Genomic DNA, 56173 nt, shown 5'->3' on the forward strand with positions numbered 1-56173 from the left:
GCCTCGCTTCCTGGGGTTGGTTCCGCTCATTGCGCACGAGCAGTTTCTGCCGTCCACAGACGGTCGTCATACGGGATCGGGGAAAAGGCGTGCCAGTTTGCCAGTTTCTCGATATAACGCCGGCGGTAGTCGGCGCTGTCCTCGAACTCGATGTTTTCGTTCATGATCTCCACCCCGACTTCGTAGTAGATGTCGAGGTTTTTCAGATCAGGCATGGGTGTTTCGCCACGCTCGCACTCGCCCTGCACTTGCCAATACAATTGCTCGAGGCGCTGAACGAGAGCGGGAATGTCGCGAAGAACGCTGGCGTCGCGGTGGCTCTCCAAGGACTGCCTTACTGCGGCGAGGGCCTCACGGTCCTGCGCAAGTCTGACGGCTTTGCCAACGTAGTCGTCAGGCCCGTCGCATATCAGTTCCGGCACGCCGGTCGCAGCGACGATGCTGGCACAGAAGCGCGATGCGAAGCCATTGCCGGGGAAAGTCAGGACAGGCAATCCCATGGTAACGGCGTCGCCTGCCGTGGAATGCGCTCCGTAAGGAAAGGTATCCAGGAAGAGATCGGCCACACCAATCCGGGCAAGATGCTTCGGATTGGGAGCCTTGGGGGCGAAAATCAACCGTTCCGGCGCCACCCCATGTCGCTCGGCGGCTTGCCTGAGACGCTGATCGACATCCTCGCCTCCGCTGAGCAACCAGAGAACACTACCCGGTGTTGCCGAAAGAATAGCCATCCAACGGTCAAAGCAAGCAGCGGTGATCTTCTGCATGCCGTTGAAGCAGGCAAATATAAACGCATCCTCGGGCAGCCCTGCCTCCGCCCGGTCCGGTCGAGGCGCGATCTGCCTCTTGCGATCGACCGGCTGGTTGCAAGGTATCCGCAGTACTTTTTCCGAATAATAGATCTCGTTGCCCGGCGGGATGATGTGCTCGTCGGCGATGATGTATTGGTGGAATGGGCTGCCCATGGTGCCGGGATAGCCGCAGAAAGCGACGATCACCGGCGCCGGCCGATAAGCAAAGATCTTGGTGCGCGCGTGCTTCGTGTAGCCGTTCACATCGACGAGAATGTCGATCTCGTCTGCAATGATCTGCCTTGCGGCATCGCTGTCGCTGATCATCGAAATATCGCGCCAGCAGTCGATGGCATTCATTATGCGCGATTGTGTTGCATCAGCCGTACGCGCTTCACCACAATAATAGGCGTAGATCTCGACGGTGCTCTTGTCGTGCGTCTCGAAGACCTCGCTGAGCGCAAAGCCGACGGCGTGGTCGCGCAGATCAGACGACACATAGCCGATGCGCAACCGTTGCGCAGTGTTGGATTTTTGACGAGGGGCGATGCGCGCAAACCCGGTCAAGTCGGGTCGACCGACAAGCGACTTGCAGTAGCGATAGGCTTTGGCAAGCTGGAAGATAGGATCGTCGGCATAGCAGGCGAGGGTCAGCGGCGACAATGAATCCAGGAGTTGTCGCTCGGAGACGTGTTCCGAAGGGACCAACGTCGGCCACTTGCACTGGCGTTGCCGCAGAGAGGTCCAATGCTGAGCTGATTCGATTTTGTCGGGCCGCAACTCAATCGCCTGCCAAAGGGTCTTTTCCGCCTCTTCCATAAGTCCTGCGTTCTCAAGCACTCGGCCGATATGCTGTAGAATCATCAGGCGATGCGTAACGCGTTCGGGTGTGATCTCGGCCGTCATCTCCGCAAAGGCCTGCCATTGCTGGATCGCCAGTCCGGTCAGGCCGGCATCCTCCAGAGCGCGGCCAAGATTGATGTGGCCCTGACCGAAACGCGGCTCAATCTTCAGGCCGGCGCGCAGTGCATTAATCGAGCCGGCCAGATCGCCCAGCTGCCGTAGCGTGACGGAATAATTGAAGTAGACGAGATGAAGCAGGGAATTGGAATCGTTATATGCAATCCACGACCGGTAAAGTTCGCCAGCTTGCTCTCTCAGTCCGGCGGAATTCAAACTCTCGGCACACTGAAACAATTCCGTCAGCGAAAGTCGCTGTTGTCGTGCGCGTTCAAGTAGACCGGGAAGTGGCGAAAGAGGCTCTGAGGCAAGATTGGTGTTGATGTCCATAGAAATTCCGATGACAGGCGGCCGACACTGAGAACATGTTTTGAAGGGTCATAGTCGCGTTAGCTTGCTTTGGGCTTGTGCTTTCATTGTTCGCGCAGTTTTGCCTCTTCTATTCCGTCCGCAACCCACATCATTCGAATCGCCGACCTCCCGAAAGCATAGGAAGTCCCCATGTCGAAAAACTCAGATCCTACCGAAATGTTTTATCTGGCTTATTGGCTCTCGAAGAGCCGCGACTACGTGGATCTCAGGTCATATTGAAGACTTTCGACGCCCGCGTCTCGCCGATATGTTGCCAAATCGGTCGGCCGCCTAGTTTGTGTCCGAGGTAAGCCTGTGCTTAAACCTTCTCGATCCAGTAAAGTTTGCCCTGTCCAAGTCCGAGACAAATTTGTCCTTGGATTCGGCCCGTTAACTCAAAATTTAAGCTTGGCCGCTACCTGTTGTCTCAGAAGTCCACAGTTCGCAACTGGGTAAGACTTCGGCAAAATGAATGGACCGACCCTTTCCTGAGGAGGCTTCATTCATGGGCGTAGGAAGCAGGATGCTTTGTGTCCTGTCTGCATGAGGCCTTCCTGCGCTAGGGCTCCCGCGAGCCATGTCCTCAATCCGACATTTCCGTTCGTTGAGACGCTTCGACCCAAGTTTTCGCGTCGAGATGAACGGGCGCCGCATATGGCACGCGCATTACGAAGCTGAGCCTCGGATAAGGGGTTCGCCGCGTTTGTCTCGTGGTCGGCAGCATCGGTGATGTTCACAAACGATTAACCTCGAAGGCTCGCGTCCATGACTTCCATCATCAGCTCCCTTAGCGCCAATCAGATCAAGTCCCTTTCGACCGTCACAATCGCCTCGCTGACCACCAGCGACATTGCGGTAATGACGACCACTCAGGTCAAGGCTCTCTCCTCGGCCCAAATCGCGGCGCTCAGCACCGACGATATCGCGGCTTTCTCCACCGGGCAGATGAGCGCGATTGCGGCCACATCGGTCGCTGGCTTGACTCTGAGCCAGCTTGCCGCTCTCGACACCTCGAAGATCGAAAGCCTGGCGTCGTCTCAGGTTGCGGCACTGAATTCAACGCAAGTTGCTGCTTTGACGTCATCCCAGGTCGAAGCGCTGACCTCTTCGCAGGTTGGTGCCATGACTTCGGCGCAGGTCTCGGCCCTGTCCACCGATGATATTGCGACCTTCTCGACCGCCGATGTCGCAGCGATCTCCGCGACTGCCTTGGCGGGCCTTTCCACCGATAATCTCGCTGCCCTGTCGACCGATCAGGCCGCGGCGCTGAAGACCACCCAGATTGCAGCGCTGAAGACTGCCCAGATCGCGGCGCTCACCACCGCCCAGATCGGTGCCTTGAGCTCGTCGCAGATCAATGCTCTGTCCGGCACCCAGGTGGCGGCGCTAAGCACGGCCGATATTGGCGTCCTGTCCACCGATCAGGTCGCCGCTCTGAGCTCGAAAGCCATCGGTTCGCTGACGACCGCCCAGATCGGTGCCCTGAGCACGGCCCAGGCCGAGGCGCTGACCTCTGCTCTTGTCGGCGCTCTGAGCTCGACGCAGGTCGCGGCCCTTTCTTCCGCAGACATTGCGACCTTCTCGACGGCCGATATCGCGGCAATCTCGGCAGCTGCGCTGGCAGGCCTTTCCACCGACAATCTTGCAGCCCTGTCGACCGATCAGGCCGCGGCCCTGAAGACTACACAGATTGCGGCGCTGAAGACGGCTCAGGTTGCAGCACTGACGACCGCCCAGGTCGGTGTTCTGAGCTCGTCGCAGGTAAATGCTCTGTCCGGCGCCCAGATGGCGGCACTAAGCACCGATGATTTTGCCGTCCTGTCCACCGATCAGGTCGCTGCGCTGAACACCAAGGCTATCGGGTCGCTGACGACTGCCCAGATCGGTGCTCTGAGCACGGCCCAGGCCGAGGCCTTGTCGACCGGTCAGGTGGCTGCCCTTGGCTCGGCGCAGATAGCTGCCCTTTCTTCCGCAGATATTGCCACCTTCTCGACCGCCGATATCGCGGCAATCACCGCCACTGCGCTGGCAGGCCTTTCCACCGGTAATCTCGCGGCCCTGTCGACCGATCAGGCCGCGGCTCTGAAGACTACACAGATTGCGGCGCTGAAGACGGCTCAGGTTGCAGCGCTGACGACCGCCCAGGTCGGTGTTCTGAGCTCGTCGCAGGTCAATGCTCTGTCCGGCACCCAGGTAGCGGCGCTGAGCACGGACGATCTTGCAGCCCTCTCCACCGATCAGGTTGCAGCGCTGAACACCAAGTCCGTCGGCTCGCTGACGACTGCCCAGATCGGTGCCCTGAGCACGGCCCAGGCTGAAGCCCTGACCACCGGCCAGGTGGCTGCCCTCGGATCGGCGCAGATCGCAGCCCTTTCTTCCGCAGATATTGCCACCTTCTCGACCGCCGATGTTGCGGCAATCTCGGTGGCTGCGCTGGCAGGCCTTTCCACCGACAATCTCGCAGCCCTGTCGACCGATCAGGCTGCGGCACTGAAGACTACACAGATTGCGGCACTGAAGACGTCCCAGGTTGCGGCTCTGACGACCGCCCAAGTCGGCGTCCTGAGCTCGTCGCAGGTCAATGCTCTGTCCGGCACCCAGGTGGCGGCGCTGAGCACGGACGATCTTGCGGCGCTCTCCACCGATCAGGTTGCAGCGCTGAACACCAAGTCCGTCGGCTCGCTGACGACTGCCCAGATCGGTGCCCTGAGCACGGCCCAGGCTGAAGCCCTGACCACCGGCCAGGTGGCTGCCCTCGGATCGGCGCAGATCGGGGCCCTTTCTTCCGCAGATATTGCGACCTTCTCGACCGCCGATGTTGCGGCAATCACCGCCACCGCCCTGGCGGGTCTGACGACCGGCAATCTTGCAGCCCTGTCGACCGATCAGGCCGCGGCGCTGAAGACCACTCAGGTTGCCGCACTGAAGACCGCCCAGATCGCGGCACTCACGACCGCCCAGATCGGTGCCTTGACGTCGTCGCAGATCAATGCCCTGTCCGGCACCCAGCTGGCGGCGCTAAGCACGGCCGATATTGGCGTCCTGTCGACCGATCAGGTTGCAGCGCTGAACACCAAGTCCATCGGCTCACTGACGACCACTCAGATCGGTGCCCTGAGCACGGCCCAGGCCGAGGCGCTGACCTCTGCTCTTGTCGGCGCTCTGAGCTCGACGCAGGTCGCGGCCCTTTCTTCCGCAGACATTGCGACCTTCTCGACGGCCGATATCGCGGCAATCTCCGCGACTGCGCTGGCAGGCCTTTCCACCGACAATCTTGCAGCCCTGTCGACCGATCAGGCCGCGGCACTGAAGACTACACAGATTGCGGCGCTGAAGACTGCCCAGATCGCGGCGCTCACCACCGCCCAGGTCGGCGTCTTGAGTTCATCGCAGGTCAATGCTCTGTCCGGCACCCAGCTGGCGGCGCTGAGCACGGACGATCTTGCCGCACTCTCCACCGATCAGGTCACCGCTTTGAACACCAGATCCCTGGCGTCGCTGACGACCGCTCAGATCGGTGCTCTGAGCACGGCCCAGGCCGAGGCGCTGACCTCGACGCAGGTCGCCGCCTTGACCCAGGCGCAGGTGGGCGCGCTGTCTTCCGCAGACATTGCCACCTTCTCGACGGCCGATATCGCGGCAATCTCGGTGGCTGCGCTGCCGGGGCTCTCGACTGACAATCTCGCAGCCCTGTCGACCGATCAGGCCGCGGCCCTGAAGACTACACAGATTGCGGCGCTGAAGACGGCTCAGGTTGCAGCGCTGACGACCGCCCAGGTCGGTGTTCTGAGCTCGTCGCAGGTCAATGCTCTGTCCGGCACCCAGGTAGCGGCGCTGAGCACGGACGATCTTGCAGCCCTCTCCACCGATCAGGTTGCAGCGCTGAACACCAAGTCCGTCGGCTCGCTGACGACTGCCCAGATCGGTGCCCTGAGCACGGCCCAGGCTGAAGCCCTGACCACCGGCCAGGTGGCTGCCCTCGGATCGGCGCAGATCGCAGCCCTTTCTTCCGCAGATATTGCCACTTTCTCGACCGCCGATGTTGCGGCAATCTCGGTGGCTGCGCTGGCAGGCCTTTCCACCGACAATCTCGCAGCCCTGTCGACCGATCAGGCTGCGGCACTGAAGACTACACAGATTGCGGCACTGAAGACGTCCCAGGTTGCGGCTCTGACGACCGCCCAAGTCGGCGTCCTGAGCTCGTCGCAGGTCAATGCTCTGTCCGGCACCCAGGTGGCGGCGCTGAGCACGGACGATCTTGCGGCGCTCTCCACCGATCAGGTTGCAGCGCTGAACACCAAGTCCGTCGGCTCGCTGACGACTGCCCAGATCGGTGCCCTGAGCACGGCCCAGGCTGAAGCCCTGACCACCGGCCAGGTGGCTGCCCTCGGATCGGCGCAGATCGGGGCCCTTTCTTCCGCAGACATTGCGACCTTCTCGACCGCCGATGTTGCGGCAATCACCGCCACCGCCCTGGCGGGTCTGACGACCGACAATCTTGCAGCCCTGTCGACCGATCAGGCCGCGGCGCTGAAGACCACTCAGGTTGCCGCACTGAAGACCACCCAGATCGCGGCACTCACCACCGCCCAGATCGGTGCCTTGACGTCGTCGCAGGTCAATGCTCTGTCCGGCACCCAGGTGGCGGCGCTGAGCACGGACGATCTTGCAGCCCTGTCGACCGATCAGGTTGCAGCGCTGAACACCAAGTCCATCGGCTCGCTGACGACCACTCAGATCGGTGCTCTGAGCACGGCCCAGGCCGAGGCTCTGACCACCGGTCAGGTGGCTGCCCTCGGCTCGGCACAGATCGCAGCCTTGTCTACCGATGATATTGCGACCTTCTCGACCGCCGATATCGCGGCGATCAAGTCGACCGCAATGCCAGGTCTTTCCACAGACGACATCTCGCACCTGTCCAGCGACCAATTGCTGGCCGTCACCACGGCGCAGGTCGCAGCACTCAACACGTCTCAGGTGGAAGCGATTATCGCGGCATACCACGCGATCTAAGGTGTGGCCGAGCAGCGGGGCGATCGTCGTCATGATCGCCCCGTATGCACGATGATCTCTGTTTCTACGGCATGCTAAACCACGCCGAGCATTTCCCTGTGAATTCCTCTCGGTGGACTAGGGCGGTTGGTTCGCCGTGGTATTCAGTGTCAGCTTATAGTTAATCGAGACCGTTTTCATCTTGCGAGGGCGCTGATATTTACCCTTGGCAATGGCGCGGCACCCGAACATCAGCTGATTGAAGCAATTTGACAAACAACGCAACTAAACGCGGTGTCGTTGCTGCCCCCCGTAGCTTCTTTGGCCTACAGCAGAAGCTTGCCACCTTTCTCGAGCCAAGTGCTGTCATGTGACACCCCGAGAGCAGCAACCAGTCCCTTTGACGGCCACCGCGCCGGCTATACAGGTTAGGTATGGATGGTGTAGCAATTCCCTTAGAGGTTTAGCGAGGGGGTGCGTCTTGGTCAGGAAGATAATTTCCCTCGTTTTGGGAACGGTTCTCGTCATCTCAGGAGTCTATGGCCTCCTGTACCTGCTGTACTTTACCGTCAATCCCGTCAGAATCCTGTATTTCCTGGTTCCCGGTGGATTGTTCGCCATTGGGATAGCGATCCTGTGGGAAGACCTGACGGAATTCCTTCGACGCCGTTAAAGTCAGAAGATGGTGGTGGCCGATCAGCGGTCATGGCCAAAAAATGACTTGTCGCCCGCGATCGTCGAGTGTAACTGGCGATTATCGCGCAAAGCGGCCGCTTCCCTTGATCCGTCAACGGCGGAGTAAACAGGTGGACGAATAGTCGTCCAGGTGGCCGAGTACACGCCAGCCATGCGCTTTGAGGCATGGTTCGGCCAGCGTTTTCCAACAAGCAATGCTTGACATCGCGTCAGGCCCAACCACCGCAAGCCTCAGGCGGGCGACGCTGCATGCTTGCGTCGATCGGAACACGCCCATGAACAGACCACTCATAGTCATCTTTGCCTCCATTGTCCTCGATGCCGTCGGCATCGGCCTCATCTTTCCGATTCTGCCTTCGTTGCTGCAGGAGGTCACCCATTCCAATGACGTGGCGCCCTACATAGGCACCATGACCGCTCTCTACGCGGTCATGCAGTTCATTTTTGCGCCGGTGCTTGGCGCTCTCAGCGATAGGCTCGGCCGTCGACCGGTGCTGCTGATTTCCCTCGCAGGCGCAGCCATCAACTACTCGTTCCTGGCGGTTGCATCCAATCTCGGGATGCTGCTGCTCGGCCGCGCGATCGCGGGCCTGACAAGCGCCAACATATCCGTGGCTACCGCCTACATCACCGACATTTCTCCTGAGCACATGCGCGCACGTCGCTTCGGCTTGTTCAACGCCATGTTCGGAATCGGCTTCATCATTGGTCCTGTCCTCGGCGGCGCCCTTGGCGACCATTGGCTGCGGCTGCCGTTCATCGCGGCGGCGGTGCTGAACGCCTGCAATCTCCTGTTGGCGTTCTTGGTGCTGCCGGAGTCACGCACGCCGACCCGCGAGAAGATCGACTTGAGCGCACTCAATCCCCTTCGACCGCTGCGCTTTGTGTTTTCGGTGAAGAGTGTGCTGCCCATCATCTTCATCTTTTTCGTCTTCAGCGCCACCGGGGAGGCCTACGGCACATGCTGGGCCCTCTGGAGCAGCGACGCATTCCAGTGGAACGGGCTTTGGATTGGCCTTTCACTCGGCACCTTCGGCGTCTGCCAGACGCTCGCCCAGGCGTTCCTCCCGGGGCCAACCGTGAAACTGCTCGGCGAGCGCAGCGCCGTTCTGACGGGCGTTGCCGGCGTCTGCATTGCACTGACCGTCATGGCTTTCGCGACCCAGAGCTGGATGATCTTCGCGATCATGCCGGTCTTTGCCCTCGGCGGCATTGGCGTGCCGGCTTTGCAATCCCTGGCGACCCGGCAGGTCGACGAGAGCCAGCAAGGCCAGTTCCAGGGCGTGCTGGCATCGGCGGTGAGTCTGGCGTCGATCGTGGGGCCGCTGGCTTTCTCGAGCCTCTACTTCGTCGTCAAAGAGCAATGGCCCGGTGCCATCTGGCTATCGGTCATCGTCGTTTACGCGATCAGTGTGCCGATGGTTCTCGGCTTGCGCCTCAAGACACCGGCGGCAGCCTCGGCAATCGAGAGCGTCGGCTTCTGAAGATGGTGCAGCGAGGCGGCGCGTCGATAAGATTTACCGGCCGCGGAAGTCTCACAGACCGCCGAAGCCGACACCACGACTGGTGGGGGAGGCGTCAGTCTGTGCGGTTTGCACGATCCGCCGCGTCGAGTGCTTTCACGCTGACGGCGGCGACGAGGCCAGTCAGGACGATGCCGGAAAAGCCGATCACCAACGCCAGTATCCGCGCCAAGGTATGCTTCGGTGCAAGATCGCCGTAGCCGATCGTCAGTCCCGTGACGAAAGTGAAATACACCGTTTCACCGAACCGCCAGTCTTCGATCTGGCCGATGACCACGCCGAAGCCAACCATGATGACAAGAATCCCGGAGATGACTGGCCATAATATGCGAACCTGCTGGAACAGCGCGGCAAAGAACAGTCGTCTCATTCGCTTCGATTGAACCCTGGAGCTTTCCGCCATGCCTTCTCCCTCTCAGTTCGTATGGTGCGTCGCCATGCCTCCCTTGCAGTGCTGTCGAACCGCATGCCCGAGGTCCGAGGCGCGGATGACCACGCACCTGGCGTCTTATGCCAGTTGCTCACTGCGCATATATCAAGACGGATTTGCAGGAGGCAAGACAAACAACGTGAATGCAAAAATGGCATAGAGCGCAAGGGCCATGACCCCGGCATACCATGCTCCACGCCCGCCATTGGACAAGAGGGTTGCTGCTATCGTGGCAACGATCATCATCGTGACCGCGCCCCGCCAAAACTGAAGGGTCATCGGTTCTGGGCCGACGAAATAGCTGACGAGCACCAGGACCGGCGCGACAAAGAGGGCAATCTGGGCTGCACTGCCCAGTGCGATCCCGACGCTGAGATCGAGGCGATTTGCACGGGCGGCCGAAAAGGCGGTGGTCATCTCCGCGGCTGCGCCCACCAAGGCTACGACGATGAAACCGACGAAGGCGGGTGTCATTCCAAGGTGCTCTGCCGCGACTTGTACCGAACTGACGAAGATCTCGCTCACCATCGCGACCAATAGCGTAACGACGATCAACAGGATGACGCTGAGCCCGAGCGGCCAAGGTTTTTCGTCTTCATCCGCGTGGCCGACGCTGGCGAAAAGCTCCCGGTGTGTCCTCAATGAAAACAGCATACCGAGCGCATAGACCACGATGAGAAGAACCGCCAAGCCCAGGCTGAGGTCTTGAGAGACATGCAGGGCAGGAGGCTGGTCCACTTCACTAATCAACGATGGAACCAGAATGGCGATTGTTGCAAGGAATAGAAGACAGGCCTGAAAGCGTGCGTTGATGCGATTGAATTCCTGGACGTGATGCTTGAGACCTCCAAGGAAAAATGCACCTCCGAGCATGAATAGGGTATTGGTCACGATCGCGCCTGCCAGGGACGCCTTGACCAATAGGTATTGCCCGGCCTGAAGAGCCGCAAGCGAGATCACAAGTTCGGTCAGATTCCCAAGGGTGGCGTTTAGCAGGCCGCCGACAGCGTCTCCGGTCCTGGCGGCAACGGCTTCGGTTGCGCGGCTGAGGAGCGCGGCCAAAGGCACAATCGCCACCACTGAAACGAGGAACAGCAGCGTATGCGCATCGGGCATGATCCGTTCCAGGAGAATAACAATGGGCACGAAAACAATAAGCGCGAGAGCAGGAGATCGACTGACTTCGTCCGCAATGACCCTTCCCACGCCGCGCGATGACGCGGACGAAGGCCTTTCCTCAGAATTACCCATGCCCTTTTCTCCGGGGATCGGAGCGACCCGTGGAGAAGCGTACCACCATTTAGGATTGATGTCGCGGCACTCTTCGCGTCTCGCCGAGACGAGTTGCGGAAGCAAAATTGAAAGCACAATCCATCGTCATTGCCCGACTCATCGTCGACTTTGGGGCCTGGCGGCCATCATTCGATGATTGGCCTTCTTCGAAAGGCCATGTAAACGGTCCAGTGTTGTCCTTAGGAGCTCCAATGTCCGACACCCCCGTCATTTGCGAGGTTCGCTATTACATCGACTCGGATGCGATTAGTGAGTTCAAAAGCTACGCGCAGACTTGGATGAGGCTGATTGAACGTTACGGCGGGACGCACGACGGATATTTCATTTCGCGTCAGGGCCCGGCTGGGGCCATCTTGACCTTCCCAGGAGCAGGGAAGGATGAAGTTCGTGCGCTTGCTGTTGCGCGATTCACTTTCCCGGATGACGCCGCCTATTTTCGGTATCGCGACGAGGTTGCCAGAGACGCTGAAGCGATCGAGGCGAATTCAAGATATGGAAAAACCCCGCCATTCGAGAGCTATGAACGCGTGTTTCTGGAACGCCTTGTATGAACGGTGCAGAGAAGTCTGTTTTGGGGCCATGGGTGGTCACTTTCTCGCTCAAACGGCGGATCGATAAAATTGTAGCAGAGCGCGAAATCGGCCTCTAACCACACCATCAAACTTACCCGGGCTGAAACCCTGGAAGCCGGATTCGATAGGAGATTCTGTAAGGAAAAGCCGCGTCAGATGCACCCCGCGTAAATGAGGCGGAGATGCAGGACATGGCAATTTTGGTCACGGGCGGGGCGGGCTATATCGGCAGCCACATGGTCTGGACATTGCTGGATGCGGGGGAGGGCGTCGTTGTCCTCGACAATCTATCGACTGGCTTTCGCTGGGCGGTCGCTCCGCGTGCGCGTTTCTATCTCGGCGATGTCGCCGATGGCCAGGTTCTCAAGACGATCTTCGTCGAGAACGACATCGAAGCGATCATCCACTTTGCCGGCTCGGCGATCGTGCCCGCATCCGTTGCAGATCCGCTTGCCTATTACGACAACAATTCCGGCAAGACGCGGGCGCTGTTGAGCGCTGCGATCAATGCCAGTATTCGCCATTTCGTCTTTTCCTCCACGGCCGCCGTCTACGGGCCACAGAACACGCCCGAGCCGGTCAAGGAGACGGCGCCGCTCAATCCCGAGAACCCTTACGGCCAGTCGAAGCTAATGACGGAATTCATGCTGCGGGACGCTGCGGCGGCCTACGACTTCGACTATGTGGCGCTGCGCTACTTCAACGTCGCCGGCGCCGATCCGCTCGGACGCAGCGGTCAATCGACTTCAGGCGCGACGCACCTGATCAAGGTCGCCTGCGAGGCAGCGCTTGGTAAACGCAGCGGCGTTCATGTTTACGGCATCGATTACCCGACTCATGACGGTACCGGCGTGCGCGACTACATCCATGTGAGCGATCTCACCGTGGCTCATCTGAAGGCGCTTCAGCATTTACGCCGTAGAAGCGGCTCGCTGGTCGCCAATTGCGGCTACGGCACCGGCTATTCCGTCCTCGACGTGCTTAACATGGTCACCCGTCTGCACGGTCACTCCTTCAAGGTTCACATGGCGCCAAGGCGTCCGGGCGATGCCGCAAGCGTTGTCGCGGACTCACGGCTTGCCCAACGCGTTCTGGATTGGAAGCCGACGCACGATTCATTGGAGACGATCGTTCAAAGCGCGCTCGACTGGGAAGAGTTTCTGCTCAATCGCAACGCCGACGATCTACAGAGCCTCCACCGGGCGCTCGCCGCCGCGTCGTTCTGAGACCCAATGCAATCCTCGACCTCCGCCGGCGGCCATCGACTATGCCGCCGAGTGCGGTAAGGTGACGTCATGCGGCAGTGCCGGTTCACTCCAAGCGAGGTTCCCGAATTGCGGCGAAGGGTGTCATGGAAGCGAGGAGGTCAGCATGCGGGATGAGGTTCAGCAGAGTGAGGTGATTGTCGAACGGCGCGCCTCGGCCGGTATCGTCCGCCTCAATCGACCGCGTGCGCTGAACAGCCTGACACTCGACATGGTCCGCGCCTTTGCCGCAGCAATGGACGACTTCGCAGCGGACGCCACTATCGCCACTGTGATCGTATCCGGGGAAGGGGAGCGCGGCTTCTGCGCCGGCGGCGACATTCGCGCACTGCACGAAAGCGGCCGCGCCGGCACCGATCTGGCCATGACTTTCTGGCGCGAAGAGTTTCGCCTGAATCACCGTATCGCGACCTATCCCAAGCCCTATGTCGCTCTGATGGACGGCATCACCATGGGTGGTGGCGTCGGTCTCTCATCGCACGGGCGCCACCGTGTCGTGACCGAACGAACCAAGCTTGCTATGCCGGAAACCGGGATCGGCTATTTCCCGGATGTCGGGGCGACGTGGCTGTTGCCGCGTGCGCCAGGCGAGGCCGGTACCTGGATGGGATTGACGGGACTGACGGTCGACGCAGCAGATATCATCTATGCTGGATTGGCCGATCACCACATCGCTTCCTTCCGGCTGCCTGACATCGTCGACACGCTGGCGGAATTGCCGCGAAACGCAGCGCAGCGTGACGTCGAGGCGGTGCTGAAGAACCTATCCAGCAATCCGGGGACGAGCGCGATCAGAAGCAACCGCGACCTGATCGAACGTTGCTTTCATTTCGGCACCGTCGAGGAAATCATCCATGCGCTGCAAAGGGAGCCCGGCGATTTTGCCGCTGAAACGCTGCGGATCATCGAGACGCGCTCCCCGACCAGTCTTAAGCTTGCTCTTCGTCTGCTGCGCCAGGGCCGGCAAAGCAGAAACCTTGCCGGATGCCTGAACCGCGAACTCGGCGCCTGCCAGCAGATATTGAAAAGCCCGGATTTCTACGAGGGCATCCGCGCCGCCATTATCGACAAGGATCGCAATCCACACTGGATGCCGGCTGCACCGGAAGCGGTCGACCAGGCGGCCATCGATGCTTTCTTCCGGCCGGCGGAGCCACCGCTCGCGCTCTAATCTTCAGCGCCACATCCCGCGCATTCGCGCTCCGACATCGACGCGCACCTGCCGCGCCTGATGTGACGCACCGCCGTCGGCCCTCGCCTGCGGCCAGCCGACCACCTCGAAGAACTGCAGCAGCGTTGCCGGGATGAAGCGCGTGCGCGAGGCGTAGACATGCCGGTCGCCCTGCGCGTTTTGACCATGCGTGAAGAAGCGCTGCGGCACGACGAGGTCGAGATTGTCCTTCGCGCGGGTCATCGCGACGTAGAGAAGTCTCCGTTCTTCCTCGATCTCGGCGCTGGTGCCGACCGCAAGGTCGGACGGGATGCAGCCGTCAACGACATTAAGCATGAACACTCTCGTCCATTCCTGTCCCTTGGCGGAATGTATTGTCGACAGGATCAGATAGTCCTCGTCGAGCAGAGGCACGCCGGCCTGGTCACTGGTCGCATCCGGCGGGTCGAGCGTCAGTTCCGTCAGGAAGCGTTCGCGGGAAGGATAACCGCTGGCGATCTGCTCGAGCTGCAGAAGGTCGGCCTGACGAGTCGAGGCGTCTTCGTGCAGTCGTTCGAGATGCGGCGAATACCACTCGCGAACGAGACCGATCTCCGCCGGCCAGCCCGCCTTGCTTGTCTTGACCTCCTGCAGCATCGAAACGAAGGCCGTCCAATCCTCTCCGGAGCGGGGAGGGGCCGGCAGTTCGGCAAGCACCTGCATCGGGCTCGAGTCCGCTGCCATCTGGTCGATGACGCGCTGCGCCGTCGAGGGTCCGACGCCCGGGAGCAGCTGCATCAACCGGAAGCCGGCGACGCGGTCGCGCGGATTCTGCGCAAAGCGCAAAGCGGCCATCATGTCCTTCACATGCGCGCTGTCGAGGAACTTCAGTCCGCCGAATTTCACGAACGGAATGTTGCGGCGGGTCAACTCGACTTCCAGCGCGCCGCTGTGATGCGATGCGCGGAAAAGAACCGACTGCTGCTTGAGCTTCACGCCTTCCTCGCGGTTCTCCAGCACCTTATCCGCGACGTATCGGGCCTGTTCGGTTTCATCGCGCACGGTGACGAGCCTTGGACGTTGGGCCGATTGGCGCTCCGTCCAGAGGTTCTTGGTGAAGCGCTCCGAGGCGAGATCGATGACGGCGTTCGCCGCCGCCAGGATCGGCTGCGTCGAGCGGTAGTTGCGATCGAGCGTGATGATGTTTGCGGAGGGGCTGAATGCGGCCGGAAAGTCGAGAATGTTGCGCACAGTGGCCGCACGAAAGGAATAGATCGACTGCGCATCGTCGCCAACGACAGTCAGGCCTTGTCCGCCGGGCTTCAATGCGAGCAGGATCGAGGCCTGCAACCGGTTCGTATCCTGGTATTCATCAACCAGCACATGGTCGAAACGGCTGCCGATATCGTCCGCGATGATCGGCTCGCTGACCATCTGCGCCCAGTAGAGCAGCAGATCGTCATAATCGAGAATGTTCTGGTTCTGCTTGGCTTCGACATAGGCGCCGAAGAGTTCCCGTAGCTGATTTTCCCAGGCCGAGCACCACGGGAACGCGTCGCGCACAACGAGGCCGAGTTCGCTTTCCGAATTGACCACGCGCGAGTAGATCGCAAGACAGGTGCCTTTCGTCGGAAATCGGCTCTCCATCTTCGAGAAGCCGAGCTCGTGCCGGATGAGGTTCATCAGATCTGCGCTGTCTTCGCGATCATGGATCGTGAAGGCGGGGTCGATGCCGATCTGCTCCGCGTAGTCGCGCAGGAGCCGCGCCCCGATCCCGTGAAAGGTGCCGCTCCAGGCGAGGGCATCCGCCATGATGCCGGAATTGCCGCCGAGGACCTGGGCGCAGATGCGCTCGACACGCCGCGCCATCTCGGCGGCCGCGCGACGGGAAAACGTCATCAGCAGGATTCGGCGTGGATCGGCGCCCTTGACGATCAGGTGCGCAACACGGTGCGCGAGGGTGTTCGTCTTGCCCGAACCGGCCCCGGCGATGACAAGCAGTGGTCCGGCAACGTGTGTGCCGTCAGTGAGCGTGCCGTATTCTACGGCCGCGCGCTGCTGGGGATTGAGCTTTTCAAGATACATTCAGCCGTCCGGTTGCTTCGGCGGAGAATCGCACCGCGGAAATATTCGACGTTCCTTGAATGTTCTCGAAGGACGCCGCTGTCAAGAACCGTTTCGTGAGGGGAAATCGGGTACGATAACACGTCGGGTCAGCTTTAGGGTGCGATCCGGCTGGAGGATATAGGTTTCCTTAACCCTGCTGCCGGTCGAGTCGTAGAAGGAATTGTAGATGACACTGCCGGGTGGGGATTTCGTCAACTTTGTGCGCGGCTGCCCGCCATAGGTGATGCTGCCCGGGATCGGCTGTACCTCGGTCGAGCTGTCCGTGGTGCAGCCCGATAGCATCACGACCGATAGAATTGTCGGAAGCAGAATTTTCATCGTTGCAATCCCGCACTAAACCGTGGGTATATATTGTCCTCTAGGTCAAGAAGCCAAGTAGTGCTTGCTGGCCTATGTGAGGTTCGTCCAAGTATAGATTGATGCGGCGCAACTAAACCTCCCCTCCGGCGTTAGTCAGCGACTGGTTTTGCCATTCGGAGGCGATCATGGTGCTTCGATTTTCAGACGACGGAAGGTCACGGCGACGCCTGCGGGCAAGGCCACGACGTCGCATCAACCCGCGCCTCGGTGGAAAGCGCCCTCAGCGCCGCCGATGACATCGATAGCAGCGAGGGATTCGTTCGGCATAAAGGCCATATCGAGCGGGCGATTGCGGTCGCTGAAGACGTGGTGGGTAAGGGGCACGTCTGCGGCCGGATGCTACGACGTTAGCCGGGCTACTCACATATAATACTGTAAATTCATCAGTTTTGGCGCGCGCATACTGCACGTAGCTGCGCATACAGAAGCGTCCACCTACCAGTATGTAAAATCATACAATTTAGCTTAGTCGAAAATACGAAGAGTTAACTGGGCGAAAGTAGTAGCGGCGCCACTGGAACTAAAACCGCTTTTCATTAGTTAATGCTTGTAATCAAAATACGGGAGAGGCGCATGCGAAGACTTCTTCGACTGGGAGTGCCGGCTTTTGCGCTGGCAATAGGGACCTTCATCACGCCGGCTTCGGCTTCGCTGGAGATCACGAGCGACTATTCCGCCCTGCCGCGGGATGAGATGGCGATGAACGAATATACCGGTTCGGTGTCCTGCACCGGGCCGACGACGCATTATGTTCCATCCTTCATTCGGTCTTTTGACGGCACGATTATCGGCGTCGGCTACCTGGAAGTGCAGAGCGACGGTCACTGTTGATCGTCTCTGCTTCGCTTGGAAATTCGATGAAATAGAGTAGCCAAGATCGCGCTCTCCTCGGTAGGGTCGATCAACTTTTCTGGTTGTGCGTTGTGCGTTGCAGCACATTGCGTTAGCTTCCCGCGAAGCTGAGCCTCAACCAGAAGGATACCCGATGATCATTGAGAGCAAGCGGATCGGATGCCTCGACGGCCTGCGTGGCCTGGCCGCCCTTTGGGTGCTCGTGGGCCATAGCCTGCAACTGACAGGCTGGCACCTTCCGATCCTTTCGTCGCCGGATTTGGGCGTTGACCTCTTCATTATGCTGTCCGGCTTCCTGATGGTTTTTCACTATCAGCTGCGCGAGACGGCTAATCCCTGGGAAAAGCCATCCACCTGGTTCGGCTTCTGGCTGAAGCGCTTTTTCCGCATCGCGCCGCTCTATTATGTGATGCTGTGCATCGCCCTGGTGTTAGGGCCGCAGCTCTATGAGAGCCGCATGGTCATTGACACCTTTCTCGCGCATGGCCAGCAATTGCCGGAGCGCTATGTGGATGGCAGCCTGCGCAATCTCTTCATTCATGCAAGCTTCCTCTTCGGGCTGCATCCTGCCTATGCGTTCCGCACGCCGCTGCCGGATTGGAGTCTTGGGCTGGAGATGCAGTTCTATGCAGTCTTCCCGCTTGCGATGCTGCTTTTGCGGAGAACCAGATGGCTGCCGGGCGCTGCCGTTGTTGCGCTTGCCGCCTTCCTCATCGCCAAGACCATTCAGGCCGCGCATGTCGATTTTCCTATGCCGTCTTTCCTGCCGCTGAAGATGCACGTCTTCCTGTGCGGCATGCTGATCGCCAACGGCTTGTTCGTGTCGCAGCGGCAAACGATCATGAACGGCTTGCTTGCCGTCATTCTGGTGATGATTCCGATTGGCGGGGACATGACCTCGACGAAGGTCGCCATCCGCGTGCTTCTCGTGATCGGCTTCTTCGCGCTGGTGCACTATCACCTGTTGCCTGGCCTCATCGGACGGCTCGGCGACCGTGTCTCTTCCGTCATGGGAAATCGCTTCTGTCATTGGCTCGGCGAACTTTCGTTCGGCGTCTACCTGATCCATTTGCTGCTGCTGCAGCCGATCGCTGCGTTCATCATCAGGCATTTCGGGGCTGAGATTTCCGCGCCGGTACGTTTCGCGATCGTCGTGGCCGCCCTTCTGCCGCTAGCCTATGCGTTGGCTTACCTCGGTTTCACGCGTATCGAAGGGCCGGGCCAGAAGCTCGGGCGCAAAGTGTTGGACAGGATCGGGAGAGGGCGTCTAAAGCCGGCGTGAGGCGGCTTATTGCAATCGAGGCTCGTTGCTTTCGCAGAGGGTGACGAGCCTCTGACCATCATCATGATGGCTGCCGATGTTCTATTAAGGGACGTGCCTGAATGGCAATCAGCTTTGTCGTGCTGATAACAGCAAGTGCCGCCAAGGGTTAACCAAAAATAAACTATCGCCCTATTCTGAGACAGGTTGTCAAATCTGTGCGGATCGGCGGATGAAGCTGATCAATGGAGCTTCAGCTTCGCTTCCTCTGCAGCCGCGACGAACTCAGCGCGGGCCTCCTCAACCGTCTTGCGGCCATCGAGAGCGGCTCTGCATGTGCTTCTTGCCTTCAGATAACGCAATCCGCGAGCACTCGGCCAAAGGTCTGCCAGGTATTTCAGCGCGTCCAGGGGACCGAGGATGGTGCGCGCGCCCGTATTTTCAAATCCCACGTGGATAGGATCATTCCATCTCTCTGCGGCCATCGGCGTGCTCCTCTATTGCTTAGGCCAAAAACATGCGCATCAGCCTCCTTGTTCCTCCAGAAGGTCTCATGCTGAAGGTATTTTAGCGATATTTTCAGGCCCCGCAAATGGGAAAACTGGTGCGGGTCGACCGCTGTATTCGTGGCGTCCGGGTCTAACGATCTTTTGCACCGCAAGGCGTTGTCTCCCTTCGAGCGGCGGCAGACCGGCTGCTTGCACTTTTAACTGGCCGAATGTTGCGCTTTGTGCAACCATCAAGCCTCAACGTAAGCCGCCCCCTGTCAGCGTTGGAGATCGGAGATGCAGGACCTCAAGCATGTGCTGAACGCGGAATGCCAGAAATATGTGTCTCTGGTCGTATCCATGCGACGTGGTGAATATCGATGGCTCGAGGTCAACGACGCCACCGGCAGCAAAGTGGACGTCACCGATGCGAAGCTTGCGGCATTTGAGGAGACGGTCCGAACGTTGAGGCAGATGATCCAGGATCTCGATGCATCCGATTATCTGTCATGTCGTCCGACGAAGGACTGGCACTTCGACGCCTGACATCACGCTGAGGCCGTTCGTCTTCGAGCCAACGACCTGCGGTTCCGCGCAACGAACCTACCGGAAGTTATAAAGCGATTCCGGATCGTAGACGCAGGCGTAATCGAGCAGGCACTGCTTTCCCTCGGCATCGCGCAGGTTGGTCGTGTCACGCTTGTCGCCCGGCCCGCAGCGAGCCGGCGGATAACGGAAGCTGCGGCCACCGATGCCGACGCGCACGAACACCTTCTTCTCCTGGCGAATGATTTGCGCGATCTCGCCGCATGTATGATCGCGGGCGTTGATCTGGGTGACAGCGCCGGCAAAGGATGCGGACGACAGCAAAAGCACAGCCGCTAGAACCACATTTCGCATGATACGTCCTCCTGGTTGCTGGCAACTAAGCAGCACTCGCAGAGCGTTTCAACTGAAATCTCAGGGCGTTAGGGCTCCGGACCGAGGTGCAGTTATGATGCGTGGCCTCCGCGCTGCCGATTTTGAAGCGCGCTTTCGGCGACCTTCCGGAGGTCAATATCGGTATTGCTTTCGAGGGCGGACAAGACCTCTTTGTTGCTAAGCTTGGTATCAGAGCTGATCTTCAGCCACGGAATCGCTGTCGTATCGACGTTGTCCGGAACAGGCTCCAACAGATCCGGCTGCGTGAGGATGCGCTTTAGAAGAATCGGACCCTTCGATGAGAGCTTCGGGGTAGCTTTCCAAATAGCGAGTGCTCTGCGGTCGGTCCTTATAATGTACTCAAAAAGATACATGACCCAAAAGTAATGCAGGAGCTTGCCGGGCTTTGAGTAGTATTTCACCATCAACCGGAACCACTTGCATACGAGGTAATTTTGCGGCTCCGCAGCCAGAAAGGAAATCCCCATTGTCCGACCTGGATAACTGTCCGGAACAGCGAAGAATCCACTTTCCATTAGAGGTGGCAGCCATTCGTCCAACGGTTTGACGCAGAAAGTCGTCGCGTCCACCCAAACTCCGCCATGATCCCTTAGGAGGGCAACCCTAATTAGATCTGCTCTCCACTGAATTTTGCGACCGGGTTTATGAGGCGGCACGCTGACGAATTCGGCCACGTTTGCATCGCTCAGGACATTCACATTCCAGGATGGATTTTTCTTGATCCAGGAATCCACAGCGTAGCGGACGATTGGCGGCGCTTGATCCAGCGGCTTGTCCCAATACATCCATACGACGCGTGGCACTTTCTTAGGCATCGTCTCGAACCCGTAGCGAGCATTTTCTGAATGGAACCTCTTCTTTCCGATGAGGCTGCGCCGTATCGAATGGGTTACCTTTTTCCAGATCAGAAATGCATCAAACAAAAGCATGGATGATCCTCGTGTATCTTGCGGGGGCAAGTTGCCCATCGAAGACAAAAAAGCGGCTCTCAATTTCTTGATTTCTTTAATGGAAAACTGGTGCTGCCGAGTGGGATTGAACCACCGACCTCACCCTTACCAAGGGTGTGCTCTACCACTGAGCTACGGCAGCAAGGACCAGACGCGCAACCGAACCGGCTGCATTGCGTGAACGGGGGGCCTATTGCCACAGCTTCATGATAAGCGCAAGCCGCAATTTCCATCTTTGTAGAGATTGAGGTCGGGCCACTTTTGAATTGGCGCAAATTCAGGTAAGCCTGCGGCATGACCGAGAATACCGAAAAAGGCCAGCACAGCCGCAAGGCGGAGATCGAACGCCAGGCGAAACTGCGCCGCGAGCGCGCCGCCGAAAAGCTCCGAGAAAATTTGTCCCGCCGCAAACAGCAGACCCGGGCGCGCCGATCCGGGCAGGCGGACGAGACGGATGGGCTGCCTGCCGCAAAAATGGACGAATCGTAATGTTCGGTTCACGGCGAATTGAAGCTCCCGCTAATTTCGTCTAAACACCCGCATCTTTTTTCAGACAGCCTTTCAGAAAGGCGGGCATCGCCCGTAAGCGCACATGGATCGTATTAGAATTGTCGGCGGTAATGAGCTTAACGGCATCATTCCGATTTCCGGCGCCAAGAATGCCGCCCTGCCGCTGATGATCGCCTCGCTGCTTACCAGCGATACACTGACGCTCGAAAACGTGCCGCATCTGGCCGATGTCGAGCTCCTGATGCGTATCCTCGGCAATCATGGCGTCGACGTTGCCGTCAACGGCCGCCGCGAGCGTCAGGAAGACGCCTATTCGCGCACCATCCACTTCACCTGCCGCACCATTGTCGATACCACCGCTCCTTACGAGTTGGTGTCCAAGATGCGCGCCTCCTTCTGGGTCATCGGTCCGCTGCTCGCTCGCGAAGGCCAGTGCCGCGTCTCGCTGCCGGGCGGCTGCGCCATCGGCACGCGTCCGGTCGACCTCTTCCTCGATGGCCTGACCGCGCTCGGTGCAAACCTCGAGATCGACGGCGGCTATATCAACGCGACGGCGCCGCAAGGCGGCCTGATCGGCGCCCGCTACACTTTCCCGAAAGTATCGGTAGGTGCGACCCACGTCATGATGATGGCGGCGACGCTTGCGCGCGGCACCACCGTGATCGGCAATGCTGCCCGCGAGCCTGAGGTCGTTGATCTCGCCAACTGCCTTATCGCCATGGGCGCCAAGATCTCCGGCGCCGGCACCAGCACGATCACGATCGAGGGCGTTACCTCGCTCTCCGGCGCGCGCCATCGCGTTCTGCCCGATCGCATCGAGACCGGCACCTACGCCATGGCCGTCGCCATGGCCGGCGGCGATGTCACGCTCGAGAACACGGATGTCGCACTCCTCGACACGGCGCTCGAAACGCTGCGCCGCTCGGGTGCCGAGATCTCGCCGACCAATAACGGCATGCGCATCCGCCGCAACGGCGTCGGCATCAAGCCGGTGGATATCGTCACCGATCCATTCCCGGGCTTCCCGACCGACCTGCAGGCGCAATTCATGGCGCTGATGACGCGCTCGACCGGCATCTCGCATGTCACCGAGACGATTTTCGAAAACCGCTTCATGCACGTGCAGGAACTGGCGCGTCTTGGCGCGAAGATCTCGCTGTCGGGCCAGACGGCGAAGATCGAGGGCGTTCCGCGGCTGAAGGGTGCGCCTGTTATGGCGACCGACCTGCGTGCGTCCGTTTCGCTCGTCATCGCCGGCCTTGCTGCCGAAGGCGAGACGATGGTGTCCCGCGTCTATCACCTCGATCGCGGCTTCGAGCGGTTGGAAGAAAAGCTCACCCGCTGCGGCGCCATCGTCGAGCGCGTCAGCGAGTAACTAAAAGGGCGTCACACGCCCTTTGTCACGGTTGCGCATTCTTCTGTCGCGCCTTATGTCCGTTGTCAGACGCATCGCCATTCCGGCGATGCATTGGCGATGGGGTTTTGCCTGAATGACCGATCTGAGGCTCGTTGCGCTCGATAACGAAGATCTTGCCGTCGTCTCCGCGCATTTGCAGGATAGCGTCTTCAAGGTCGCCGATATCGCCTGGTCGCCACGCGAGGGTCAGTTCTCGGTTGCCGTCAACCGCTTCGTGTGGGAGGAAGCCGGCAAGAAGCGCAAGGGTTTCGAGCGCCGCCGCGCTGCTGTCGTCTTCAAGCGCGTGCTTGCGGTGCGCTCGACCGGTGTCGACCGCCAGAACCGCGACGACGTCTTGTCCCTTTTGGCCATTCGCTTCGAGCAGAAGGGCGAAGGGCCCGAGGGGACGGTTGAATTGGCGTTGTCAGGCACCGCAACGATTGCGCTGGATGTCGAATGTATCGAGGTTCAGCTTGCGGATATCGGCGGGGCGTGGGAAACCGCATCCAAGCCGCGTCATCCCGGCGCGTGAGATCTGGTTCTTAGAGTATCTAAAGAGGAACATCGCATTGGCAATCTGGCTGGATCAGGCATCGGAGGGCTTCGAACAACGGTTTGCCGCCTTCCTGACAACCAAGCGCGAGGTCTCCGAGGATGTGAACAACGCAGTTCGCGCCATCATTGACGATGTCAGGAGGCGCGGTGACGTGGCGCTTGCCGAATATTCGAAGAAATTCGACGGGATCGATTTCGCCGTGACGCCGATGCGCGTGAGCGAGGCTGAGATCGACGCCGCCGTCGAAGCGGTTCCGGCCGAAGTTCTGGGCGCGTTGAAGGTCGCCGCCGTGCGTATCGAATCGCATCATCGCCGCCAGTTGCCGAGGGACGATATTTACGAAGACGACATGGGTGTCGGCCTCGGCTCCCGGTGGACGGCGATCGAGGCGGTCGGGCTCTATGTGCCGGGCGGTACGGCGAGCTATCCGAGCTCGGTACTGATGAATGCCGTGCCGGCGAAGGTTGCCGGCGTCGACCGCATCGTCATTGCCGTTCCCGCAACCGGCGGCGCGGTCAATCCAGCCGTTCTCGCCGCCGCCAAGCTTGCGGGCGTCACCGAAATCTATCGCCTCGGCGGCGCGCAGGCGATCGCAGCCCTTGCCTACGGCACCGAGACGATCGCGCCTGTCGCCAAGATCACCGGTCCGGGCAATGCCTATGTTGCCGCCGCCAAGCGCCAGGTCTTCGGCACCGTCGGCATCGACATGATCGCAGGTCCCTCGGAAGTGCTTGTCATCGCCGACAAGGACAACAACCCGGATTGGATCGCCGCCGATCTGCTCGCGCAGGCCGAGCACGATGCAAGCGCGCAGGCGATCCTGGCGACGGATGATGCCGAGCTCGCCAAGGCGGTGGAGGCTGCCGTCGAGCGACAGCTGAAGACACTCAATCGTGCCGAAACCGCTGCCGCGAGCTGGCGCGATTTTGGGGCGATCATTCTCGTGAAGTCGCTGAAGGACGTCATTTCGCTGGCAAACCGGATCGCGCCCGAACATCTGGAGCTTGCCGTTGCCGATCCGGACGCGCTGCTACCGCGGATTCGCAATGCCGGCGCGATCTTCCTCGGCGCCCATACGCCTGAGGTGATCGGTGACTACGTCGGCGGCTCGAACCACGTCTTGCCGACGGCCCGCTCGGCCCGGTTCTCCTCTGGTCTTTCCGTACTCGATTTCGTCAAGCGCACCTCGATCCTGCGTCTCGGCCCCGAACAGCTTCGCACGCTCGGCCCTGCCGCCATCGCGCTTGCCGTTTCCGAAGGACTCGACGCGCATGCGCGATCGGTTGCGATCCGCCTGAACCTGGAAGGGTGACAGATGGCAGCGGGCGACTTTCGGCTTTGCGACGTCGTCCTTGACGACACCATCGGCCGAGCGACGCCCGACGTCGAGCATGAGCGCGCGGTCGCCATTTTCGATCTTGTTGAGGAAAACAGCTTCACGCCGATCGGCCATCCCGGTGGTCCGTACCGGCTGAACATCTCGCTGGTCGATTCCAAGCTGGTTTTCGCAATCACGACGGAGGACGGCGGTGCGGTGGCGACCCACATCCTGTCGTTGACGCCGTTTCGCCGCATCGTGAAGGATTATTTCCTGATCTGCGAAAGCTACTACGAGGCCATCCGCTCGGCCTCGCCCAGCCGCATCGAGGCGATCGACATGGGGCGGCGCGGCATTCACAATGAGGGATCACAGACGCTGAGGGACCGTCTGAACGGCAAGATCGAGGTCGATTTCGATACCGCGCGCCGGCTGTTCACGCTGGTCTGCGTGCTTTACTGGCGCGGCTGACGCCGATGGAAACGCTGGTCGAAGCAGGCGAGGGAGCAAGACCGGGCGCCATCCTGTTCATGTGCGGCATGAATGCCATTCGCTCCCCGATGGCCGAAGTGATCGCCCGCAGCATGCTCCCGGCGAATGTCTACGTCAGGTCCGCAGGCGTCCGGGCCGGGGAGCGGGATCCCTTCGTCGACGTCGCGCTGGAGGAGATCGGCCTTTCTCTCGGCCGGCATCATCCGCACACGCTGGAAGAACTCGAGGACGACTACTTCGACCTGATCATCTCGCTCTCGCCGCAGGCACACCATGCCGCGCTGGAACTGACCCGGTCAAACGCCATCGAAGTCGTCTACTGGCCGACGATGGATCCGACCGTCGTCCAAGGCACGCGAGAGCAGATTCTGGACAGCTACCGGGAGGTTCGCGATCACCTGACCGAACTCATCGAGAGCCGGCTGGTCAGGAGAAACGGCATCGCCGCGCAATCGGCATGAAACAAATGACGGAAACGCGATCAATTAGGTTCACAAACCTCCGCTGATTGTGTAGTTTCCGCGCAAAATTTGGGGCGGCTATTTGCCGTCATCTCAACCGACAGGAAGAAAACCACTATATGCCTAAAGAAGAAGTCCTCGAATTTCCGGGTATTGTGACTGAGCTTTTGCCGAACGCGACGTTCCGCGTGAAGCTCGAAAACGAACACGAGATCATCGCTCACACGGCTGGCCGCATGCGCAAGAACCGCATCCGCGTTCTAGCTGGCGACAAGGTTCTCGTTGAAATGACCCCCTACGACCTGACCAAGGGCCGCATCACCTACCGCTTCAAGTAGGGCTTGCAGGGCTCGAAAGGCTCCTTTCTCCGTCTTCCGGTGGTCGAGGTTCCATGACGCTGAAATACAAGCTCATTCTGGCTTCCGGCTCGCCCCGCCGCGTCGATCTGCTCAATCAGGCAGGGATCGAGCCGTCGCGTCTCATGCCTATGGATATCGACGAGACACCGAAGAAGTCCGAGCACCCGCGCTCGCTCGCCCGGCGCCTGTCGACGGAAAAGGCCGAGGCAGCACTTGCCGCCATCAAGGGCGACATGATGTGGAAGGGCAGCTACATTCTGTCTGCCGACACCGTGGTCGCTGTGGGGCGCCGCATTCTCGGGAAGGCCGAGTTCGCGGACGAGGCGTCGGCCTCGCTGCATCTGCTTTCCGGCCGTAGCCACTGGGTCTATACCGGCGTCTGCCTGGTGACGCCCGATCGCAAGATCCGCCAGAAGATCGTCGAGACCAAGGTTCGCTTCAAGCGCCTCTCCGGTTTCGAGATCGAGAACTACCTTGCGTCAGGGCAGTGGCGTGGCAAGGCCGGCGCCTATGGCATCCAGGGTCTGGCCGGCAGTTTTGTGCAGAAGATGGTTGGTTCCTACACCAATGTCGTCGGTCTGCCGCTTTATGAAACCATCCTTCTGCTGGCCGGCGAAGGCTTCGACGTGCATAGCCGGTGGCCCGAGGGCTGATCCTCGAAGGGACCGCTGATGTCTGACGAAAAGAAAACAGCCGCCAAGGTCGAACCGCTGCGCAAGACGCGGCCGTGCCCGGAATGCGGCAAGCCCTCCCAGCGCGAACAATACCCGTTCTGCTCGAACCGCTGCCGCGAGCTCGATCTTTCGCGCTGGCTGTCCGGCTCCTACGCCATTCCCGTTGCCGACGACGAAGCGAAGGCGGACCGCGAGGACGAGAAGTAAGTCGGTTTTTCCACGAGTGAACCCATTAAATTCGTTGATGAATTTGGAAAATTCCACGGCTTCTCAAAAAACTGTCATTTGGCGCTTGCCATGTCCGGACAAGATGCTATAACCCCGCTCGCTTCCGGGGCGAACCAAGGCCCTCGGTTCTTTCGCAGGAAAGAATGTCCACGAAGCGGGTTAGCCCAGATAGCTCAGTTGGTAGAGCAGCGGATTGAAAATCCGCGTGTCGCTGGTTCGATTCCGGCTCTGGGCACCACTCCAAAATTCGCATCTGATTTTGCGTTTCGACCTTGCCGATAGGCCCTATATGGCTGCCGGGTGAGTTGATTTTCGCCTTGGAGGCGAACTGAACTCGAATGCGCCCCGACGTTTGTTAGGGCCTTTTCGTTTGGCCGATGGAGCGCCTATCCACAAGTCCGCGCTTGATATCTAGGGGCTAGGCCATCCATGACACTCGTCGTGGGAGAAGATGCTTGATCGCTATTCAGCGACGCGACTTTGATCTCAGATCGACAGGATATGCTGCCGATCGCCGACCTAAGCCATCTTGCGCAGCATATCCAGCAGCGTGTGGGCATCGTCATTGGCGCCGATCCGCCTGAGGCTGTCGTCAGCAAGCGCGATAATGGCCTCGAGCGCTTCCTGCTCGTTCCAGCCTGCCTCGGCCGATGCCGCGACGAGATCGCGGAAGGCGAACTGCAGCGCGTCTTGGCAGCGGATGTCCCGATCGGGGTCGTCGTTGGCGACGAAGGGTTTGTAGACGTCTCGCATTTCCGTTTCTCCGCGAACGAGCCGACGATACAGAGTAACTGAGATCAGTTTAAGGAATTGCTTATAAATTTGCTGTCGTCTCTTGCCTGTGCCGCTCGCCTCACTGGTCAAGAACGCCGATTCGCGGATCCACCTTGGCGATTGTAACGGGACAGTGTTGTGAAACTAACGGTCCGCCGTATCGGCCGTTCTCCTTTCTCCTGCGCCATGATAATACTTGGGGTGCAAACGGAGGGGGAACTCTATGCCGCGAATCTCGCAACTCTACTTCAAGACAGCTATTCTATTTCTGATCATCGGTATCGTCATGGGCCTGAAAATGGCGATCTCGGGCGATCATAGCGTCATCGGCGCCCATGCCCACTGTAATCTCCTGGGTTGGGTGACCATGGCGATCTTTGGCGGTTACCATGCGCTCAATCCCCAGAAAGCGGAGAAGCGCATCGCCATGATCCAGTACTACGTCTATACGGCCGGTATCGCGCTGATGGTGCCGTCGCTCTATCTCATGCTTCAGGGCAACGCGGCCATGGAGCCGATCGTGGCGATTGCATCGTTCATCACGCTGGCCGGCGTGTTGCTGTTCGCGTTCATCATCTTCTTCGGCGAGAAGGCGGTGGTGACACCGCCGGCGCCGTCATATCGCTGATGGCCTTTCCTGCATTTCGGTCCGGCAGGCCATTGTGCGCTTGCCGGGCAGCTTGACCGCGCCCGTTTTGAGGTCTCACGCCGGTTCGGGCGCGGCCGGCAGTTCAATGGATGATCTGGATCCGGATCTGTTCCTTGGCCGCGTAGTCGTGGCAATCGCGGGCGACGTCGCCGACGAAGATCACGTCGCCATCGGAATCGAAGAGACCCCAGCAGGCTTCGTCGTCGACGAAGACTTTTCTGACATAGCCGAAGGGCTCGGCATCGATGATGACGCTCGGTGCAACAGGAACAGCCGCAAGTGCTCGCATGGATAACTCCAATGAGTCGTTTCTGTTTTAGTGCATACTTATATTGCACCCTGAAGCTGGCGCGGGGCTATCCTCAGAAATCGGGATGGCAAACTGAGGTTGACGAGCGGTTAGATTAGGGCCCGCCGAATCACCTGGGATGGTCTGCTGTCCTTCCGCTACTGATGAGAAGCGCATTGCCCAGATGGTTCAAAATGCCTATCTAGAAGAGGCTTTCATCACCAAAGGATTTTCGCATGGCCGACCTCAAGGCCCGTCCCCGTCCCGTTGGCGCAACCGCTGTTCTTGGCCGCACGGGTTTTCCGCATATCACCTCAGCCACCAGGGGCGAGCTCGATATCGTCACCGGCGCCTCGCAACCAGGCTTCAATCCGCTGGACCTTCTATATGCGTCGTTGTCGGCCTGCCTGGTCCTGAGCGCCCGTATTGCCGCGAGCCAGATGGGCATTCTCGACCGCGTCACCGAGATTACCGCCGACGTCACAGGTGAAAAGGCGAGCGAGGGCCCGTCACGCGTCCAGACATTCAACATCGCCTTCTCGATCAAAGGCGACCTCGATGAAGAGACGCGCCTGAAGATCGCGCATGCGGCGGAAGAGATCTGCACGGTCAGCAACACCATCCGCGGGACGCCTGAATTCTCGACCGTCATCTCGGGCTGATTTGTACAGTGCGGTAAATTCGCATCGACAGATATTTAAGATTGCGCCTTTGCCTGCCCTTGCCGTTCCTCGGCTATCCGCTCGCCACAGCTTTTGATAGGTCCGTTGCTCGCTGCCAGCCTAAGGCAGTCAGAAAGCATTTGAGAGACATGTCGCAAGCCGCTTCCGCCATTGCCGAAACCCCCGCATCCAACCGATTTCCCCTTGCTGCCCTGATCCTCGGCGGCGCGGCGATCGGCGGCTCGCCGATCTTCGTGCGGCTGTCCGAAGTCGGGCCGATGGCAACCGCCTTCTGGCGAGTGGCCCTTGCCCTGATCCCGATCTTCATCTTCTCGCTTGCCAAGGGCAGGGACGCCGGGCCGAAGCCTGAAAAGCTCTCGGATTATGCCATGCTGATCCTGCCTGGCGTCGTGCTTGCCGTGGATCTTGCCACCTGGCATGTCTCGATCACCATGACGTCGGTGGCGGACGCAACGCTACTCGCCAATCTTGCCCCCGTCTTTGTCACGGTGATCGGGCTACTGTTTTTCGGCGCGGCGGTCACGCCTGTCTTCGTTCTCGGTCTGGCATTGGCGCTGGCCGGTGTGGTCATCCTGAAGGGAGGCCCGGCGGCACTCGGCAATGGCGATCTCCGCGGCGACGGCGTGGCGGTGATCGCAGCCGTGTTCTATGCGGGCTACATCCTAGCGATCGGCAAGCTGCGCAGCCGCTTCGATACGGTCCGCATTATGCTCTGGAGCACTGCGTCCGCCGCTGTCTGTATCTTTCCGCTAGGCTTCTTCTATGAAGGCCACATGCTGCCGCCAACGGCCTACGGTTGGGCAATCGTCTTCGGGCTCGCCTTCGTCAGCCATGCGGGCGGGCAGGTGGCCATTGCTTACGCACTTGCCTATCTGCCGGCCGCCTTCTCCTCGCTGACGCTACTGCTACAGCCCGTCGTGGCGGCAATCCTCGCCTGGGTACTGCTCAGCGAGCCGATCGGCCCAATGCAGGCGATCGGCGGGGTCGCGGTGCTCGCCGGGATTCTGGTTGCCCGGCGAGGCTGATCGAGAGCCTTTCAGGCGGCGGTCGCCGTCGCAACGCGGCGCGCATCGAGGATGGCAAGCGCCTCGTCGACCGTTGAGGCAAGCTCCGCCTTGTCGCTGTTGCAGGTGCCCCACGCCTGGATGAAGCTGCTCGTCTTGCCATAGCTGTTGTCGAGGACGCAGTGATCGGCGCCAAGGAGCACGCACATGATGTGCCCGTGCATCCGGTCGGTAATGACCTGGCGCGCCGAGCCCAGGAGCGCCACGCCGCGGTCGAAACGCTGCTGCGCCCGTTCGCGATAGGCAAGCTCCGTCATCCGCGCGCGGCCGCCGATGCGGCCGGTCAGCAGGCCTTTCAAGATCGCGGCATGTTTCGTCTGGCGCTGGAAATCGGCGGGCTCGTCGGGCCAGTCCGACTTCACAGTACCCGGACGCGAGGTTGCCGCCGTCAGATCCTGCGCGGCGCCGACTTCCTGGTCCTCGCGCAGATTGAGCAGCAGCTCATGCTGGGGCGTCGGACGCGTGACCGGACCGATGCAGAAGGCCATGTCGGGGCAAAGGCGTGTCTCGCACTGGAACCAGCGCTGGGCAAATTCCAGGCTTCGCTGGTCGCGGACGAGCAGCGTGAAATGACCATGGCGCTCGATGGCGCGTGCGGTGCTGTCGACGTTGGCCTGTTCCTTGAAATGGATCGTCTGCGGCATCTGGATGATCGGGCGGCCCTTGTGTTTGTCGAGCATGCCTTCACGAAACTGGCGGTAGCCCGCCCAGATATCGCCGAAATTGCCGCCGCCATGCAGGAAGATGCGGCCGCTGCCGATCGCGCTGAGCATCCGGTCTTCGTCGTAGGTCGGGATTTCGGTCACGTAGGACGGGCGCGTGCGCTTGCGGTCGAAATAGGCCAGCTCGCCGAGCCAGATGGCGCTGTCACCGATATTGTAGTGGTTCGGAAAGTCGAGAAGCGCAAAACGCTCGGACGGATCAAAGAGATCGGAAAGGCAATTGGCGATCACGCCCTGAAGACGGTTGATGATCGTAATATTGGATTCCATGAAATGCTCCTTGTTTACGGACAAGTAGTCCATGCAAGCGGCTAAGCTTCGGCCTGTTTGCGGAATGGGTTGAGGGACATGGCGAGCGCGATATAGGGGCGGATCACCGAGCGGCCGAAGATCGGCAGGAAGGCTAGGTAAATCATGCCGCCAAGGCCAATGCTGAGGCCGAGCGCTACCCAGCGGTTGTGAACGTGCGCCAGGATGACAGGATGCGCAAACCAGACGCAGACGGCCATAAGCGCCGCGCCGCAGAAGGGCAGGGCAACGGCCTTCAGCGTGCTCTTCGCGTCGATGTGCGCATATCGGGCGAGGACATATTGCTGATAAGGCATCGTCAGCCAGGCGCGTAGCGTGTAGCCCGCAGCAACAGCGACAACGCCGTAGGGGACGAGCAGCCAGGTAAGGATCAGTGTCGTCGCGAGCTGCAAGGCGGCGACGGACAGGATCGACTCCGCCCGGTTGACCGCGGAAAGCGCCGACGAAGCGAAGAAGTTCATGACGAACGGAACCGCCATCAGCACGAGCACGGTGGCGATGTCGCCGGCATTGCCCCACTTGTCACCGAAGAGCAGCGCGATCATGTCGTTCGACATAGCGCCGAAGCCGAGCAGCAGCGGCATGGTTCCGAGCGCGGCAGCGCCGACGATCTTGTTGTAGGCGTTGCGGAAGGCCGTGTGGTCGTTCTGCAGCCGCGACAGCGTGACGAGCGACACGCTGCCAATCGGCGCGAGCACGGCCTGCCCGATCAGTTCGATCAGTCGCCAGGCAATGCGATAACGCCCGACTTCGACTGGGCCGAACCAGCGCGAAATGAAGATGTCCTGCACGCGGGCAAGCAGCATCCACATCAGCTGCGTCACAACGAGGCTGATGCTGAAGAGAAAGACGGACCGGAACATCGTGACGTTGAAGCGAAACTTCGGCATCCAGGGATAGTAGCACCAGCCGAGGAGCACGGTGACGGCGGCGTTGACCGCGGTCTGCGCCACGAGCGCCCAGACGCCCCAGCCGAGAAAGGCGCAGACGACGGCGGTGATGCCTGACAGCAGGCTTGCGACGATTGCCTGTCCGGCGAGGCTCTTGTGGCCAAATTCGCGTGCGAGGCGCGCATTATGGATAACCGCCAGCGAGGAAATCGGAAGCAGCGGCGCCAGCCAGCGAAGGATGTCTGATACCGACGGATCGCGCACCAGATTGCCGTAGTAGGGTGCAAAGAAGAACACCAGCAAAGCAACGATGGCGCTGAAGGCGATCGTCGCCCAGAAGGCCGTGTCGGCAAGCTCCTCGTCGAGATCGAGCTGACGCGTGACAGCGTCGCCGAGGCCCGCATAGGCAAGCACGCGACCAATTTCCACGAACAGGCTTGCAAGCGCAAAGGTGCCGAAATCGCCGGGGCCGAGAATGCGGGCGAGGATGACGAAGATCACAAAGGTTGCGATCGTGCTCCAGGCGACGCGGACCACCGACCACAGGACGGAAAGCGCGGTTTTCTTTTTGAGGTCGGCGTGGGCAATTGCCGTATCGGCCATGCATTATCCAATCGAATTTGGCTCGCGAAGAGTCGCGTGTTGATTCTGTTGGTGGCGCGGCGAGCGCCTCAGGCGGGCTGCTTTGCCTTCGGAGCCCGCCAGTAGGCGAGCATGCCGGTCAGGTTGTCACGAAGCTGGCTGCGGTAGGTCAGGCCAAGCTCTCCGTTGAGTTTTCTGCGCCCCATCGTTTCCATAAGCGCCTGGCGGATTTCCCAGCGCAGCATACCGCGCATGTTCGACCGGCGATCGAAGAGGTATTTGGCGTATAGTGCTCCGTTGCCGAAGGCGTAGCCGGTCTGGAGGCGCTTGATATCCGCGAGCTCGCGCCGCCCATGAAAGTGTTTGACGGCAAAATCGGGCAGATATTCGACACGCACGCCGGCATTGAAGGCGCGGTGAACGTAATCGGTGTCCTCGCCGGAACGGAACGGTGATCCGGCGCCGAAACGCGTATCGAAGAGACCGATCTTCTCAACCAGCGTGTAGGGAAACGCCATGTTGGCACCATGAATGAAGCCACCGGCATGCAGGTCGCTGGTCAGCACCGCAGGTTCCATCTCAGGCTTGATCGTCACCGGCAGGTCGCGCGCGTCGCCGAGCTCGATCCGGCCGCCGCGCATGACCATCTCCGTATCCGAGCTGAACAGGGCCGCGAGCGTGCTGAAATAGTCGGGAAAGATTTCGCAATCGTCGTCGGTGAAGGCGAGGATGCGGCCTCTCGCGGCGCTCAAGCCCGTATTGCGGGCGACGGCGAGACCGGGCTTCGCTTCATAGATCAAGTTGGTTTTGATCGGAGCGGTCGACGCCCACTGCCGCACGACATCCGACGTTTCGTCTGTGGACCCATTGTCCACGAAGACGAGTTCAAGTCTCAGATAGTCTGCCTGCCGGGCGGCAACAGAAATAGCATCCAGGCAGTTCGTCAGTCCATGGGCCCGATTTCTCGACGAGATGATCAGGCTGATGTCCACGGGTCGAGGAGGCATTCAATTTCCCCTTCTGCGATCGATGTCGAAGCGAGGATAGGGCTGAGACCCTGCTTCGGCAAGGAGCATTTTGCGCTGCAGCAAAATAGAACAGGTGGAGCAGTTCGCAGACGAATGTGGTAATTTCTTGCCGCTTGTAGAGAATAATACAATCTAAATATAGATGTAAAAAATAGATCTTAAACACTATGGATAAATCAAGTCTTAATAATTCTTAAAAATTCATAATTGTACGAAATAAAATATTGATAAGATCAAAATAGCGTTTTGCAAAATGCGAAAAGCAAAATTTATTTTATAAGACGCAAAATATTACTTGAGAGATGCTTATGCGTTGTATGTCTCGCAATAGATGATGCGAGCGGTTTTAGAACCATGGAGAAACGAACGTAAACTTCTTCATGAACAACAAATAACCAACACGCGCCGGTGCGCCGCGACCACTGTTCTGACGCAGCGCGAAGCAGAAAAGTGCAACCGACAGGGACAGAAGTTATTTCTTTGCTATCGCCTGGCGCGAATTGATGGCGGCTTGCTCGCCTTTTCTTTCAATCGTTGCTTCCGAACAATGCAAGAGGACGGAATTGCCGGCATTTCCGCGCGGACGCCATACCTGAGACAGGACTCGCCGCGCCTGAGACGCCATGCCGGCGCAGCCAGAACCCGTCCATGTCAGTTGCTCCGCTGTAACAACCATTTCTGGATGATCGGGACGTCCGCGTCGCCGAGGTCGTGTCCGCCGGAAATGATATCCGAATCGACGGTCGCTCCCGATTGCCTCAGACGCGTCTCAAGCTCGCTGGCGTACTTGCCATATGCATCCGTCTTGCCGCTGATGACCAGGAGATCCGTGCCCTTGAGATCGGCGTGCGGATAGGTCTTCAGGACTGACATGGAGCGCAGCAGGACCGCCTTGTGCACCAGATTCGGATGCAGATAGAGCAGTGAGTTGAGCAGGTTCGCGCCATTGGAATAGCCGACATAGACGATCTTTTTCGGATCCAGTCCATATGAGGATACGGCGCCTTCGATGAAGGCGGCAAAGGCCTCGGCCTCGCTCTTGATGTCGTCCTGGTCGAAGGAGAATGGCGTGATGCGCTTATACCAGCGCGGAATGCCCTCTTCGGTCGCCCGTCCGCGTACGCCAAGCAGCGTGGCATGCGGGGCAACCTCGTGCAGCAGGGGCATCAGTGTCGTCTCGTTCCCGCCCGAGCCATGCAACAGGACGAAGACATTGCCGTCGGGGTCTGGCGGGGTATAGAAGCGGTGCACGAAGGGCAGGTCGCGATAATTGATACGCGGCTCGCCGGGCATCGAAAACTGCGGAAGAACGACCTTCAGATCCTTGAGATCGGTGATCGGATCCTTGGGAACGAAAAGCTTGGTGCCGAGCGTGGCCTGTGGCTCGTCCACCGTCATGCCGGGCTTGTCGGTTGCCAGTTCGATCAGGGTTCCGCCCGGCTCGCGGGCGTAGAGCGATTCGAAATATTTGCGATCGTGCAGGTTCGTCGCAGACGCGCCGCTCTCCTTCAACGCATCGTGAACCTTGTGAAGTTGCTGTTCGGTGGTGGCACGGAACGCGACGTGATCGGCCGTCCCAGGACCTGGAGCGCCGGACCAGAAGCCCTGGGCATTTCTGACGTCGACGATATCGCCGGATTCTGACACAAGCCGATCGATGTTGCCGCGGTTCGTCTGGAAGCGGTAGCCGAAATGGCGCTCCACGAAGTCGCGGCTTTCGGTCGGCGTTTCCGTCAGCATGGTAACGCCGCGCACACGTTGAACCGCGTGCTCCACCGGCACACCCGCCCCATCCCAAACGGCCGAAGATTTCAGATCGCGGGCTCCGGCGAGCTTGACGATGATGTTGTCGGGATCCTTCAGGCGCAGGACCGGTTCACCAAACTCATCGACCGGACCTTCCGAACGGATCCCGAAACTCATGCAGCGCGTCAGCCAATAACCGATGCTGGCGGGATCGATGGCAAGCGACAGCTCACCGATCTGGCTGTGGCCGACGCGCCCGGGCGAGCCGTCTTCCCATACGAGGAAGGTTACCAGCGAACCGGGGCTGCCTTTGGCATCTCCGTAAAACAGGTGAAGCTGCGTGGCGTCTTCGAAACCAGCGGTCTGTTTGACCAGCCGCATGCCGAGAAACCCTGCGTAGAAATCCACGTTTGCCTGTACCTTTCGGGTGATAAGGGTCACGTGATGGATGCCAGATACCATTGAATACAGTCCGGATGGCTTGAAGGGCGACGTAAGCGCCAGAATCAGTGCGATTATAAACGTCATGCCGTTGCAGTTGGAGCTTGCTTCGAATGTTCTGCCTAAAGAACTAGAGTATCTCCGCGTGGCTGCAAATCCAAACTGTCCAGTTCGTCCAGAACGTCGCGGAATTGCCGGAGTGTCGGCGATTGATCGCGGAGGCGCTTGCGCCGAGGCCGCGGAATCTCCCTCCATTGAAAATAAAAGGGCGCCGGTTCTGCAGCCGGCGCCCTCATTTCATTCAGCTCAGCATCATACTCAGCCGGCGGTCTTGCGCGACTGGCCCTCTTGCGGAGGAATGATCTCTGCTTCGGGTTCGGCCGCGGTGAGGGCCTTGCCGTGGCGGCGACGCCAGTCGCCGAGGAAGAGCAGGATCGGTGCTGCGATGAAGATCGACGAAGCGCCAGCAACGAGGATGCCGAAGACCATCGGGATCGCGAAGCTCGAGACCGCGCTGCCGCCCCAGATCGCCATCGGCAACAGGGCGAGGAAGGCTGTCGCGTTGGTGTAGAGGCTTCGTGCCAGCGTCTCGTTGATCGACCGGTCGATGATTTCGCGGAGCGGCATCGACTTATAGAGCCGCATGTTTTCGCGCATGCGGTCGTAGACTACAACCTTATCGTTCACCGAATAGCCGACGAGCGTCAGGATTGCGGCGATAGCCGTCAGGTTGAAGTCGAGGCCGGTCAGCGCGAAGAAGCCGATCGCCTTGGTCACGTCAAGGATGAGCGTGACGATGGCGCCTACAGCGAATGGCCACTCGAAGCGCCACCAGATGTAGAACAGCATCGCCAAGCTTGCGATAACGACCGACAGGATGCCGGCCCAGGCAAGCTCACCGCTGACCTTCGGACCGATGACGTCGGTGCCGGTGACGGTTGCCGACGGATCGATCTTGATGATCTCCGCCTTCAGCTTCTCGACGGCTGCCGTCTGGGCTTCTTCTCCGCCGTCCTGGCGCTGCGCGCGCACCGCCATGGTGTTGTTGTCGCCGTAGGTTTGGAGGGAGACTTCGCCGAGGCCAAGGCCGTTCAAGCCTTCGCGGAAGCGGCCGAGATCGGCGGCCTCCTGCGTCTTAACCGACATCTGGATGCCGCCGCGGAAGTCGACGCCGTAGTTGAGGCCCGGATGAATGAAGAGCACGACCGAGGCGATCGACAGAAGCGCCGAGACCGTCACGCCGAAGAAGCGAGCCTTCATGAACTGGATGTGGCGGCCGTAAGGATTGAACATCATCGGTATCAGCGGACGGATGTTCAGGACCTTCAGCTTACGACGACGCGTGATCTCGATCATCGTTACACGAACGAAGGCGACGGACGTGAACATCGAGATGATCAGGCCAAGCGCCATGGTCACGGCAAAGCCGCGAACCGGGCCAGTACCGAACCAGAACAGGATCGCCGCCGCGATCAGCGCCGTCATGTTACCGTCGATGATCGTGGAATAGGCGCGGCGGAAACCGGTGTCGATGGCGGCAAAGGCGCTCTTGCCCTTGCGCGTCTCTTCGCGGATGCGCTCGTTGATGAGAACGTTCGCGTCAACCGCAAGACCGATACCGAGAACGACACCCGCGATACCTGGCAGGGTGAGCGTCGCGCCGACGAGCGTCAGGGCCGAGAAGGTTAGGATCGTGTGGACGAGCAGCGCGAAGTTCGCAAGGAAGCCCCACGTGCCGTACAAGATGAAGATGAACGCTGCGACGAGCACGAAGCCGACGAGACCCGAATAGATACCCATGCGAATAGCGTCTGCGCCGAGGTCAGCACCGACGGTGCGTTCTTCGATGACGGTGAGCTTGGCGGGCAAGGCACCGGCGCGCAGCATGGCGGCGAGCGTGGTTGCACTCTCGGCCGAGAAGCTGCCGGAAATCTGGCCGGAGCCGCCGGTGATCGGTTCGCGGATGACAGGTGCGCTCAGAACCTTGTCGTCGAGGACGATGGCGAACGGATTGCCAACGTTCTGGCGGGTGATTTCGGCAAACCGGGTTGCGCCGGCGCTGTCGAAGCGGAAGCTGACGACCGGCTCATGCGTGTTTGGATCGAAGCTGACGCGGGCATCCGAGAGGCGGTCACCCGAGATCTCGACGCGGTCGAGAACAGGATAGGTATTGCCCTTTTCGTCCTGGAGCATCGTTACGCCCGGTCCCGGCTGGTTGTTCGGGGCGAGCATGTGGAAGGACATCTTCGCGGTCGAGCCGAGAAGCTGGCGAAGGCGGGACGGATCCTGTGCGCCCGGAAGCTGCACGAGAACGCGATTTCCGCCGATACGCTGGATCGTCGGTTCGGCGACGCCGACCTGGTCGACGCGCTGGCGAATGACTTCAAGACTCTGCTGAACGGCCGAGTCGACGTTTGCTGCGATGCCGGCGGGCGAGAAGGCGACGATGATATTGCCGCCATTGGTTGTCACCGAGAGATCGGACTGGCCGGCGCTGAGGCCGGTGGCGATCGCGTTGCCGAGGGTTTTCAGCTGCGTGACGGCTTCATCGCTCTGAGCCGGATCGGTCAAGGTGACGACGATCTGGTTCTGGTTGCGGACGATCGACTTCGTCTGGATACTCTTCTCACGAAGCACGCGACGGGCGTCCTGCAGGAGAGATTGCAGCCGCTCACGGGTCAGGTCAGCTTCGTCAACTTCGAGAACGAGGTGCGAGCCGCCGCGAAGGTCGAGACCGAGCGAAACCCGGTTGTGTGGCAACCATGAAGGCAAGCGGTCGAGCGTTGATTGCGGCAGAGCGTTCGGCAAAGCGATCAAAATGCCGAGGAGAATGATCACCGTATAGGTGAACACCAGCCATGGTGAATTACGCATGTTGTTGTTTATCCTTGATAACGCTTGAGCCTGCGCTCCTCGCGCAGGCGGCGTGTCTTAAAAGCAATGGAAAGCGCCGGGTCGGCGCGCATTCATGCCGCGGCCGCTGGCGGGCCATGCGAATCGTAAGCCTTGCCATCGGCAGCACGAAGCTGCGGGTGGAAGGCGACCGGATACGTGGGCTCCCCAGTTGAGAGGAGCGCGACTCCAGGCGTTGCGCTTGTTGCCGCGCTGCCGGAATCATAGGGAGTATACTTGAAGGCCTGCTTGCGCTCGGCGGTCAGGATGCCGCGAACGACGTCTCGCGCGCTTACCTGCGGCGGCTGGCTGTCCTTGCTGGACGAAGAAACCGAATTCGGGCCGCGCGTCGGACCGATGACGAGATTGCCGCCGAGCAGCAGACCGAGATAGGCGAAAATGGCAACGACCAGGGAGATCGCAACGCGGCTGCTCATGCGGCGCGCGTCGAGCCTCATCTCGTGATCATTTGGATTTTCAACCTCGTACCGGCTCAACGGCGCAAAAGTCTCTCATTCTTTATCGGGAGAAGGCGCTTCCTCGACTGCGATTGTAGCAGTCTCGGCTTTGTCTTCATAGGGCACACTGTCATGATGCACTTGGGCCAGCCGGTCAACCATGCCCATGGCGATTTCTCGTTCGCCCATGATGACGGTGTCTGCACCGTATTCCTTCAAAGCCTCGACCTCGGCGTCCGAATGCGCGCGCGCCACGATCAGGATGGACGGGGTGACGGCGCGGCCTTGCTCGGCAACACGGCAAGCCTCGAACGCGTTGGGAATGGCGACGACAAGACTGCGCGCGCCGGCGAGGTTCGCAAGGTCGAGCACCTCGCGCGAAACCGCATTGCCGCTGATCGCTTCGATTCCCTGGTCTCGAAGTTCCCCAATGCGCTTGTCCGAGTCCTCGATCACAAGGAAAGGCGTCCCGGACGATTTGAGGCTCTGCCCGACGATGCTGCCCACGCGACCGTAGCCGACAAGGATTGCGTGTCCACGAAGGGTTGTCGGTCGCACGTCATCCGCTACCGCGGGCTCTTCAGCCGGCTCCGGTGCCGCCGGCTCCGCGGCAGACTCGTCGCGCTTCGTGCGCTCCAACAAGAGACGCAGGCGATCGCAACCGTAGAAGAGCAGCGGATTGAGAATGATCGAGATGATGGCGCCCGCCAGGATGAGGTCGCGTCCCTCCTCTGGCAGCAGGCCGAGAGAGACGCCCAGCGTCGCCAGGATAAAGGAGAATTCGCCGATCTGCCCAAGGCTTGCGGAAATAGTCAGCGCCGTGCCGACGGGCTTCCGGAACAACAGCACGATCAGGAAGGCGGCGATCGACTTTCCAATCACGATAATGAAGAGGGTGGCAAGCAGCAGTAACGGCTTGTGGACAACAATATTCGGATCAAAGAGCATGCCGACCGAGACGAAGAACAGCACCGCGAAGGCATCGCGAAGCGGAAGGCTCTCCTGGGCGGCACGATGGCTGAGCTCGCTTTCGGCGAGGACCATGCCGGCAAAGAAGGCGCCGAGCGCCAGCGAAACGCCGAAGAGCTTGGAGGCGCCGAAGGCGACGCCGAGAGCGATTGCCAGGACACCGAGGCGGAACAGTTCTCGGGATCCGGTGTGGGCGATGCGGTGCATCGTCCAGGGGATGATCCGGCGCCCGAAAACCAGCATCAGCCCGACAAACAGCGCGACCTTGACGAGGGTCATGACAATAATGCCACCGATGCCGAGGTCGAGGCCGAAGAGCCTATTGATCGCGGCAGAAAGGGGCTCGACCGTCGCGTGATCCCCACCGCCGATACTGGCCGCGGCTGGGATGAGGACAAGCGCCAGAACCATTGCGAGGTCTTCGACGATCAGCCAACCGACCGCGATCTTGCCGCGATCGGTCTCGATGAGCCGTCGCTCCTGCAGCGCCTTCAAGAGGACGACTGTTGAAGCGACGGAAAGAGCAAGCCCGAAGACGAGGCTTCCTCCCGTCGGCCATCCCATCAGTGCGCCCAGTCCCCAGCCAAGCAATGTGGCAAATCCGATCTGCGCGATCGCGCCTGGGACCGCGATGCCACGAACGGACAGCAGATCTTTAAGGGAAAAGTGCAGCCCGACACCGAACATGAGCAGGATGACGCCGATCTCGGCGAGTTCGGGCGCAAGGCTCTGGTCGGCAACGTAACCCGGCGTATGCGGGCCAGCGAGGACGCCGGCCACAAGATATCCGACCAGGGGAGGCAGTCGCAGCCTGTGGGCAAGCGCGCCAAGAAGGAATGCAAGCACGAGGCCTCCGACGATTGTCGAAATCAGGGGCGTATCGTGCGGCATCACTCTCTCCTGAACTAGAAATCTCGGCTAAAACATGACATATATGGCTTATATCAACCAATATGGGTGGTTTGACATTATGGGTCAAGGCGCAAAGGAAACAATTCTGACACCGGCACTCTGCCGAGCCGCTCGCGGATTGCTTGACTGGACGCAGCTCGACCTCGCAGAGCATGCGGCCGTGTCGCGCAGCACAATCCGCGACTATGAAGGAAAGCACCACGAAATTCATCGTGCAACCGAGGCGCAGTTGCGTCTTGCCTTTGAAAAAGGCGGCGTCGTGTTTGTGGACGTTGAGGGGTCGGGAACGTGCCTTGGCCTCCATCCACCCCGAAGTGACGGTCTATTTGCCGGTGAGGCAGGCCGGTGAAATCCTGTAGGAAAAGATCGTTTTGCCGCGATAATAGCCTTCGACCGGCTGCCAGCTCCGGACCAACTCGGGCGTTTGTGCGCACTCCATCGGATGCGTCGTCACGAAAAGAACACTCTCGGCAACATCGCTCGGCAGGGCAAAGGTCTGCTCGTAATAGTTGTCCGGCGCGTCGGATGGTGGCTTAGCGTAGATACGGACAGGATCGTCTCGCAGCGTGTGGAACATGTCTGCCAGCAGGTCGCGGCTGTCGCTGACAATGATTGGGACGGCCGATTGACGCGCCACCTCGCCAGCCTCGCGGCTGATCGCACTGCGGCCGAGATAGCGCTTCATGATCTCGTTGCCGTTGGGCAGCACCAGCTGGTGCGCAAAGACCGCGGCGAGCGGAAACAGGAAACTGGCCGCGCCATTTATCATCAGCGAGATGCGCAATCCCTTTGGCCAGAGACGGTCAAGCAGCCATACGGCAAGCATCGTTCCCGCGATATAGGCGGTCACACCCCAGTTGGCATAGGCCTTGGCGACCAGTGCTTGAAGCGTGATCAGCAGAACGACCGGCATCGATAGCCAGATCAGCAGCCTTTCCCGCGGCTCGCTCTTGCCCTTGATCGCGCGCGCGACGGCCCAGAGCATCGCGAAGAACACGATCGGTCCGACGACGCCGAATTGTGCCGCGAAGAATTCCAGGCCTCCGGCAACGTCGATGCGGAGCTTGCTCCAATGCGCGATGTTGGTGGTGTGACGAACGGTCGTGCCGTCGTGGGCAAGATTCCACCAGAGGTTCGGCGCTGCGACGGCAACCGCAACGATGACGGATATGAAGAAATCCCGCCAGGCAATGCGAGCGCTGGGAAGAAGAATGAGCGCGATGAGCCCCCCGGGAACAACAAAGAGGATCGCGTACTTCGACAGAAAGGCACAGCCGAAGGCAAATCCCATGAGAAGGGCGAGACCTGCGGAACGCTTCGCGGTCAGGCCGAAATAGGCCCACAGCGCGACGGTCAGGAAAAAGAGAAGCACGACATCCGTGGAAAAGAACACCGATGACAGCGCAACGCCCGGCAGGGTGATGAAGGTGACACCGGTCCACCCTTCGATGTCAGGCCCGACGAAGCGCTTGGCAGTCTTCATCATCATGACTGCAGTCGCCATATGGATCAGCGGTCCGCAAAGCCTGATCCAATAGATCGATGTCGATCCCGCAAGCTCGGTCATTGCCCGAATGACCCAGGCGATCATCGGCGGCTTTGAATAGTAGCCGAAGTCGAGATGCTGCGACCAGAGCCAGTATTGCGCTTCATCGACGAACAGATCGGTCGTGTCGAAATGAAGGGTGATCACTCGCCAGAGCGTCACGCCGAGAATGATAAAGAGGCCAAGTCTGGCGGACATGAACGGAAGTTCCGTTAAACGCAAACGCAGTAGTAGAGCCGAAGTTTAGCGCGCCGGCGTGCCGGGCGCGTGGCTGGTCCTTACCGCCTAGTTATGGAAATTCAAAGGACGCGCAGGGAAATTTGGCCGCGGGTCGCTTCGATGCGCTCCAGCAGCGTAACGGCTGCGAGAACAGCAATTGCGAGGAAGCAAGACCCCAATCCGAGAACAATCATTGCCCAATCCTTTTGACGTCATGTCACGGTTATTTCTGGGCGTATAACACAAAGCTTGCGCCGGACTTGTAGCAGCGATGCAACGCAAGCCCAGTAATTCGTAGATGGTTATTAGGGCCTGCTGGAAAGTCGACATTCATAAAATACGCATTAACCTTCAGGCAAGGAATTAACCATAAACATTGCATGAAACGTCGGAATGGGAAAAATTCACTCGTTCCCACCAGGCATGACGCCGCACCGCCGTACCGGTCGATCCGGAATCCATCTCATCAAGCAGCTCCGAAGCAGAATCTACTGATCGGGAGGCTTCAGGCCGCCGGCGGCGGCCGGAGGCAAGCCACCTGTCAGCAACGTACCTGCCGCTCGGGGCAATAGATTAGTGACGGGCCTCTTGCCCGGCATGTGGTTGGGGACAGGCGTTGGGGCAGGAAATGCCATCAGATCAGGCACGAGGAGCGCAGGCAGGAAGCTTGCGTGACCGACTTCGCTTTGCCGGTCTCGATGCCGAACACTGTGATTTGGTCCGGCGCCATCGCGTCGATCTTCAGCAACACCTGACCGCCGGCCTGCGTGATCTCTTCCAGCGGTTTCAGTCCTTTCCCGACGCCGCACGGAATTTTGAAAGTGAGCGCCAGGTCGAGCGACTCCACGACCTGCAGGCCTCGCACTGGGACGTTTTGACGGATGCGCGTTTCGACAGCCTTTATGCTGAGCGCGTGAAGGTTCTGTCCGATTCCGAAAGCAAGATGGGCCTTGACCCGCGCTGGCACGTTGCCGGCCATGGCGTTGTTCTCGAGCATGTCATCGGTGGCCTTGCAATCGAGCTGGCCGGCCGTTCCTTCCTGCCGAGCAGCCGTCGTCGCGCCAAGGAAGTCTCCGACCTCATATCGGCAATCATTCGCCTCGTGATGGTGGACGTCGAGATTGCCGTCTCCCTGCGTTTCAATGCCCTGCGGGCGACCCAGCAGCGCGCGCTCGCCGATCAACGCAACAGTGACAAAGCAGAGATCGCTCGCGTTTTCGCCGACGTGATTAATGGCCTTGCCGCCCGTGATTTGACGGTTCGAGCAACCGTCGAGGAAGAAAGCGCCCACCGGGACATCGCGTTGGCGCTCAACACCGCGCTGGATGCCGTCCAGTCCGAGTTTCAGGCGATCGCCGAAAAGACAGCGGTTGCTGGAACGTCCGTGCAGACGCTCGGCGATGCTTCGAAGCAATTTGCCGGCAATGCGTCCGCTCATGCCCGGCAGTTGCTCTCCTCTGCCGCCGCCCTTGCCGATCTCTCGGAAAGCGTCCGCCACGGTGCCGCGGGCAGCCGTGCCGCCGAGCAGGCCGCGGCTTCGACGCGCACGGCAGCCGAACAAAGCGGCGAAGTCGTCGGGCGCGCGATCGCTGCCATGGCCGATATCGAGCAGTCCGCCGAGAGAATCGGCCAGATTATCGGGGCAATCGACGAGATCGCCTTCCAGACCAATCTCCTGGCGCTCAATGCGGGTATCGAAGCTGCCCGGGCGGGTGATTCCGGGCGTGGATTTGCCGTCGTCGCACAGGAAGTGCGGGCCTTGGCGCAGCGCTCGGCGGACGCCGCGCGCGAGATCAAGACACTTGTTAGCACCACCAAATCGCAAGTGGACGCAGGCGTCCAAATGGTCGGACGCACCCAGGATTCGATCGGCAACATCGTTCGCCAGGTCAGCGAGATCAACACGGCGATCGCCGCCGTCGCAAATCAGGCAAGCGAGCACGCCGCGAACATCGACGTCGTAACGGCCGACGTAAAGGGGCTTGGCGTGCAGATGACCGACAACGCGGCTTCGGCCGCGCGTTCCGCCGAAGGAGCGGACTACCTGCACACCGTTATCGTCGAACTCGGCCAGACGATCCGCGAATTTCGCATTGCCCGGCAGAACGCCGAGCCCGCGCGCCGCGCGCCGCTGTTGGCCTCGGCGATCGATGGCAAGCAGACTGCCGATGTCGTGGCCGACGACGAGGATTTCGGATTCGCGCAGCCGGTCGCCTCGGTCGGAGGGCGGATTGTTTACTAACAGACCAGTATATAAGCGCTGCTCACGTTTGTTGAGTGAGAACCAGGAGACAAGGAAGAGCTGATGGCGGCAAGGAAAACTGGAAAGACGCTGAACCTGTCAGCGGTGCTTGATCTGAACGAAGCGACCGCACTTCGCGACAAGCTTGCGTCGTTGCGTGGCGCCGATTTGGCCATCGACGCCTCTGCCGTCGAACGCATCGGTGCGCTGAGCGCCCAGGTCCTCATGGCTGCCGCCAAGACCTGGGACCAGGACAAGTTCGCATTCAGCTTCAGCAAGGTTTCGGACGCATTTCAGAAAACCATGCAGCTGATTGGTGTCGATATCCACCATCTGCTCGCCAAGGAGATCCGGCAATGAAGAAAAAAGTGCTTACCGTGGATGATTCACGGACCATCAGGAACATGCTTCTCGTGACCCTCAACAATGCGGGCTTCGAGACGATTCAAGCGGAAGACGGCGTCGAGGGCCTCGAGGTTCTGGAAGAGTCCAATCCTGATGTCATCGTCACCGACATCAACATGCCGCGCCTTGACGGTTTCGGCTTTATCGAGGGTGTACGCCGCAACGATAAGTATCGCGCGATCCCGATCCTGGTTCTGACGACCGAAAGCGATGCGGAAAAGAAGAACCGAGCGCGCCAGGCCGGTGCCACCGGTTGGATCGTCAAGCCGTTCGACCCTGCCAAGCTGATCGATGCCATTGAGCGTGTAACCGCTTAAACCCAGGATTTTCTCCTATGGATATGAACGAAATCAAAGAGATCTTTTTCCAGGAGTGCGAGGAGCAGCTCGCTGAACTGGAATCCGGTCTTCTGAAAATGAATGATGGCGATCGCGATCCGGAAACCGTCAACGCGGTGTTCCGTGCTGTCCATTCGATCAAGGGTGGCGCTGGCGCCTTCGGTCTGGATGATCTCGTCGCTTTCGCGCATGTGTTCGAGACCACACTTGATTGCGTTCGTTCCAACAAGCTTGAGCCGACACAGGACGTCCTGAAGGTCATGCTGAAGTCGGCAGACGTGCTGGCCGATCTCACCAATGCCGCCCGCGACGGCGGCAGCGTCGATGAAAGCCGCAGCCGCGGTCTGGTGAAGGAACTGGAAGCGCTCGCCAACGGCGAACTGCCTACGCCGTCCGCAGCCGTGGAAGCTCCAGCAGCGAAGCCGGCACCTGTTGCCGCAGCCCCAGCGCCGAAGCCGACCGATGACAGCGGCTTCCAGCCGATACCCTTCTCTTTCGATGACTTCGGCGGCGAGGAAGAAGCCGGCTCCGCTCTACCAGCCTACGAAATCACCTTCAAGCCGCGTTCGGACCTCTATTCCAAGGGCAATGATGCGACCCTGCTGCTGCGCGACCTCTCCCGTCTCGGCGAGATGAGCTGCTACTGCAACATGGATGCGCTGCCCGGTCTCGATGATCTCGATCCGGAAGCGGCCTATTTCTACTGGAACGTGACGCTCAAGACGGACAAGGGCGAAGACGCGATCCGTACCGTCTTCGAATTCGCCGAGTGGGATTGCGATCTGCAGATCACACCCGTCGAGGCAAAGGCAGCCGCCGCCGAAGCCGAAGAATTGCCGATGATCCCGGTTCCTTTCGACCTCTCCATTCTCGATGAGGGTGCTGCCGAAGTGCCGGCCGCACAGCCGAAATCCGATGCCGCCGCTGCCGTTGCCGCTGCCGAGACGGCTTCCAACGTCACACAGATGGCTGCCGCCGCTGCCCGTGTCGAGAAGAAGGAATCTGCTGCCGCCGCTGCTGCGAGTGCGGCTGCCGCCGCGCAGAACAATGCCGCCGCCGGCCAGACGATCCGCGTCGATCTCGACCGCGTTGATCGCCTGATCAACCTCGTCGGCGAGCTCGTCATCAACCAGGCGATGCTCTCGCAGAGCGTCATCGAAAACGATACGACCGGCACGTCGTCGATCAACATGGGTCTGGAAGAGCTGCAGCAGCTCACCCGCGAGATCCAGGACTCGGTCATGGCGATCCGCGCGCAGCCGGTAAAGCCGGTCTTCCAGCGCATGTCGCGTATCGTTCGCGAAATCGCCGATATGACCGGCAAGACGATCCGCCTGATCACCGAAGGTGAAAACACCGAAGTCGACAAGACGGTGATCGACAAGCTGGCCGAGCCGCTGACGCACATGATCCGCAACGCCGTCGACCACGGCATCGAGACGCCGGAGAAGCGCGCTGCCAACGGCAAGAATATCGAGGGTACGGTTCGCCTGACGGCAAAGCACCGCTCGGGCCGCATCCTCATCGAGCTCGCGGACGATGGCGCGGGCATCAACCGTGAGAAGGTGAAGCAGAAGGCGATCGCCAACGAGCTGATCCCGGCCGATGCCAACCTGACGGACGAGGAAATCGACAACCTGATCTTCCTGCCGGGGTTCTCCACGGCCGATAAGATCTCCGACATCTCTGGCCGCGGCGTCGGCATGGACGTCGTCAAGCGCTCGATCCAGGCGCTCGGCGGCCGCATCAACATCACCTCGAAGCCGGGCCAGGGCTCCATCTTCACGATGAGCCTGCCGCTGACGCTCGCCGTCCTCGACGGTATGGTCGTCACGGTTGCCGGCCAGACGCTGGTGGTGCCGCTGACGGCGATCGTCGAGACACTGCAGCCGGAAGCTGCCGCGATCCACTCGTTTGGTGCGAACCACCGCTTGATCTCGATCCGCAACAGCTTCTGCCCGCTGGTGGATGTCGGCCGGATCCTGAACTTCCGCGCAACCCAGGCGAACCCCGTCGAAGGCGTTGCTCTCCTGGTGGAATCGGAAGGTGGCGGACAGCGCGCGCTCATGGTCGATGCGATCCAGGGCCAACGCCAAGTCGTCATCAAGAGCCTTGAGGCGAACTATACGCACGTTCCCGGTATCGCTGCCGCAACCATCCTCGGCGATGGCCGCGTGGCGCTCATTCTGGACGTCGATGCCGTTGTCGGCGCTTCGCGCGGTCAGGCGCTGAAGCAGGACGTATCGCTGGCAGCGGTAGGATAAGCTTATGTCGTATGCCGTGAAAAATCTGAACGAGAGGGACCGCGAGTTGATCGCGTTCCGCGTCGGGGATCAGGAGTTTTGCGTAAATATCATGTCGGTCCGCGAGATCCGTGGCTGGACGCCAGCAACGGCGATGCCGCACTCGCCGTCCTACATGAAGGGTGTCATCAACCTGCGTGGCGCAGTACTGCCGATCATTGACCTGTCCGCCCGTCTCGGCATGAAACCGGCGGTGCCCTCGCAGCGTCACGTGATTATCGTGGCGCAGGTATACCAAAAGGTCGTCGGCCTACTGGTCGATGCCGTGTCTGACATTCTGACCGTCACCGAAGACAATGTGCAACCGACGCCGGAAATAGCCTCCGAACTGCAGCGTCAGTTCGCCCGCGGTATCCTGGCGATCGACAAGCGCATGATCTGCCTGCTCGAACTCGAAGCCATTTTCCCCGAAACTGAAAGCGAAGCTGCATGAATGTCCTGAGTGCAAAAGACATGCGGCAGGGAAGCCCCGAGGAGGTGCTGGCGAGCGGAGAGTATCCGCTGACGCGCCGCGACCTCACGGAAATCGCTGCGATGATCTACTCGGATGCAGGCATCTTCCTAAACGAGACCAAGGCGTCGCTGGTCTATTCGCGTCTGTCGAAGCATATCCGCAACCTCGGCCTGTCCGGATTTCGGGAATATTGTGCGCTCGTCTCCTCGCCGGCCGGTGCCGCGCCTCGCCGTGAGATGCTGTCGCATCTGACGACGAACTTCACGCGTTTCTTCCGCGAGAACCACCATTTCGAGCATCTGCGTGAGCATGTGCTGCCGGAACTGCTGCACCGCGCGAAGACGGGTGGTCGGGTCCGCATCTGGTCGGCCGCCTCCTCGGATGGCCAGGAGCCCTATTCGATCGCGCTCACCGTTCTGTCGATGATGCCTAATGTCGCCGACTACGACTTCAAGATTCTCGCGACCGATATCGATCCGAAGATCCTGGCGATCGCCCGGGCGGGCGCCTACGACGAAAATGCGCTCGAAACTGTCTCGCCCGCCATGCGCAAGCAATGGTTCAGTGAGGTAGAGGTTCAAGGACGGCGCAAGTTCCAGGTCGATGACCGCGTCAAGCGTCTGATCACCTATAACGAGCTGAACTTGATGGCGCAGTGGCCGTTCAAGGGCAAGTTCGACGTCATCTTCTGTCGGAATGTGGTGATCTACTTCGATGAACCGACGCAGATGAAGATCTGGTCGCGTTTTGCAGATTTGATGCCGGAAGGCGGCCATCTCTACATCGGTCATTCCGAGCGCGTCTCCGGTGACGCCAAGCATGTCTTCGACAATGTCGGAATCACGACCTACCGCTACACGAGCAAGGGCGTGGGGAGGAAGGCATGAGCGCACCAGCTAAAGTTCTCGTCGTCGACGACTCCGCCACAATGCGCGGCCTGATCACGGCTGTTCTGAGCGCCGATCCGGAGGTCAACGTCATCGGTCAGGCAGGCGACGCGCTTGAGGCGCGCGAGGCGATCAAGAAGCTGAACCCTGATGTCGTGACGCTCGATATCGAGATGCCGAACATGAACGGCCTCGACTTTCTCGAGAAGATCATGCGGCTGCGCCCAATGCCTGTGATCATGGTCTCGACACTGACCCATCGCGGCGCCGATGCCTCGCTGGCAGCGCTTGAAATTGGCGCATTCGACTGCGTCGGCAAGCCGCTTCCGGGCGATGCTCGTCCTTTCGGCGATCTGGCCGAGAAGGTGAAGGCGGCCGCCCGTTCGCAGCGTCGCCAGTATACGCAGCCGGCGCCGGCCGCTCCGCCACCGGCGGTGGCCGACTTCCGTGTCGGGCGCAAGATCGTCGCTATCGGTTCGTCGACCGGCGGCGTCGAGGCATTGATTGCGGTGCTTCAGAAGTTTCCGGCAAACTGCCCGCCGACTGTTATCACACAACATATGCCGCCGACCTTTACCAAGAGCTTCGCGGAGCGCCTCAACCGGCTCTGTGCGCCCGTCGTGCAGGAAGCGACGGACGGCGCGCGCCTTGAGATCGGCAAGATCTACCTCGCGCCAGGCGGCGAGCGCCACCTGCAGGTTACCAACGCTCATGCGCCTTGCTGCCGCCTGATCGAACGCGATCCGGTGAACGGTCACCGGCCATCCGTCGATGTGCTGTTCGACTCGGTGGCCGAGCTGGCTGGTCGCAACGCCGTCGGCGTGATTCTGACCGGCATGGGGCGCGACGGAGCCGCGGGTCTCCTGAAGATGCGCCATGCCGGCGCGCGCACCCTTGGTCAGAATGAAAAGACCTCGGTGGTCTATGGAATGCCACGGGTCGCCTACGAACTCGGTGCCGTCGAGCAGCAACTGCCCCTGAACGCCATCGGCGAAGAAATCCTAAAAATGACAGCCGCCCGAAAGGAAGGAACGGATTAATGTCTATCGCAGAGAAAATCAAAGTTCTGATCGTCGACGATCAGGTCACCAGCCGTCTGCTGCTCAGCGATGCGCTGACCCAGCTCGGCTTCAAGCAGATTACCGCTGCCGGTGACGGCGAGCAGGGCTTGAAGATCATGACGCAGCAGCCGCATCACCTCGTGATTTCCGACTTCAACATGCCGAAGATGGATGGTCTCGGCTTCCTTCAGGCTGTTCGCGCCAACCCTGCGACGAAGAAGGCGGCGTTCATCATCCTCACGGCGCAGGGCGACCGTGCGCTGGTCACGAAGGCCGCGCAGCTTGGTGCCAACAACGTTCTCGCCAAGCCCTTCACGATCGAGAAGATGAAGGCGGCTATCGAAGCCGTATTTGGAGCATTGAAATGAATCTCGACGTTGCAGCCCGCCGCGTCAATATCATCCAGGGCGAATGGAAGGTCCTGAATGATCCGAACGCGGTCCTGACGACCATCCTTGGATCGTGTGTGGCTGCATGCCTGCGAGATCCCGTGGCGGGCGTTGGAGGAATGAATCACTTCCTCCTGCCGGGGACCGGAAACACACCGATGACGGGCGGAGACGCCACGCGTTACGGCGTCCATCTGATGGAATTGCTGATCAACGGCCTCCTCAAGCAGGGCGCGCGCCGCGACCGCCTGGAGGCCAAGATCTTCGGCGGAGCGAAGACGATCTCGACATTCTCGAATGTCGGTGAACAGAACGCCGCTTTTGCTGTGCAGTTCCTGAAGGATGAAGGTATTCCAGTCGTCGGCTCCAGCACAGGTGGTGACCATGGGCGCAAGCTCGAATACTGGCCGGTTTCCGGGCGCGCTCGGCAGTACCCGTTGACCGGTGCGGAAACGCAGAGAACTGTTGCGCTCGAGCAGCGTCCGGCGGCTCCGCAGAAACCCGTCGAAACCAGCATCGAATTCTTCTGAGGGCGAGGACCTTATTGATGACCGTGAATGCAATGACAGAGCAGCCGTCGCCCGCTGAAGCCCTGCCTGATGTCCTGATGCGTATCGTCTCGGAATTGCATGACGTCGCCTATTTGATCGAGCGGATCGAGCCGCAGCTCCTCGACGTGGGAGGCGGTGCCGAACTGCTGAGCTCGCCGGAAAGCATGAAAGTGATCCAGGGGATTGACCTCGCCGTGCAGAAGACACGCGGTCTTGCCGAGTTCATTGACACGATCACCGGAGAAATACCGCAGGATTGGGCAGTCGATGTCGCAACGGCGTTGAGCCTGGTGAAACTGAGTGAAATGCAACGAGCGCTGGGTGGTGGTGCCAAGCACTATGGCAATGTGCAGCCCCTGGCGAAGGCAGCCGGAGACTTCGACTTCTTCTGATCCGTTTCTACTCGCACCTCCCCACGAAACGCTCGCACAAGTTTCGGCATCTATCGTCGAAATGAGGCAATAAGCCCGCTTTGTCTGTGACGGTCGTGCGAGAACAGAATGAATCTGTTAAATCAATTAGTTCAAGTTTTTAAGAACTTCAGTTCGCTAGGGCGGAATCGCCTGCTGGCGCTGGCTGGCGTGGGCGTCGTTTCCGTCGCGCTCATCCTTGGGGCGGCCTTTTTGGTCAACAAGCCGGCTCAGGAAACGCTTTATGTCGGGCTTGATACGCCTGATCTGAACCAAATCAGCATAGCGCTCGCCGAAGCGAACATCGGCTTCCAGGTCGGAACCGACGGGACCAGCATTACAGTTCCCGCTGGCATGACGGGCAAGGCGCGTCTCCTACTCGCCGAACGCGGTCTCCCGAACAGCGCCAACGCAGGCTATGAACTCTTCGACAATGTCGGCTCGCTTGGCCTGACCTCGTTCATGCAGGAAGTCACGCGGGTTCGCGCGCTTGAAGGCGAAATTGGCCGCACGATCCAGTCGATCTCGGGCATCACAGCTGCTCGCGTCCACATCGTCATGCCCGAGGTTGGCAACTTCCGCAAAGCCGAACAGAAGCCGACTGCTTCCGTGATGATCCGCGCAAGCGCCGCCACCGGCCGCAACGCCGCGACGTCGATCCGCCACCTTGTTGCGTCAGCCGTTCCCGGCCTCGACGTCGGTGATGTCACGATCCTTGATTCGGCCGGGCAACTGCTCGCTTCCGGTGACGAAGCCAGCAACAGCTCGCTGAACCGTTCGCTGAACATCGTTCAGAACGTCCAGGGCGAAGTTGAAACCAACATCGACAAGGCGCTTGCGCCTTTCCTCGGCATGGACAACTTCCGTTCCAGCGTCACGGCGGAACTGAACACCGACAGCCAGCAGATCCAGGAAACGACCTACGATCCGGAATCGAAGGTCGAGCGCTCGATTCGCACGACCAAGGAAGCCTCGCAGTCACAGCAGAAGCAGTCCGACAACGCCACCACTGTCGAGCAGAACATCCCGCAGGCAGCGCCTGACTCGGGTGGCGCCAGCGGTCCGGAATCGCAGGACAAGTCTGACAAGAAAGAAGAGCAGACCAACTACGAAATCAACAGCAAGACGACCGCAACGACGCGTAACAGCTACAAGATCGAAAAGCTCTCCATCGCCGTCGTCGTCAACAAGGGTCGCATTGCTCAGATGGTCGGCGAACCTGCCGACCAGGCGAAAGTTGATGCTTACCTTGCCGAAATGCAGAAGATCGTGGCATCGGCGGCTGGTATCAGCACCAACCGCGGCGATGTGGTGACCGTCACAGCAATGGACTTCCTGGAGAACCAGCTCCTCGAGGAAACCGGCGGCGGCGTCCGCGTCATGGATATACTGAGCCGCAACCTCGCCGGCATCATCAACTCGCTCGCCTTCGTCGCGGTCGCCTTCCTGGTGATCTGGATGGGCGTCCGCCCGATGATCCGCAGCGTGACGGGTAACGGCACGGCAGTCATCGGCGACACCTCGCCGGAAAGCGCCGGTCTCGAACTTCCGGATTTCGCTCCGGCGGGAGGTGTGGGCGCCGGTGGTGCACTCATGGACGGCTTCGGTTCGGACTTCGGCTTCGACAGTACCGAGGACCTGCTCAGCCTTGGCGACGACGACGGCAACTTCAACCGTCGCGTCAAGGAAGGCCCGGAACGCAAATTGGCGCGGATGGTCGAGATCAACGAGGAGCGCGCCGCGAAAATCCTCAGAAAATGGGCTGTCGACAACGCAGCCGCATAAGACAAGGCCGGGCAACCGGCCTTTTTCTTTGCCCACACGCTGCACGGCGATCCAGCCATATTTTGCCATCACTCTAATGCGGACGTGAAGATTTCTGAGGATAGACCTTGACAGAGGGCTGATATGGCCACGCGTTTTACGCGAATCGTATTGTCAGATTTCCCCGAATCACTTTAATTTAAGAATTCCTTAACAAGCGGAATTTGTGCGCGAATCAGGGCACGAAATGCAGAAAATGTAAATCCCAAGAACTCGGAGATGGTGAATTGTGCCACCTATCGTAATCTTGGGTGATTCGCGGAGAGGTCGTAATTTGTTCAGGAGCATGCGGATCAAGCTTCTGTCGTAGGTGGTTTACAGCCGCGGGGTTTTGCCAATGGACATGCATATTTTGCAGGCTCTCAAGAGCGACACGCACAAGGCAAACTTCGTTGGCATCGCGGCGACAAACCTCTCTTCACGCGACGAACTGATCGCACAACTCTGCGAGATCTCGAGCACGGGACGGTTGCAACCTGGCCTGCGTGCCCTGACTGATTATGTAGGCGCGTCGCACTACCTCTTGGCGCGCGCGGACCTGGTTCAAGAGGCGGGCCTCGATTTCGTCGTTTCCTCCGACTGGCCGTTCGACCTCGTCACCAATCTGGCGCACACCTTCGTCGGCGGCTTCGCCCGGGCGACGGAGCTCGAAAAATGCATGCAGCTCTTCCAGCCGCATTTTGCCCTCTTGCCGGATACGGCGGACGCCCCTGACGGGGCCAGCCGCCAATACTGTTCGCTGATGTTCAACATCGGCCGCTCGCGCCTTGTGCTGATGTTCCTGTTTGATGATGGATTCATCCTGTCGCAGGAGCGGTTGCGTGACGTCGGGCTCCTGACTGCCTATTTCGCCAGCTTCCTGCAATGCGGCGCTTCGAAGGCTGATCGGGACTTCGAACTGACCGATCGGGAACTGGAGTGCCTTTTCTGGATCGCCGAGGGCAAGACGAGCGACGAGATTGCGATGATCCTCGGCATCTCCCGTAACACCATCAACAACTACATCACCAGTGTTATGCGAAAGACGGCTACGAAGACTCGTTCCGAAGCCATCGCATTCGCGGTGAGGAACAATCTCGTCTAGGGGGACGGCGTTATGGGGCAGCCATCCGGTCGGTCGATGGGAACTTCGGAAATGATGCGCAGCGCGCGGGTCAACAAGGTGGCGAGCCGGTCTGACCTGTTCCCGCGTCTGATCGGCATGCAGAAACTCGCCGATGCCCAGAATTTCGCGGTCTATCGTATCAGCGCCGCTGGCGTCCCGGCAAAGCAGCGCCTGGTCTGCGAACTGGAGAATTGGGGTTCCGTCAACAGCGGCTTCAGCCGGGCGTTCGTCGACGCCCATGGGGAGATGCTGCTCGATCATATCGAGAAGTCGCTTCTTCCTGTTGTATGGGCCGGCGGGCTCGATCGCGCCGCTCCCCAGCCTGCCAGTATCGCTCCTTTCATGAAGCGCCTGACGGACGGCCTGGTTCCGTTTTCCGGCATCGCGTTTCCGGTGCGCCTTGGTGCCGTTGGCAACGGCTTTGTTGTCTTTACCGGCGACGATCTCGAGCCGGCGAGCAATATGATCGTCGAACTGCACGCGAGATCGTGCCAGATCATGATCGACCTGCTGTCGCTCGACGAGCGCCGCGTAGCGGCTGCCGAAGCTCTCAGCGAACGCGAAATTGCCTGCCTGCAGCTTGCCGGAGACGGTCGCATCAGCGAAGAGATCGCAGAGAAGCTCGGGCTCTCCGTGCATACCGTCAACGCCTACCTCGGCTCGGCAACGATCAAGCTGGATTCGGTCAACCGAATCCAGGCGATCGCAAAAGCCATCCGCCTTGGATATATCAGCTGATGTGAAGGCGCGGGCGGTTTAGCTCGCGAGAGCCTGCAAAGGTTCGACGTTGAAGCGTGCGTCGCGCAGGCTTTGCTGTAGGAAAGCGGTGTTTTCGTCGGGATCCGCTGAGGGATTCTGGAACGCGATGTGGTTGATCTCGATGCCGGCGTGCGCCTCGGCAAGCGTCAGCTGCGCATAGATCGTAATGCCGCGCGGTTTGACCTCGAGGTCGATCACCACTTCGGGCTTGCCGCCCCACTCCAGCGTGTAGCTGCCGCCATGGCCGAAGTTGACAGTGCCGGGGTGGAAGAAAA

54 protein-coding genes and 2 tRNA genes (1 of these 56 only partly in view) are annotated in these 56173 nt (G+C 60.0%); 36 read left to right on the forward strand and 20 right to left on the reverse strand.

Features of this window, described 5'->3' with window-relative positions:
- Positions 1-26: 26 nt before the first annotated feature.
- Entirely contained in the window at positions 27-2081 is a 2055-nt protein-coding gene (locus NBG89_RS01125; RefSeq protein ID WP_431321359.1) for a glycosyl transferase, read from the reverse strand.
- 786 nt (positions 2082-2867) lie between these two features.
- On the opposite strand from NBG89_RS01125, the gene NBG89_RS01130 reads away from it, so the two are divergent.
- The 3 genes from NBG89_RS01130 (at position 2868) to NBG89_RS01140 (ending at position 9274) form a co-directional block, all read left to right on the forward strand.
- Positions 2868-7115 carry a beta strand repeat-containing protein gene (locus NBG89_RS01130; RefSeq protein ID WP_431321360.1) on the forward strand — a complete coding sequence of 1416 codons (4248 nt, stop codon included), beginning with the start codon at positions 2868-2870 and terminating at the stop codon, positions 7113-7115.
- 460 nt (positions 7116-7575) lie between these two features.
- A complete protein-coding gene (locus NBG89_RS01135) occupies positions 7576-7767 on the forward strand; it encodes a hypothetical protein (protein WP_431321361.1) in 192 nt (63 codons plus the stop codon).
- A 298-nt stretch (positions 7768-8065) separates the two neighbouring features.
- Positions 8066-9274, forward strand: coding sequence for a TCR/Tet family MFS transporter (locus NBG89_RS01140; RefSeq protein WP_431321362.1), 1209 nt, complete (start codon positions 8066-8068; stop codon positions 9272-9274).
- 94 nt (positions 9275-9368) lie between these two features.
- On the opposite strand, the gene NBG89_RS01145 is transcribed toward NBG89_RS01140, so the two are convergent.
- Both NBG89_RS01145 and cax read right to left on the reverse strand, forming a co-directional pair.
- Positions 9369-9683 (reverse strand): potassium channel family protein, encoded by a 315-nt coding sequence (locus NBG89_RS01145; protein ID WP_431322752.1) that lies wholly within the window; start codon positions 9681-9683, stop codon positions 9369-9371.
- Between the two features lie 165 nt (positions 9684-9848).
- Positions 9849-10994 carry a calcium/proton exchanger gene (cax, locus tag NBG89_RS01150; protein WP_431321363.1) on the reverse strand — a complete coding sequence of 382 codons (1146 nt, stop codon included), beginning with the start codon at positions 10992-10994 and terminating at the stop codon, positions 9849-9851.
- A 107-nt stretch (positions 10995-11101) separates the two neighbouring features.
- Between cax and NBG89_RS01155 the strand changes: the two genes are divergently transcribed.
- The 3 genes from NBG89_RS01155 (at position 11102) to NBG89_RS01165 (ending at position 14044) form a co-directional block, all read left to right on the forward strand.
- Positions 11102-11587 carry a hypothetical protein gene (locus NBG89_RS01155; protein ID WP_431321364.1) on the forward strand — a complete coding sequence of 162 codons (486 nt, stop codon included), beginning with the start codon at positions 11102-11104 and terminating at the stop codon, positions 11585-11587.
- Between the two features lie 212 nt (positions 11588-11799).
- On the forward strand, positions 11800-12834 hold the full coding sequence (gene galE, locus NBG89_RS01160) for a UDP-glucose 4-epimerase GalE (protein ID WP_431321365.1): 1035 nt from the start codon (positions 11800-11802) through the stop codon (positions 12832-12834).
- Between the two features lie 145 nt (positions 12835-12979).
- Complete coding sequence (locus tag NBG89_RS01165) at positions 12980-14044, forward strand: enoyl-CoA hydratase/isomerase family protein (RefSeq protein WP_431321366.1); 1065 nt, start codon at positions 12980-12982, stop codon at positions 14042-14044.
- Positions 14045-14047: 3 nt separating this feature from the next.
- Here NBG89_RS01165 and NBG89_RS01170 read toward each other — a convergent pair whose 3' ends face one another.
- Both NBG89_RS01170 and NBG89_RS01175 read right to left on the reverse strand, forming a co-directional pair.
- A complete protein-coding gene (locus tag NBG89_RS01170; protein ID WP_431321367.1) occupies positions 14048-16108 on the reverse strand; it encodes an ATP-dependent helicase in 2061 nt (686 codons plus the stop codon).
- Positions 16109-16189: 81 nt separating this feature from the next.
- The gene (locus NBG89_RS01175; protein WP_224560443.1) at positions 16190-16468 is read right to left on the reverse strand and encodes a hypothetical protein; all 279 of its coding nucleotides are present in this window, start codon (positions 16466-16468) and stop codon (positions 16190-16192) included.
- 615 nt (positions 16469-17083) lie between these two features.
- On the opposite strand from NBG89_RS01175, the gene NBG89_RS01180 reads away from it, so the two are divergent.
- Together NBG89_RS01180 and NBG89_RS01185 are read left to right on the forward strand one after the other, a co-directional pair.
- Positions 17084-17341: a hypothetical protein gene (locus NBG89_RS01180; RefSeq protein ID WP_088703949.1), complete on the forward strand. Its 258-nt coding sequence runs from the start codon at positions 17084-17086 to the stop codon at positions 17339-17341.
- Between the two features lie 154 nt (positions 17342-17495).
- Positions 17496-18644 (forward strand): acyltransferase family protein, encoded by a 1149-nt coding sequence (locus NBG89_RS01185; RefSeq protein ID WP_431321368.1) that lies wholly within the window; start codon positions 17496-17498, stop codon positions 18642-18644.
- A 221-nt stretch (positions 18645-18865) separates the two neighbouring features.
- Here NBG89_RS01185 and NBG89_RS01190 read toward each other — a convergent pair whose 3' ends face one another.
- A complete protein-coding gene (locus NBG89_RS01190) occupies positions 18866-19108 on the reverse strand; it encodes a DUF982 domain-containing protein (RefSeq protein ID WP_431321369.1) in 243 nt (80 codons plus the stop codon).
- 300 nt (positions 19109-19408) lie between these two features.
- Between NBG89_RS01190 and NBG89_RS01195 the strand changes: the two genes are divergently transcribed.
- Complete coding sequence (locus NBG89_RS01195; RefSeq protein WP_088691332.1) at positions 19409-19657, forward strand: hypothetical protein; 249 nt, start codon at positions 19409-19411, stop codon at positions 19655-19657.
- 57 nt (positions 19658-19714) lie between these two features.
- Here the strand turns inward: NBG89_RS01195 and NBG89_RS01200 are convergent, their stop codons facing one another.
- From NBG89_RS01200 to NBG89_RS01210, 3 genes are all read right to left on the reverse strand, one after another.
- On the reverse strand, positions 19715-20011 hold the full coding sequence (locus tag NBG89_RS01200) for a hypothetical protein (RefSeq protein ID WP_431321370.1): 297 nt from the start codon (positions 20009-20011) through the stop codon (positions 19715-19717).
- A 92-nt stretch (positions 20012-20103) separates the two neighbouring features.
- Positions 20104-20982 (reverse strand): capsular polysaccharide synthesis protein, encoded by an 879-nt coding sequence (locus tag NBG89_RS01205; RefSeq protein WP_431321371.1) that lies wholly within the window; start codon positions 20980-20982, stop codon positions 20104-20106.
- A gap of 88 nt (positions 20983-21070) precedes the next feature.
- Positions 21071-21145: transfer RNA gene (locus tag NBG89_RS01210), tRNA-Thr, on the reverse strand.
- Between the two features lie 152 nt (positions 21146-21297).
- On the opposite strand from NBG89_RS01210, the gene NBG89_RS01215 reads away from it, so the two are divergent.
- The 10 genes from NBG89_RS01215 (at position 21298) to NBG89_RS01260 (ending at position 27235) form a co-directional block, all read left to right on the forward strand.
- Positions 21298-21492 carry a hypothetical protein gene (locus tag NBG89_RS01215; protein WP_088691335.1) on the forward strand — a complete coding sequence of 65 codons (195 nt, stop codon included), beginning with the start codon at positions 21298-21300 and terminating at the stop codon, positions 21490-21492.
- A 103-nt stretch (positions 21493-21595) separates the two neighbouring features.
- The gene (gene murA, locus NBG89_RS01220; RefSeq protein WP_088691336.1) at positions 21596-22888 is read left to right on the forward strand and encodes a UDP-N-acetylglucosamine 1-carboxyvinyltransferase; all 1293 of its coding nucleotides are present in this window, start codon (positions 21596-21598) and stop codon (positions 22886-22888) included.
- A gap of 115 nt (positions 22889-23003) precedes the next feature.
- Positions 23004-23441 (forward strand): DUF2948 family protein, encoded by a 438-nt coding sequence (locus NBG89_RS01225; protein ID WP_431321372.1) that lies wholly within the window; start codon positions 23004-23006, stop codon positions 23439-23441.
- A gap of 37 nt (positions 23442-23478) precedes the next feature.
- Positions 23479-24777: a histidinol dehydrogenase gene (gene hisD / locus NBG89_RS01230; protein WP_431321373.1), complete on the forward strand. Its 1299-nt coding sequence runs from the start codon at positions 23479-23481 to the stop codon at positions 24775-24777.
- A gap of 3 nt (positions 24778-24780) precedes the next feature.
- On the forward strand, positions 24781-25254 hold the full coding sequence (locus NBG89_RS01235; RefSeq protein ID WP_007529989.1) for a UPF0262 family protein: 474 nt from the start codon (positions 24781-24783) through the stop codon (positions 25252-25254).
- A 5-nt stretch (positions 25255-25259) separates the two neighbouring features.
- A complete protein-coding gene (locus NBG89_RS01240) occupies positions 25260-25736 on the forward strand; it encodes a low molecular weight phosphatase family protein (RefSeq protein WP_088691339.1) in 477 nt (158 codons plus the stop codon).
- 119 nt (positions 25737-25855) lie between these two features.
- Positions 25856-26074 carry a translation initiation factor IF-1 gene (gene infA / locus NBG89_RS01245; RefSeq protein ID WP_003545338.1) on the forward strand — a complete coding sequence of 73 codons (219 nt, stop codon included), beginning with the start codon at positions 25856-25858 and terminating at the stop codon, positions 26072-26074.
- A 53-nt stretch (positions 26075-26127) separates the two neighbouring features.
- On the forward strand, positions 26128-26748 hold the full coding sequence (locus NBG89_RS01250; RefSeq protein ID WP_088691340.1) for a Maf-like protein: 621 nt from the start codon (positions 26128-26130) through the stop codon (positions 26746-26748).
- Positions 26749-26766: 18 nt separating this feature from the next.
- Entirely contained in the window at positions 26767-26976 is a 210-nt protein-coding gene (gene yacG / locus NBG89_RS01255) for a DNA gyrase inhibitor YacG (RefSeq protein ID WP_431321374.1), read from the forward strand.
- Between the two features lie 183 nt (positions 26977-27159).
- Positions 27160-27235: transfer RNA gene (locus tag NBG89_RS01260), tRNA-Phe, on the forward strand.
- A 281-nt stretch (positions 27236-27516) separates the two neighbouring features.
- Here the strand turns inward: NBG89_RS01260 and NBG89_RS01265 are convergent.
- Positions 27517-27750 (reverse strand): hypothetical protein, encoded by a 234-nt coding sequence (locus tag NBG89_RS01265; RefSeq protein WP_431321375.1) that lies wholly within the window; start codon positions 27748-27750, stop codon positions 27517-27519.
- 244 nt (positions 27751-27994) lie between these two features.
- Between NBG89_RS01265 and NBG89_RS01270 the strand changes: the two genes are divergently transcribed.
- Positions 27995-28399 carry a hypothetical protein gene (locus NBG89_RS01270; protein WP_431321376.1) on the forward strand — a complete coding sequence of 135 codons (405 nt, stop codon included), beginning with the start codon at positions 27995-27997 and terminating at the stop codon, positions 28397-28399.
- 103 nt (positions 28400-28502) lie between these two features.
- Here the strand turns inward: NBG89_RS01270 and NBG89_RS01275 are convergent, their stop codons facing one another.
- Positions 28503-28709, reverse strand: coding sequence for a hypothetical protein (locus NBG89_RS01275; RefSeq protein WP_431321377.1), 207 nt, complete (start codon positions 28707-28709; stop codon positions 28503-28505).
- 236 nt (positions 28710-28945) lie between these two features.
- Here NBG89_RS01275 and NBG89_RS01280 point away from each other — a divergent pair, with 236 nt between their 5' ends.
- Together NBG89_RS01280 and NBG89_RS01285 are read left to right on the forward strand one after the other, a co-directional pair.
- Positions 28946-29371 carry an OsmC family protein gene (locus NBG89_RS01280; protein WP_431321378.1) on the forward strand — a complete coding sequence of 142 codons (426 nt, stop codon included), beginning with the start codon at positions 28946-28948 and terminating at the stop codon, positions 29369-29371.
- Between the two features lie 149 nt (positions 29372-29520).
- Positions 29521-30417 (forward strand): DMT family transporter, encoded by an 897-nt coding sequence (locus tag NBG89_RS01285; protein ID WP_431321379.1) that lies wholly within the window; start codon positions 29521-29523, stop codon positions 30415-30417.
- An 11-nt stretch (positions 30418-30428) separates the two neighbouring features.
- Here the strand turns inward: NBG89_RS01285 and NBG89_RS01290 are convergent, their stop codons facing one another.
- From NBG89_RS01290 to ybaL, 7 genes are all read right to left on the reverse strand, one after another.
- Complete coding sequence (locus tag NBG89_RS01290) at positions 30429-31448, reverse strand: polysaccharide pyruvyl transferase family protein (protein WP_431321380.1); 1020 nt, start codon at positions 31446-31448, stop codon at positions 30429-30431.
- Positions 31449-31489: 41 nt separating this feature from the next.
- On the reverse strand, positions 31490-32980 hold the full coding sequence (locus tag NBG89_RS01295; protein WP_431321381.1) for a lipopolysaccharide biosynthesis protein: 1491 nt from the start codon (positions 32978-32980) through the stop codon (positions 31490-31492).
- 68 nt (positions 32981-33048) lie between these two features.
- Complete coding sequence (locus tag NBG89_RS01300) at positions 33049-33966, reverse strand: glycosyltransferase family 2 protein (protein ID WP_431321382.1); 918 nt, start codon at positions 33964-33966, stop codon at positions 33049-33051.
- 672 nt (positions 33967-34638) lie between these two features.
- Positions 34639-36195: a VOC family protein gene (locus NBG89_RS01305; RefSeq protein WP_431321383.1), complete on the reverse strand. Its 1557-nt coding sequence runs from the start codon at positions 36193-36195 to the stop codon at positions 34639-34641.
- Between the two features lie 297 nt (positions 36196-36492).
- Complete coding sequence (gene secD / locus NBG89_RS01310) at positions 36493-39048, reverse strand: protein translocase subunit SecD (RefSeq protein ID WP_431321384.1); 2556 nt, start codon at positions 39046-39048, stop codon at positions 36493-36495.
- Positions 39049-39140: 92 nt separating this feature from the next.
- Positions 39141-39524 (reverse strand): hypothetical protein, encoded by a 384-nt coding sequence (locus NBG89_RS01315; protein ID WP_431321385.1) that lies wholly within the window; start codon positions 39522-39524, stop codon positions 39141-39143.
- A 54-nt stretch (positions 39525-39578) separates the two neighbouring features.
- The gene (gene ybaL / locus NBG89_RS01320) at positions 39579-41384 is read right to left on the reverse strand and encodes a YbaL family putative K(+) efflux transporter (RefSeq protein ID WP_431321386.1); all 1806 of its coding nucleotides are present in this window, start codon (positions 41382-41384) and stop codon (positions 39579-39581) included.
- A gap of 34 nt (positions 41385-41418) precedes the next feature.
- On the opposite strand from ybaL, the gene NBG89_RS01325 reads away from it, so the two are divergent.
- Positions 41419-41754 carry a helix-turn-helix domain-containing protein gene (locus NBG89_RS01325; RefSeq protein ID WP_431321387.1) on the forward strand — a complete coding sequence of 112 codons (336 nt, stop codon included), beginning with the start codon at positions 41419-41421 and terminating at the stop codon, positions 41752-41754.
- Here NBG89_RS01325 and NBG89_RS01330 read toward each other — a convergent pair.
- Positions 41728-43149, reverse strand: coding sequence for an ArnT family glycosyltransferase (locus NBG89_RS01330; protein ID WP_431321388.1), 1422 nt, complete (start codon positions 43147-43149; stop codon positions 41728-41730). The genes NBG89_RS01325 and NBG89_RS01330 overlap by 27 nt on opposite strands.
- 649 nt (positions 43150-43798) lie before the next feature.
- Between NBG89_RS01330 and NBG89_RS01335 the strand changes: the two genes are divergently transcribed.
- From NBG89_RS01335 to visR, 13 genes are all read left to right on the forward strand, one after another.
- Entirely contained in the window at positions 43799-45412 is a 1614-nt protein-coding gene (locus tag NBG89_RS01335; protein ID WP_431321389.1) for a methyl-accepting chemotaxis protein, read from the forward strand.
- 63 nt (positions 45413-45475) lie between these two features.
- On the forward strand, positions 45476-45772 hold the full coding sequence (locus tag NBG89_RS01340) for an STAS domain-containing protein (protein ID WP_088691356.1): 297 nt from the start codon (positions 45476-45478) through the stop codon (positions 45770-45772).
- A complete protein-coding gene (gene cheY1 / locus NBG89_RS01345) occupies positions 45769-46134 on the forward strand; it encodes a chemotaxis response regulator CheY1 (protein WP_007530053.1) in 366 nt (121 codons plus the stop codon). Before NBG89_RS01340 ends, cheY1 begins: the two co-directional genes overlap by 4 nt.
- A 17-nt stretch (positions 46135-46151) precedes the next feature.
- Positions 46152-48419: a chemotaxis protein CheA gene (locus NBG89_RS01350; protein WP_431321390.1), complete on the forward strand. Its 2268-nt coding sequence runs from the start codon at positions 46152-46154 to the stop codon at positions 48417-48419.
- A 4-nt stretch (positions 48420-48423) separates the two neighbouring features.
- Complete coding sequence (locus NBG89_RS01355) at positions 48424-48891, forward strand: chemotaxis protein CheW (RefSeq protein WP_431321391.1); 468 nt, start codon at positions 48424-48426, stop codon at positions 48889-48891.
- Positions 48888-49799 (forward strand): protein-glutamate O-methyltransferase CheR, encoded by a 912-nt coding sequence (gene cheR / locus NBG89_RS01360; RefSeq protein WP_431321392.1) that lies wholly within the window; start codon positions 48888-48890, stop codon positions 49797-49799. Before NBG89_RS01355 ends, cheR begins: the two co-directional genes overlap by 4 nt.
- Entirely contained in the window at positions 49796-50839 is a 1044-nt protein-coding gene (gene cheB / locus NBG89_RS01365) for a protein-glutamate O-methylesterase CheB (protein ID WP_431321393.1), read from the forward strand. Before cheR ends, cheB begins: the two co-directional genes overlap by 4 nt.
- Positions 50839-51228: a response regulator gene (locus tag NBG89_RS01370; RefSeq protein ID WP_007530058.1), complete on the forward strand. Its 390-nt coding sequence runs from the start codon at positions 50839-50841 to the stop codon at positions 51226-51228. Before cheB ends, NBG89_RS01370 begins: the two co-directional genes overlap by 1 nt.
- On the forward strand, positions 51225-51779 hold the full coding sequence (gene cheD / locus NBG89_RS01375; RefSeq protein WP_088703935.1) for a chemoreceptor glutamine deamidase CheD: 555 nt from the start codon (positions 51225-51227) through the stop codon (positions 51777-51779). Before NBG89_RS01370 ends, cheD begins: the two co-directional genes overlap by 4 nt.
- 17 nt (positions 51780-51796) lie before the next feature.
- A complete protein-coding gene (gene cheT, locus NBG89_RS01380; protein ID WP_431321394.1) occupies positions 51797-52192 on the forward strand; it encodes a chemotaxis protein CheT in 396 nt (131 codons plus the stop codon).
- A 108-nt stretch (positions 52193-52300) separates the two neighbouring features.
- The gene (fliF, locus tag NBG89_RS01385) at positions 52301-53995 is read left to right on the forward strand and encodes a flagellar basal-body MS-ring/collar protein FliF (protein ID WP_431321395.1); all 1695 of its coding nucleotides are present in this window, start codon (positions 52301-52303) and stop codon (positions 53993-53995) included.
- A gap of 376 nt (positions 53996-54371) precedes the next feature.
- A complete protein-coding gene (gene visN, locus NBG89_RS01390) occupies positions 54372-55118 on the forward strand; it encodes a transcriptional regulator VisN (RefSeq protein WP_088691364.1) in 747 nt (248 codons plus the stop codon).
- Between the two features lie 12 nt (positions 55119-55130).
- Positions 55131-55877 carry a transcriptional regulator VisR gene (visR, locus tag NBG89_RS01395; protein ID WP_431321396.1) on the forward strand — a complete coding sequence of 249 codons (747 nt, stop codon included), beginning with the start codon at positions 55131-55133 and terminating at the stop codon, positions 55875-55877.
- A gap of 18 nt (positions 55878-55895) precedes the next feature.
- Here the strand turns inward: visR and NBG89_RS01400 are convergent, their stop codons facing one another.
- On the reverse strand, positions 55896-56173 hold the 3' portion of the coding sequence (locus tag NBG89_RS01400) for a hypothetical protein (protein WP_088691366.1). The gene runs 163 nt beyond the window's last position; 278 of the gene's 441 nt are visible here — the last part of the coding sequence; its start codon lies off the right edge, out of view; the stop codon is at positions 55896-55898.

Source organism: Rhizobium sp. YTU87027 (assembly GCF_050644135.1).
Lineage (GTDB): Bacteria > Pseudomonadota > Alphaproteobacteria > Rhizobiales > Rhizobiaceae > Rhizobium.

Excerpts from the sequence above, each read along its gene's own strand:
- NBG89_RS01125 (WP_431321359.1), bottom strand. The coding sequence starts at position 2,081 with ATGGACATCAACACCAATCTTGCCTCAGAGCCTCTTTCGCCACTTCCC.
- NBG89_RS01130 (WP_431321360.1), top strand. The coding sequence starts at position 2,868 with ATGACTTCCATCATCAGCTCCCTTAGCGCCAATCAGATCAAGTCCCTT.
- NBG89_RS01140 (WP_431321362.1), top strand. The coding sequence starts at position 8,066 with ATGAACAGACCACTCATAGTCATCTTTGCCTCCATTGTCCTCGATGCC.
- NBG89_RS01145 (WP_431322752.1), bottom strand. The coding sequence starts at position 9,683 with ATGAGACGACTGTTCTTTGCCGCGCTGTTCCAGCAGGTTCGCATATTA.
- cax (WP_431321363.1), bottom strand. The coding sequence starts at position 10,994 with ATGGGTAATTCTGAGGAAAGGCCTTCGTCCGCGTCATCGCGCGGCGTG.
- galE (WP_431321365.1), top strand. The coding sequence starts at position 11,800 with ATGGCAATTTTGGTCACGGGCGGGGCGGGCTATATCGGCAGCCACATG.
- NBG89_RS01165 (WP_431321366.1), top strand. The coding sequence starts at position 12,980 with ATGCGGGATGAGGTTCAGCAGAGTGAGGTGATTGTCGAACGGCGCGCC.
- NBG89_RS01170 (WP_431321367.1), bottom strand. The coding sequence starts at position 16,108 with ATGTATCTTGAAAAGCTCAATCCCCAGCAGCGCGCGGCCGTAGAATAC.
- NBG89_RS01175 (WP_224560443.1), bottom strand. The coding sequence starts at position 16,468 with ATGAAAATTCTGCTTCCGACAATTCTATCGGTCGTGATGCTATCGGGC.
- NBG89_RS01180 (WP_088703949.1), top strand. The coding sequence starts at position 17,084 with ATGCGAAGACTTCTTCGACTGGGAGTGCCGGCTTTTGCGCTGGCAATA.
- NBG89_RS01185 (WP_431321368.1), top strand. The coding sequence starts at position 17,496 with ATGATCATTGAGAGCAAGCGGATCGGATGCCTCGACGGCCTGCGTGGC.
- NBG89_RS01190 (WP_431321369.1), bottom strand. The coding sequence starts at position 19,108 with ATGGCCGCAGAGAGATGGAATGATCCTATCCACGTGGGATTTGAAAAT.
- NBG89_RS01195 (WP_088691332.1), top strand. The coding sequence starts at position 19,409 with ATGCAGGACCTCAAGCATGTGCTGAACGCGGAATGCCAGAAATATGTG.
- NBG89_RS01200 (WP_431321370.1), bottom strand. The coding sequence starts at position 20,011 with ATGCGAAATGTGGTTCTAGCGGCTGTGCTTTTGCTGTCGTCCGCATCC.
- NBG89_RS01205 (WP_431321371.1), bottom strand. The coding sequence starts at position 20,982 with ATGCTTTTGTTTGATGCATTTCTGATCTGGAAAAAGGTAACCCATTCG.
- NBG89_RS01215 (WP_088691335.1), top strand. The coding sequence starts at position 21,298 with ATGACCGAGAATACCGAAAAAGGCCAGCACAGCCGCAAGGCGGAGATC.
- murA (WP_088691336.1), top strand. The coding sequence starts at position 21,596 with ATGGATCGTATTAGAATTGTCGGCGGTAATGAGCTTAACGGCATCATT.
- NBG89_RS01225 (WP_431321372.1), top strand. The coding sequence starts at position 23,004 with ATGACCGATCTGAGGCTCGTTGCGCTCGATAACGAAGATCTTGCCGTC.
- NBG89_RS01235 (WP_007529989.1), top strand. The coding sequence starts at position 24,781 with ATGGCAGCGGGCGACTTTCGGCTTTGCGACGTCGTCCTTGACGACACC.
- NBG89_RS01240 (WP_088691339.1), top strand. The coding sequence starts at position 25,260 with ATGGAAACGCTGGTCGAAGCAGGCGAGGGAGCAAGACCGGGCGCCATC.
- infA (WP_003545338.1), top strand. The coding sequence starts at position 25,856 with ATGCCTAAAGAAGAAGTCCTCGAATTTCCGGGTATTGTGACTGAGCTT.
- NBG89_RS01250 (WP_088691340.1), top strand. The coding sequence starts at position 26,128 with ATGACGCTGAAATACAAGCTCATTCTGGCTTCCGGCTCGCCCCGCCGC.
- yacG (WP_431321374.1), top strand. The coding sequence starts at position 26,767 with ATGTCTGACGAAAAGAAAACAGCCGCCAAGGTCGAACCGCTGCGCAAG.
- NBG89_RS01265 (WP_431321375.1), bottom strand. The coding sequence starts at position 27,750 with ATGCGAGACGTCTACAAACCCTTCGTCGCCAACGACGACCCCGATCGG.
- NBG89_RS01270 (WP_431321376.1), top strand. The coding sequence starts at position 27,995 with ATGCCGCGAATCTCGCAACTCTACTTCAAGACAGCTATTCTATTTCTG.
- NBG89_RS01275 (WP_431321377.1), bottom strand. The coding sequence starts at position 28,709 with ATGCGAGCACTTGCGGCTGTTCCTGTTGCACCGAGCGTCATCATCGAT.
- NBG89_RS01280 (WP_431321378.1), top strand. The coding sequence starts at position 28,946 with ATGGCCGACCTCAAGGCCCGTCCCCGTCCCGTTGGCGCAACCGCTGTT.
- NBG89_RS01285 (WP_431321379.1), top strand. The coding sequence starts at position 29,521 with ATGTCGCAAGCCGCTTCCGCCATTGCCGAAACCCCCGCATCCAACCGA.
- NBG89_RS01290 (WP_431321380.1), bottom strand. The coding sequence starts at position 31,448 with ATGGAATCCAATATTACGATCATCAACCGTCTTCAGGGCGTGATCGCC.
- NBG89_RS01295 (WP_431321381.1), bottom strand. The coding sequence starts at position 32,980 with ATGGCCGATACGGCAATTGCCCACGCCGACCTCAAAAAGAAAACCGCG.
- NBG89_RS01300 (WP_431321382.1), bottom strand. The coding sequence starts at position 33,966 with ATGCCTCCTCGACCCGTGGACATCAGCCTGATCATCTCGTCGAGAAAT.
- NBG89_RS01305 (WP_431321383.1), bottom strand. The coding sequence starts at position 36,195 with ATGGTATCTGGCATCCATCACGTGACCCTTATCACCCGAAAGGTACAG.
- secD (WP_431321384.1), bottom strand. The coding sequence starts at position 39,048 with ATGCGTAATTCACCATGGCTGGTGTTCACCTATACGGTGATCATTCTC.
- NBG89_RS01315 (WP_431321385.1), bottom strand. The coding sequence starts at position 39,524 with ATGAGGCTCGACGCGCGCCGCATGAGCAGCCGCGTTGCGATCTCCCTG.
- ybaL (WP_431321386.1), bottom strand. The coding sequence starts at position 41,384 with ATGCCGCACGATACGCCCCTGATTTCGACAATCGTCGGAGGCCTCGTG.
- NBG89_RS01325 (WP_431321387.1), top strand. The coding sequence starts at position 41,419 with ATGACATATATGGCTTATATCAACCAATATGGGTGGTTTGACATTATG.
- NBG89_RS01330 (WP_431321388.1), bottom strand. The coding sequence starts at position 43,149 with ATGTCCGCCAGACTTGGCCTCTTTATCATTCTCGGCGTGACGCTCTGG.
- NBG89_RS01335 (WP_431321389.1), top strand. The coding sequence starts at position 43,799 with ATGCCATCAGATCAGGCACGAGGAGCGCAGGCAGGAAGCTTGCGTGAC.
- NBG89_RS01340 (WP_088691356.1), top strand. The coding sequence starts at position 45,476 with ATGGCGGCAAGGAAAACTGGAAAGACGCTGAACCTGTCAGCGGTGCTT.
- cheY1 (WP_007530053.1), top strand. The coding sequence starts at position 45,769 with ATGAAGAAAAAAGTGCTTACCGTGGATGATTCACGGACCATCAGGAAC.
- NBG89_RS01350 (WP_431321390.1), top strand. The coding sequence starts at position 46,152 with ATGGATATGAACGAAATCAAAGAGATCTTTTTCCAGGAGTGCGAGGAG.
- NBG89_RS01355 (WP_431321391.1), top strand. The coding sequence starts at position 48,424 with ATGTCGTATGCCGTGAAAAATCTGAACGAGAGGGACCGCGAGTTGATC.
- cheR (WP_431321392.1), top strand. The coding sequence starts at position 48,888 with ATGAATGTCCTGAGTGCAAAAGACATGCGGCAGGGAAGCCCCGAGGAG.
- cheB (WP_431321393.1), top strand. The coding sequence starts at position 49,796 with ATGAGCGCACCAGCTAAAGTTCTCGTCGTCGACGACTCCGCCACAATG.
- NBG89_RS01370 (WP_007530058.1), top strand. The coding sequence starts at position 50,839 with ATGTCTATCGCAGAGAAAATCAAAGTTCTGATCGTCGACGATCAGGTC.
- cheD (WP_088703935.1), top strand. The coding sequence starts at position 51,225 with ATGAATCTCGACGTTGCAGCCCGCCGCGTCAATATCATCCAGGGCGAA.
- cheT (WP_431321394.1), top strand. The coding sequence starts at position 51,797 with ATGACCGTGAATGCAATGACAGAGCAGCCGTCGCCCGCTGAAGCCCTG.
- fliF (WP_431321395.1), top strand. The coding sequence starts at position 52,301 with ATGAATCTGTTAAATCAATTAGTTCAAGTTTTTAAGAACTTCAGTTCG.
- visN (WP_088691364.1), top strand. The coding sequence starts at position 54,372 with ATGGACATGCATATTTTGCAGGCTCTCAAGAGCGACACGCACAAGGCA.
- visR (WP_431321396.1), top strand. The coding sequence starts at position 55,131 with ATGGGGCAGCCATCCGGTCGGTCGATGGGAACTTCGGAAATGATGCGC.